This window comes from Microvirga roseola (genome assembly GCF_020866965.1).
Classification (GTDB): Bacteria; Pseudomonadota; Alphaproteobacteria; order Rhizobiales; family Beijerinckiaceae; genus Microvirga; species Microvirga roseola.
The window spans coordinates 55,703-105,947 of the sequence record NZ_JAJATX010000013.1; the positions used below are offsets into that span (position 1 = coordinate 55,703).

The 50,245-nt window shown below is 66.4% G+C and carries 51 protein-coding genes and 4 pseudogenes (1 of these 55 only partly in view); 21 read left to right on the top strand and 34 right to left on the bottom strand.

The features are described 5' to 3' along the window. The 17 genes and pseudogenes from LG661_RS10545 to LG661_RS10640 form a co-directional block, all read right to left on the bottom strand. Nucleotides 1–904 carry the 5' portion of a S1C family serine protease gene (locus LG661_RS10545; RefSeq protein ID WP_230531842.1) on the bottom strand. It extends 326 nt beyond the left edge of the window, so 904 of the gene's 1,230 nt are visible here — the first part of the coding sequence; the start codon lies at nucleotides 902–904; the stop codon falls past the left edge of the window. Between the two features lie 117 nt (nucleotides 905–1,021). Beyond that, nucleotides 1,022–1,456: a hypothetical protein gene (locus LG661_RS10550; RefSeq protein WP_230531843.1), complete on the bottom strand. Its 435-nt coding sequence runs from the start codon at nucleotides 1,454–1,456 to the stop codon at nucleotides 1,022–1,024. A gap of 183 nt (nucleotides 1,457–1,639) precedes the next feature. Next, nucleotides 1,640–2,101, bottom strand: coding sequence for a cytochrome c-type biogenesis protein (locus tag LG661_RS10555; protein ID WP_230531844.1), 462 nt, complete (start codon nucleotides 2,099–2,101; stop codon nucleotides 1,640–1,642). Nucleotides 2,102–2,104: 3 nt separating this feature from the next. After that, on the bottom strand, nucleotides 2,105–4,087 hold the full coding sequence (locus tag LG661_RS10560; RefSeq protein WP_230531845.1) for a heme lyase CcmF/NrfE family subunit: 1,983 nt from the start codon (nucleotides 4,085–4,087) through the stop codon (nucleotides 2,105–2,107). A 19-nt stretch (nucleotides 4,088–4,106) separates the two neighbouring features. Beyond that, a complete protein-coding gene (gene ccmE, locus LG661_RS10565) occupies nucleotides 4,107–4,565 on the bottom strand; it encodes a cytochrome c maturation protein CcmE (RefSeq protein WP_230531846.1) in 459 nt (152 codons plus the stop codon). Next, nucleotides 4,562–5,677, bottom strand: coding sequence for a c-type cytochrome biogenesis protein CcmI (gene ccmI, locus LG661_RS10570; RefSeq protein ID WP_230531847.1), 1,116 nt, complete (start codon nucleotides 5,675–5,677; stop codon nucleotides 4,562–4,564). The genes ccmE and ccmI overlap by 4 nt, the downstream gene beginning before the upstream one ends. 71 nt (nucleotides 5,678–5,748) lie before the next feature. Beyond that, nucleotides 5,749–7,146, bottom strand: coding sequence for a sensor histidine kinase (locus LG661_RS10575; protein ID WP_230531848.1), 1,398 nt, complete (start codon nucleotides 7,144–7,146; stop codon nucleotides 5,749–5,751). After that, complete coding sequence (locus tag LG661_RS10580; protein WP_230531849.1) at nucleotides 7,143–7,814, bottom strand: response regulator transcription factor; 672 nt, start codon at nucleotides 7,812–7,814, stop codon at nucleotides 7,143–7,145. Before LG661_RS10580 ends, LG661_RS10575 begins: the two co-directional genes overlap by 4 nt. A gap of 14 nt (nucleotides 7,815–7,828) precedes the next feature. Continuing rightward, the gene (locus LG661_RS10585; RefSeq protein WP_230531850.1) at nucleotides 7,829–8,146 is read right to left on the bottom strand and encodes a PepSY domain-containing protein; all 318 of its coding nucleotides are present in this window, start codon (nucleotides 8,144–8,146) and stop codon (nucleotides 7,829–7,831) included. A 47-nt stretch (nucleotides 8,147–8,193) separates the two neighbouring features. Further along, on the bottom strand, nucleotides 8,194–8,403 hold the full coding sequence (locus LG661_RS10590) for a hypothetical protein (protein WP_230531851.1): 210 nt from the start codon (nucleotides 8,401–8,403) through the stop codon (nucleotides 8,194–8,196). A 1-nt stretch (nucleotide 8,404) separates the two neighbouring features. Next, the gene (locus LG661_RS10595) at nucleotides 8,405–8,644 is read right to left on the bottom strand and encodes a putative peptidoglycan-binding domain-containing protein (RefSeq protein WP_230531897.1); all 240 of its coding nucleotides are present in this window, start codon (nucleotides 8,642–8,644) and stop codon (nucleotides 8,405–8,407) included. Nucleotides 8,645–8,722: 78 nt separating this feature from the next. Then, a pseudogene (locus LG661_RS25370) lies at nucleotides 8,723–8,945 on the bottom strand (glycosyl hydrolase 108 family protein); the annotation flags it as partial. A 9-nt stretch (nucleotides 8,946–8,954) separates the two neighbouring features. Next, nucleotides 8,955–10,493, bottom strand: coding sequence for a DUF2793 domain-containing protein (locus tag LG661_RS10605; protein WP_230531852.1), 1,539 nt, complete (start codon nucleotides 10,491–10,493; stop codon nucleotides 8,955–8,957). 24 nt (nucleotides 10,494–10,517) lie between these two features. Beyond that, nucleotides 10,518–14,362 (bottom strand): annotated as a pseudogene (locus LG661_RS25375) (baseplate multidomain protein megatron). After that, entirely contained in the window at nucleotides 14,362–14,790 is a 429-nt protein-coding gene (locus LG661_RS10630) for a C40 family peptidase (RefSeq protein WP_230531857.1), read from the bottom strand. The pseudogene LG661_RS25375 and the gene LG661_RS10630 overlap by 1 nt, the downstream one beginning before the upstream one ends. A gap of 43 nt (nucleotides 14,791–14,833) precedes the next feature. Then, nucleotides 14,834–15,724: a DUF2163 domain-containing protein gene (locus LG661_RS10635; protein WP_230531858.1), complete on the bottom strand. Its 891-nt coding sequence runs from the start codon at nucleotides 15,722–15,724 to the stop codon at nucleotides 14,834–14,836. 180 nt (nucleotides 15,725–15,904) lie between these two features. Next, nucleotides 15,905–16,543, bottom strand: a complete 639-nt coding sequence (locus LG661_RS10640) for a DUF2460 domain-containing protein (RefSeq protein ID WP_230531859.1) — start codon at nucleotides 16,541–16,543, stop codon at nucleotides 15,905–15,907. Nucleotides 16,544–16,629: 86 nt separating this feature from the next. Here LG661_RS10640 and LG661_RS10645 point away from each other — a divergent pair, with 86 nt between their 5' ends. Then, a complete protein-coding gene (locus tag LG661_RS10645) occupies nucleotides 16,630–16,875 on the top strand; it encodes a YdcH family protein (RefSeq protein ID WP_230531860.1) in 246 nt (81 codons plus the stop codon). A 165-nt stretch (nucleotides 16,876–17,040) separates the two neighbouring features. Here the strand turns inward: LG661_RS10645 and LG661_RS10650 are convergent. The 3 genes and pseudogenes from LG661_RS10650 to LG661_RS10660 form a co-directional block, all read right to left on the bottom strand. Beyond that, a pseudogene (locus LG661_RS10650) lies at nucleotides 17,041–17,726 on the bottom strand (phage tail tape measure protein). A gap of 357 nt (nucleotides 17,727–18,083) precedes the next feature. Next, the gene (locus tag LG661_RS10655; RefSeq protein WP_407666694.1) at nucleotides 18,084–18,224 is read right to left on the bottom strand and encodes a head-tail adaptor protein; all 141 of its coding nucleotides are present in this window, start codon (nucleotides 18,222–18,224) and stop codon (nucleotides 18,084–18,086) included. Nucleotides 18,225–18,253: 29 nt separating this feature from the next. Continuing rightward, nucleotides 18,254–18,814, bottom strand: coding sequence for a head-tail connector protein (locus LG661_RS10660; RefSeq protein ID WP_230531861.1), 561 nt, complete (start codon nucleotides 18,812–18,814; stop codon nucleotides 18,254–18,256). Between the two features lie 19 nt (nucleotides 18,815–18,833). Here LG661_RS10660 and LG661_RS10665 point away from each other — a divergent pair, with 19 nt between their 5' ends. Together LG661_RS10665 and LG661_RS10670 are read left to right on the top strand one after the other, a co-directional pair. Further along, nucleotides 18,834–19,580: a S1 family peptidase gene (locus LG661_RS10665; protein WP_230531862.1), complete on the top strand. Its 747-nt coding sequence runs from the start codon at nucleotides 18,834–18,836 to the stop codon at nucleotides 19,578–19,580. An 85-nt stretch (nucleotides 19,581–19,665) separates the two neighbouring features. Beyond that, nucleotides 19,666–20,463 (top strand): S1 family peptidase, encoded by a 798-nt coding sequence (locus tag LG661_RS10670; RefSeq protein WP_230531863.1) that lies wholly within the window; start codon nucleotides 19,666–19,668, stop codon nucleotides 20,461–20,463. 14 nt (nucleotides 20,464–20,477) lie between these two features. Here LG661_RS10670 and LG661_RS10675 read toward each other — a convergent pair whose 3' ends face one another. From LG661_RS10675 to LG661_RS10695, 5 genes and pseudogenes are all read right to left on the bottom strand, one after another. Beyond that, entirely contained in the window at nucleotides 20,478–20,789 is a 312-nt protein-coding gene (locus LG661_RS10675) for a transposase (RefSeq protein ID WP_456085511.1), read from the bottom strand. Nucleotides 20,790–20,803: 14 nt separating this feature from the next. Continuing rightward, nucleotides 20,804–21,166 carry a hypothetical protein gene (locus LG661_RS10680; protein WP_230531865.1) on the bottom strand — a complete coding sequence of 121 codons (363 nt, stop codon included), beginning with the start codon at nucleotides 21,164–21,166 and terminating at the stop codon, nucleotides 20,804–20,806. After that, nucleotides 21,138–22,301, bottom strand: a complete 1,164-nt coding sequence (locus LG661_RS10685; protein ID WP_230531866.1) for a phage portal protein — start codon at nucleotides 22,299–22,301, stop codon at nucleotides 21,138–21,140. The genes LG661_RS10680 and LG661_RS10685 overlap by 29 nt, the downstream gene beginning before the upstream one ends. A gap of 262 nt (nucleotides 22,302–22,563) precedes the next feature. Beyond that, nucleotides 22,564–23,804, bottom strand: a pseudogene (locus tag LG661_RS10690) (DNA-packaging protein). A 19-nt stretch (nucleotides 23,805–23,823) separates the two neighbouring features. Continuing rightward, nucleotides 23,824–24,387, bottom strand: coding sequence for a hypothetical protein (locus LG661_RS10695; RefSeq protein WP_230531867.1), 564 nt, complete (start codon nucleotides 24,385–24,387; stop codon nucleotides 23,824–23,826). Between the two features lie 282 nt (nucleotides 24,388–24,669). Between LG661_RS10695 and LG661_RS10700 the strand changes: the two genes are divergently transcribed. Beyond that, nucleotides 24,670–25,320: a hypothetical protein gene (locus LG661_RS10700; protein ID WP_230531868.1), complete on the top strand. Its 651-nt coding sequence runs from the start codon at nucleotides 24,670–24,672 to the stop codon at nucleotides 25,318–25,320. Nucleotides 25,321–25,531: 211 nt separating this feature from the next. Then, nucleotides 25,532–26,131, top strand: coding sequence for a hypothetical protein (locus LG661_RS10705; RefSeq protein ID WP_456085512.1), 600 nt, complete (start codon nucleotides 25,532–25,534; stop codon nucleotides 26,129–26,131). Here LG661_RS10705 and LG661_RS10710 read toward each other — a convergent pair. Continuing rightward, nucleotides 26,067–27,092, bottom strand: a complete 1,026-nt coding sequence (locus LG661_RS10710) for an endonuclease/exonuclease/phosphatase family protein (RefSeq protein WP_230531870.1) — start codon at nucleotides 27,090–27,092, stop codon at nucleotides 26,067–26,069. The genes LG661_RS10705 and LG661_RS10710 overlap by 65 nt on opposite strands. A 162-nt stretch (nucleotides 27,093–27,254) precedes the next feature. Here LG661_RS10710 and LG661_RS10715 point away from each other — a divergent pair, with 162 nt between their 5' ends. From LG661_RS10715 to LG661_RS10730, 4 genes are all read left to right on the top strand, one after another. Continuing rightward, nucleotides 27,255–27,419, top strand: a complete 165-nt coding sequence (locus LG661_RS10715; RefSeq protein WP_230531871.1) for a hypothetical protein — start codon at nucleotides 27,255–27,257, stop codon at nucleotides 27,417–27,419. 208 nt (nucleotides 27,420–27,627) lie between these two features. After that, entirely contained in the window at nucleotides 27,628–28,950 is a 1,323-nt protein-coding gene (locus LG661_RS10720; protein WP_230531872.1) for a sensor histidine kinase, read from the top strand. A gap of 218 nt (nucleotides 28,951–29,168) precedes the next feature. Then, nucleotides 29,169–30,257, top strand: coding sequence for a TRAP transporter substrate-binding protein (locus LG661_RS10725; RefSeq protein ID WP_230531873.1), 1,089 nt, complete (start codon nucleotides 29,169–29,171; stop codon nucleotides 30,255–30,257). Between the two features lie 107 nt (nucleotides 30,258–30,364). After that, on the top strand, nucleotides 30,365–30,994 hold the full coding sequence (locus LG661_RS10730; protein WP_230531874.1) for a DUF2939 domain-containing protein: 630 nt from the start codon (nucleotides 30,365–30,367) through the stop codon (nucleotides 30,992–30,994). Nucleotides 30,995–31,567: 573 nt separating this feature from the next. On the opposite strand, the gene LG661_RS10735 is transcribed toward LG661_RS10730, so the two are convergent. Next, nucleotides 31,568–32,062: a YcgN family cysteine cluster protein gene (locus LG661_RS10735; protein ID WP_230531875.1), complete on the bottom strand. Its 495-nt coding sequence runs from the start codon at nucleotides 32,060–32,062 to the stop codon at nucleotides 31,568–31,570. 221 nt (nucleotides 32,063–32,283) lie between these two features. Here LG661_RS10735 and LG661_RS10740 point away from each other — a divergent pair, with 221 nt between their 5' ends. From LG661_RS10740 to LG661_RS10755, 4 genes are read left to right on the top strand one after another with little or no spacing between them, the layout of a single operon-like run. Next, nucleotides 32,284–34,506: a transglycosylase domain-containing protein gene (locus LG661_RS10740; RefSeq protein ID WP_230531876.1), complete on the top strand. Its 2,223-nt coding sequence runs from the start codon at nucleotides 32,284–32,286 to the stop codon at nucleotides 34,504–34,506. Nucleotides 34,507–34,526: 20 nt separating this feature from the next. Further along, entirely contained in the window at nucleotides 34,527–35,180 is a 654-nt protein-coding gene (locus LG661_RS10745; RefSeq protein ID WP_230531877.1) for a DUF1214 domain-containing protein, read from the top strand. Continuing rightward, nucleotides 35,177–35,743 carry a DUF1254 domain-containing protein gene (locus LG661_RS10750; RefSeq protein WP_230531878.1) on the top strand — a complete coding sequence of 189 codons (567 nt, stop codon included), beginning with the start codon at nucleotides 35,177–35,179 and terminating at the stop codon, nucleotides 35,741–35,743. Before LG661_RS10745 ends, LG661_RS10750 begins: the two co-directional genes overlap by 4 nt. A gap of 16 nt (nucleotides 35,744–35,759) precedes the next feature. After that, nucleotides 35,760–36,248, top strand: coding sequence for a GNAT family N-acetyltransferase (locus LG661_RS10755; protein ID WP_230531879.1), 489 nt, complete (start codon nucleotides 35,760–35,762; stop codon nucleotides 36,246–36,248). 39 nt (nucleotides 36,249–36,287) lie between these two features. On the opposite strand, the gene LG661_RS10760 is transcribed toward LG661_RS10755, so the two are convergent. The 3 genes from LG661_RS10760 to LG661_RS10770 all read right to left on the bottom strand — a co-directional run bounded on the left by LG661_RS10760 (nucleotide 36,288) and on the right by LG661_RS10770 (nucleotide 37,856). After that, complete coding sequence (locus tag LG661_RS10760) at nucleotides 36,288–36,494, bottom strand: hypothetical protein (RefSeq protein WP_230531880.1); 207 nt, start codon at nucleotides 36,492–36,494, stop codon at nucleotides 36,288–36,290. Nucleotides 36,495–36,726: 232 nt separating this feature from the next. Continuing rightward, entirely contained in the window at nucleotides 36,727–37,065 is a 339-nt protein-coding gene (locus LG661_RS10765; protein WP_230531881.1) for a DUF1491 family protein, read from the bottom strand. Continuing rightward, nucleotides 37,065–37,856, bottom strand: a complete 792-nt coding sequence (locus LG661_RS10770) for a peptidoglycan-binding domain-containing protein (protein ID WP_230531882.1) — start codon at nucleotides 37,854–37,856, stop codon at nucleotides 37,065–37,067. The genes LG661_RS10765 and LG661_RS10770 overlap by 1 nt, the downstream gene beginning before the upstream one ends. Nucleotides 37,857–38,229: 373 nt before the next feature. Between LG661_RS10770 and LG661_RS10775 the strand changes: the two genes are divergently transcribed. Next, nucleotides 38,230–38,601 carry a hypothetical protein gene (locus tag LG661_RS10775; protein ID WP_230531883.1) on the top strand — a complete coding sequence of 124 codons (372 nt, stop codon included), beginning with the start codon at nucleotides 38,230–38,232 and terminating at the stop codon, nucleotides 38,599–38,601. Nucleotides 38,602–38,662: 61 nt separating this feature from the next. Continuing rightward, nucleotides 38,663–39,091: a SufE family protein gene (locus LG661_RS10780; protein WP_230531884.1), complete on the top strand. Its 429-nt coding sequence runs from the start codon at nucleotides 38,663–38,665 to the stop codon at nucleotides 39,089–39,091. A gap of 52 nt (nucleotides 39,092–39,143) precedes the next feature. On the opposite strand, the gene LG661_RS10785 is transcribed toward LG661_RS10780, so the two are convergent. Next, nucleotides 39,144–39,728, bottom strand: coding sequence for a DUF6456 domain-containing protein (locus LG661_RS10785; RefSeq protein WP_230531885.1), 585 nt, complete (start codon nucleotides 39,726–39,728; stop codon nucleotides 39,144–39,146). Between the two features lie 557 nt (nucleotides 39,729–40,285). Then, on the bottom strand, nucleotides 40,286–40,720 hold the full coding sequence (locus LG661_RS10790; protein ID WP_230531886.1) for a rhodanese-like domain-containing protein: 435 nt from the start codon (nucleotides 40,718–40,720) through the stop codon (nucleotides 40,286–40,288). Nucleotides 40,721–40,785: 65 nt separating this feature from the next. On the opposite strand from LG661_RS10790, the gene ftrA reads away from it, so the two are divergent. Then, nucleotides 40,786–41,802 (top strand): transcriptional regulator FtrA, encoded by a 1,017-nt coding sequence (gene ftrA / locus LG661_RS10795; RefSeq protein ID WP_407666695.1) that lies wholly within the window; start codon nucleotides 40,786–40,788, stop codon nucleotides 41,800–41,802. Between the two features lie 46 nt (nucleotides 41,803–41,848). Here the strand turns inward: ftrA and LG661_RS10800 are convergent, their stop codons facing one another. Further along, nucleotides 41,849–42,283 carry a MucR family transcriptional regulator gene (locus LG661_RS10800; protein WP_230531888.1) on the bottom strand — a complete coding sequence of 145 codons (435 nt, stop codon included), beginning with the start codon at nucleotides 42,281–42,283 and terminating at the stop codon, nucleotides 41,849–41,851. A gap of 430 nt (nucleotides 42,284–42,713) precedes the next feature. On the opposite strand from LG661_RS10800, the gene LG661_RS10805 reads away from it, so the two are divergent. The 3 genes from LG661_RS10805 (at nucleotide 42,714) to LG661_RS10815 (ending at nucleotide 47,886) form a co-directional block, all read left to right on the top strand. Continuing rightward, a complete protein-coding gene (locus tag LG661_RS10805; protein ID WP_230531889.1) occupies nucleotides 42,714–44,825 on the top strand; it encodes a S9 family peptidase in 2,112 nt (703 codons plus the stop codon). Between the two features lie 112 nt (nucleotides 44,826–44,937). Continuing rightward, entirely contained in the window at nucleotides 44,938–47,325 is a 2,388-nt protein-coding gene (locus LG661_RS10810; RefSeq protein WP_230531890.1) for a PAS domain-containing protein, read from the top strand. Between the two features lie 6 nt (nucleotides 47,326–47,331). After that, on the top strand, nucleotides 47,332–47,886 hold the full coding sequence (locus LG661_RS10815) for an isochorismatase family protein (RefSeq protein ID WP_230531891.1): 555 nt from the start codon (nucleotides 47,332–47,334) through the stop codon (nucleotides 47,884–47,886). 12 nt (nucleotides 47,887–47,898) lie between these two features. Here the strand turns inward: LG661_RS10815 and LG661_RS10820 are convergent, their stop codons facing one another. Then, nucleotides 47,899–48,798, bottom strand: a complete 900-nt coding sequence (locus LG661_RS10820) for a hypothetical protein (RefSeq protein WP_230531892.1) — start codon at nucleotides 48,796–48,798, stop codon at nucleotides 47,899–47,901. Between the two features lie 174 nt (nucleotides 48,799–48,972). Between LG661_RS10820 and LG661_RS10825 the strand changes: the two genes are divergently transcribed. Together LG661_RS10825 and LG661_RS10830 are read left to right on the top strand one after the other, a co-directional pair. Further along, nucleotides 48,973–49,572 (top strand): superoxide dismutase, encoded by a 600-nt coding sequence (locus LG661_RS10825; RefSeq protein WP_230531893.1) that lies wholly within the window; start codon nucleotides 48,973–48,975, stop codon nucleotides 49,570–49,572. 123 nt (nucleotides 49,573–49,695) lie between these two features. Beyond that, the gene (locus LG661_RS10830) at nucleotides 49,696–50,100 is read left to right on the top strand and encodes a VOC family protein (protein WP_230531894.1); all 405 of its coding nucleotides are present in this window, start codon (nucleotides 49,696–49,698) and stop codon (nucleotides 50,098–50,100) included. Nucleotides 50,101–50,245 lie beyond the last annotated feature (145 nt).

Genomic DNA, 50,245 nt, shown 5'->3' on the forward strand with positions numbered 1-50,245 from the left:
GCGCCGTCACGATCTGGTCGACCGTGCTCGCCGGGATGGCAAACGCAATACCCACATTGCCACCCGACGGCGAGAAGATCGCCGTGTTGACGCCCACGACCTCGCCCGCGAGGTTGAAGGTCGGACCGCCCGAGTTGCCCCGGTTCACGGAGGCGTCGATCTGGATGAAGTCGTCATAGGGACCGGCGCCGATATCGCGGTGCTGGGCCGAAACGATGCCGGCCGTGACCGTGCCGCCGAGGCCGAACGGATTGCCGATGGCGACCACCCAGTCGCCGACGCGGGCCTTTTGGGGTGCCAGGCGCACATACGGGAAGTCGCTGCCCTCGACTTTAAGGAGCGCGAGGTCCGTCTTCGGGTCCGTGCCGATGACCTTGGCTTCGAGTTCCTTGCCGTCATCCATGCTCACCACAACCTCGGAGCCGTTATCGACCACGTGGTTGTTGGTCACCACATAGCCATCGGCGGAAATGAAGAAGCCGGAGCCGAGGGACTGGCCGAACTGACGCGGACGCTGGCGACGCTCGCCCCGCTGGGGGCGATCGCCGTTCTCGCCGTTGCGGAACTGGTCGCGGAACTGGCGGAAGAAGCGCTCCATCGGGTGGCCGGGAGGAAGATCGGGCATCGAAAACTGCTGGCCGCCGTCATCGAGGCGGGAAGCCACGTTCTTGCGCTCGACCTTGACCTTCACGGAGACGACGGCGGGCTTCGCCCGGTCGATCACGTCGGCGAAGGAGGGCACGCCCTGGACAGGCTGCGCCATGGAGCGCAGTTCGGCATGGGCGGTATTGGGGGCAACGAGACCGCTCTCGAGGGCGCCGCCCGCGATCAGCGCGGCGACGGCCGCGGCGCCGAGCCACTTTGCGGTGCGCTTGCGGGCGGAATTGGGAGCATTTTGCTGCATGTTCTTGTCTCTCCTGGTGAACTCCTGAGAGTTCGTCGTGAGAGCAAGATGGGGGCTCGCGCCTTACGGCGCACTCACCCGAAGATGAAACATTGGTAAGGTTCGGCAGAGCAGCCGTTACTTGTACCTGCGGGCGGACCGCCTGAGCTTTTTGCTCTTCGGCCTTGCGGCCTTGGTGGCCTTGGATGACCGGATCGACGCCACCTTCACCTTCCGACGCTCCGCGCGCTTGAGGATCCGGCGCGGCTTCCTTTCCGGCGGAGCGACAACAGGAGTCTCTGCGACTTCGGCCGCATCCTGCAGCACGCGCCTGGGCGGCAGCGGGGCCTCCTGGCGGGCGACGACGATGCGGGTCATGCACTGACTCACATGGGCGCTCCGCCGCTCCACGATGCGCCTGTATTCTTCCACATCGACCTTGCCCGCAGGCGCGATGCGCTTTCTCGCCTCCGCGCGGCAGGTCTCGCGCTTGGCGACGAGGTTTTCGTCCGCCTGCGCAGCAGATGGCAGAGCGAGCAGGATCAAGCCCAATCCGAAGACCGCTGGCTTCACGACCGTATCTTTCGCGTGAGGATGTCGGGAGATGTCAGCGCCCGATATCACCCGCTCGAAAGATTCGCACAGCGACAAATTGGCATGTCTGCGAAGCGAAAACGGTGCTGGGATTATGCTCCTGCCGGCACCGGCCAGACAGGAAATTCGTCCTCGAATTTCTGCTGCTGGCGAGTGCGCGTTCTACGCGTTGCCGTCGCGCCTGAGCAGCGCTTCGAGCGCCTTTCGCTCCTCGTCGTCGAGGGCGGCGGCGGCAGGCTGCGGACGGCGTCTCAGGGCAGCGTAGGCGCCGAGCCCGCCGAGGACGAGAACGAGGGCGGGGGTGAGCCAGAGCAGCAGGGTATGCGTGCCGAAGGTCGGCTTGAGCAGGACGAACTCGCCATAGCGCTGCACGAGGTAGCTCTCTACTTCCTCGTTCGTATCTCCTGCCACGAGCCGCTCGCGGACCAGGAGCCGCAGGTCCTTGGCGAGCTGCGCATCGGAATCGTCGATGGACTGGTTTTGGCAGACGAGGCAGCGCAATCCCGCCGAAATCTCGCGGGCGCGCTTCTCCATGGCCGGATCCTTCAGCACCTCGTCCGGCTGGACGGCGAAGGCCGAAAGGCTGAGGACGAGCGATGCGAGAAGAGCGAGAACGAAGCGCATGGCCTACTCCGCCGGAACGGCCGCGACCGGCGCGGCTTTGGCCCGCGCGGGCGCGCCGATACGCAGGCGCCGGTCGGTGAGCGAGATCCCGCCACCCAGGGCCATCACCACGGAACCGATCCAGATCAGCAGCACGAGAGGCTTGTGATAGAGCCGGATCCCCACCGAGCCGTCCGGCTGCATCTCGCCGACGCTGGCATAGACCTGGCCGAGGCCGATGGTCATGATGCCCGCCTCCGTGGTCGGCATGCCGCGCGTCACGTAGAGGCGCTTCATCGTCTCGAGCGTGCCCATCTCCCGGCCGTCGCGGAGCACGGTCAGAACGGCGACATCCTCGCGGTAATTGGCCTCGACCCGCGGCGTCACGCGTTCGAGCCGCGCCTCGTAGGCTCCGGCCCTGAGGCTCTCGCCCACTTTCAGGGAGCCAAGCCCCTCCACGCCCCAGGCGGTGGCGGCGATGCCGATCACGGTGAGGCCGACGCCGGCATGGGCTATGAACGTGCCCCAGGTGGAGCGCGGCAGGCCGGCGGCCTTGCGCCACGCCATGGAGAGCCCCTTCTCCTTCGACCAGGAGCGTGTGACGATCTCGTTGAGAGAGCCGAGCACCAGATAGACGCCGAGGCCGATGCCCAGGGGAGCCGCCACCGGCCCGCCGTGCCGGAAGGCCAGAAGGGCCATCGTCGCCAGAAGCACGATCCCGAACACCGCATAAAGGCGCTGCGCCGTGCCGAGGAGGTTGCCGCGCTTCCAGGCGAGCGTCTGTCCAAGAGGCAGGAGCAGCAGCAGCGGCACGATCAGAGGCAGGAAGGTGGCGTTGAAGAACGGCGCGCCAACCGAGATCTTCTCGCCCGTCATCACCTCGAGCGCCAGGGGATAGAGGGTTCCGACGAAGACCGTCGCGCAGGCCGTGGCGAGAAAGAGGTTGTTGAGGACGAGTGCGCCCTCGCGTGAGACCGGCGCGAACAGCCCGCCCTGACGCAGCATGGGCGCGCGCCAGGCGAAGAGCGCGAGCGATCCGCCGATGAAGATGATGAGAATGCCGAGAATGAAGCTGCCGCGCGCGGGATCGACCGCGAAGGAGTGGACCGAGGTCAGCACGCCGGAGCGGACGAGGAAGGTCCCGAGCAGCGAGAGCGAGAAGGTCAGGATCGCGAGCAGGATCGTCCACACCTTCAGGGCGTCGCGCTTCTCCATGACCACGGTGGAATGCATCAGCGCGGTGCCGGCAAGCCACGGCATCAGGGAGGCGTTCTCCACCGGGTCCCAGAACCACCAGCCGCCCCATCCGAGCTCGTAATAGGCCCAGTACGAGCCCATGGCGATGCCCAGCGTCAGAAAGGCCCAGGCCCCCAGGGTCCAGGGGCGCACGATCCGCGCCCAGACCGCGTCGATGCGCCCGTCAATGAGGGCGGCGCAGGCGAAGGCGAAGGAGATCGAGAAGCCGACATAGCCGATGTAGAGCAGCGGCGGATGGATCGCGAGGCCGGGATCCTGCAGCAGCGGATTGAGGTCCTGCCCCTCGGCCGGCGCGGGGATGACGCGGGTGAACGGGTTCGACGTCGTCAGGATGAAGAGCAGGAAGGCGATGGTGATCGCGGCCTGCACTGCGAGTGTGTTCGCCTGCAGCCGTGCGGGGACGCTGCTTTTGGCAAGCGCCACCACGCCGCCGAAGAGGGCGAGGATCAGCACCCAAAGGAGCATGGAGCCCTCGTGGTTCCCCCAGACGCCCGAGATCTTGTAGATCATCGGCTTTGTCGAATGGGAGTTCTCGACCACGTTCAGGACAGAGAAATCGGAGGTCACATAGGCGACCGTCAGCGCGAAGAATGCGAAGGCGATGCAGCCGAGAACCGCCAGGGCGGTTGTCGGCGCGACAGCCATCAGGACGGGATCGTTGGAGCGCGCGCCCCAGAGCGGCACGACGAACTGGATCAGGGACAGCCCGAGCGCCAGCGCAAGAGCGAAATGTCCGGCCTCAACCAACACGAGATGACTCCCTCGCCTGTTACTGGGTCGCAGGCGCAGCCTGCGCCTCGCCCTGCCAATGGCCCTGCTTCTTCAGGGTGTCCGCCACCTCGCGAGGCATATAATTCTCGTCGTGCTTGGCGAGAACCGTATCGGCCCGGAAGAACCCCGGCTGCTCGAGAACGCCCTCGGCGACGATTCCCTGCCCTTCGCGGAACAGGTCCGGGAGCAGCCCCTTGTAGTTCACCTTCACCGTCGCCTCGGCGTCCATGACCTCGAAGGAGATCTGCTGATCGGAACCGCGCACGACGGTGCCTTCCTTCACGAGGCCCCCGAGCCGGAAGCGGGTGCCTGGCTGCACGTTCTTCGCCTGGATGTCCGCGGGCGAGTTGAAGAACACGATGGTGTCGTTCATCGCATAAAGAACGAGGCCGATCGCGATTGCGAGAACGCATCCCGCGACACCGATCAGGGTCAGGCGGCGTTGTTTTCTGGTCATGGCTGGGCGTCGGTCAGTTTCAGTTCGCGCGCCATCGTGTCGATGGTCTCAAGGGCCTTTTCGTCCTGGGCGAGGGCCTGCCGGGCGCGTTTCGCGGCCTCGATAGCCTTGTCCCGCTGTCCCAGAACCGCATAGGAGCGCATCAGGCGAACCCATTCCTCCGCCGTGCCGCCCTGGGCTTCGAGACGGCTCGCCAGACCGGATACCATGCGGGCGATGTCCTCGGCCCCTATCTGGGGTGCGCCCCCCTGCCCCGCAAGCGCCGGCTGCGGCTCGGGCACAGGCGCGCCGAGGCGGGTCAGCTCCTGCCGGACAACCGCCGTCCACGGGGCATCGGCGGGCGACATCGCCAGGAGTTCGGAATAGCCTGCCTTCGCCTTCTCGACCTGCCCGTCCTGCTCGGCGGCGCGGGCGAGATAATAGCGGGCCTTGGGCGAGGTTCGGTCGAGCTTCACCGCCTGCTCGAAGGCGGCCTGCGCCTCCGCCGAGACGAGACCGTTCTTCGCAAGGACGAGAACCTCGCCGTAATTGGCGAGTCGGTCCGGCTCCGGACCGAGATGACGGATAGCCGCCTCGTAGGCCTTCGCTGCATCGTCCAGGCGGCCCATGCGGATATAGACCGGAGCGACGACCTCCCAGCCGCGTCCGTCCTGCGGGTTCTGCGCGAGATGCGACTCGATCTGGGCCACGGCCCGCATCAGGTCGAGCTGCTCCGTCTGCTGGCGCACCTGCGCCGTCGGCGGATGGGTGAGCAGATGAGGCGAGCCGTAGGCGCCGTAGACCGCAAGGGCGAGAATGGGAATCGCGGACAGGGCGAATGCGGAGACAGCCCGGCGGCGGCGCAGGGCCGGCTCGCCGACGGCGGCCGTTTCCCCACTGTGCGTGCCGGTGGCCCGCAGGAGGCGGCGTCCCGCTTCGGCCTTGGCGGCCTCGGCTTCGGCCGGCATCAGAGCGCCCCGCTTCAGGTCGCGTTCGATCTCGGCGATCTGCTCACGGTAGAATTGCGTGTCCGGATCGACCTGGACCGCGATGGCGCGATGACGCGACAGCGGCCATAGCACCGCCATCACGGCCAAGGCCGTCATCACGAGAAGGATTATCCAGATCACCATAAAGTCCTAATTACAGCGAGAGCACGTGAAGCACGACGGTGGCACGGTGTCACGCGTAAAACTACATAGGGTCAGCCTCTATCCCCTGGCAGCTCCAGCACGGCCCGCAGGCCTCCCATCGGAGAGGCGTCGAGGGTGAGCTGGCCGCGATAGAGAGACGCCAGATCGCTGACGATGGAAAGGCCCAAGCCCGAACCCGGTTTGGTCTCGTCGAGGCGGCGACCGCGCTTGAGCATCTCGGCCCGCGCCGTTTCAGGAAGGCCGGGACCGTCGTCGTCGATCAGCAGGCGGAAGCGCGGCCGGTCGGCGTCCTCGCGGATGATCTCGACCGCCACCACTACCTTAGCGGATGCCCATTTGGCGGCATTGTCGATGAGGTTGCCCGCCATCTCCTCCAGGTCCTGCTTCTCCCCGCGGAAGCGCAGGTCGCGGGGGATCGCAAGTTCGATCTCCAGGTCCTTCTCGCGATAGATCTTCGCAAAGGTGCGGGCGAGACCGGCGATGACGGGCTCCACCTCGGTGAGCGTTCCCAGGGTTCCGGCGAGCGCCGCCGCACGAGCCCTGTCGAGGTAGTAATTGACCTGATCCCGCATCAGGGCGGCCTGCTCGCGGATCCTGGCGGCGACCTCCTCGGGCGCGTTCTCCGCCTCGTTCGTGATGATGCTCAGCGGCGTCTTGAGCGCATGGGCCAGGTTGCCGACCTGCGTGCGCGCCCGCTCCAGGATTTCCCGGTTGGTGTCGAGCAGCAGGTTCAACTCGCTGGCGAGCGGGGAGATGTCCCGGGGATACTCGCCCGCGATCCGCTCCGCCTCGCCGCGCCGGATCGTGCCCAGGGCGCTGCGGAGGTTCGCCAGGGGCCGCAGGCCGAAGCGGATCTGCAGGAGCGTCGTCAGGCCGAGCGCGAGGCCGAGCAGCGCGAAGGTGATGGTGAGCGAGAGCAGGAAGCGGCGCACATCCGTCGCGATTTCATCCGCAGGGCCCGCGACCCGGATGATGTAGCGGCCGTCCTCGCCCAGGTCGATGTCGCGCTCGATGATGCGCAGGTTGCGCTCGTCGGGCGCCTTGCCGTAGCCGCGGCGGATCTGGCCGAACCGATCCTCGCTGGAGACCGCAAGGCTCGGCAGCAGACCGCCGAAGAGGGACTTGGAGGAGCGGATCTCGCCGGGCTGCGCATTGGGCCGGGCCACCTGCCAATACCAGCCGGACAGGGGTAGCTCGAACCGGGGATCGCCGACCGGGCCGAGATCGCGGTCCGGGTCCCCCGGCGCGACGAGGTTGGAGGCGAGCGTGTTGGCATAGACCAGAAGGCGCTGGTCGAAGGACCTCTCCGTGTTGTCCCGGTAGAGGGTCGAGAGGATCAGCCCCGCGATCAGCAGGATCGCGAAGCTCCAGAAGACGGAGGAGACCGCAAGCCGGACGGCGATGGGCCGGCCGGCGAACCGGCGTATGAGCGGGTGAAGTCCGATCACGTCTTCGGCTGGCTGGCGTCGAGGAGATAGCCCAGGCCGCGCACGGTCTGGATGATATCCACGCCGAGCTTCTTGCGCAGCCTTCCGATGAAGACCTCGATCGTGTTGGAGTCACGGTCGAAGTCCTGGTCGTAGAGGTGTTCCGTCAGCTCGCCCCGCGAGACGATGCGGCCCGTATGGTGCATGAGGTACGAGAGCAACCGGTATTCGTGCGAGGTGAGCTTCACCGGATTGCCGTCCACGGCGACGCGGCCCGAGCGCGTGTCGAGCTTCACCGGACCGCAGCTGATCTCGCTCGTGGCGTGGCCGGTGGCGCGGCGCAGGAGGGCGCGGACGCGGGCGAGAAGCTCCTCCATGTGGAAGGGCTTCGTCACGTAGTCGTCAGCGCCGGCATCGAAGCCCTGGACCTTGTCGCTCCAGCGGTCGCGGGCGGTCAGGATGATGACCGGGGTCTTCTTGCCCTCCCTCCGCCAGGAGGTCAGGACCGTGACGCCGTCGACCTTGGGCAGGCCGAGATCGAGGATGATGGCGTCGTAGGGTTCGGTATCCCCCAGGAACTGCCCCTCCTCGCCGTCCATGGCGGAATCGACCGCGTATCCCGCCTGTTCGAGGGCGGCCACGATCTGCTTGTTGAGGGTCTTGTCGTCCTCGACAACGAGAAGGCGCATGTCTCGATCTTTCCTTAGCGGACCGATTTCACACGTCCGGAGGAACCGTCGATCGTTACTTGCACGATGCGGCCGTCCCTTTGCAAGGCCGTGATGATATAAACCAGCGCATCGCTGCTGCGGCAGAGATTGGCCCGCACGACATCGGAATTGGGCACCTGGCGCCGGGCCGTCATCAGCGCCGAAGCCGGCGTGACGACGCTCTTGGAGGCCACGGCCTCCTGCATTTCCCGCGGCGGAAGACAGTTCTGGAGGGCCTTCTTCGCCGCGCTCTGCGCGTGCGCCGCCCCCATCATTGCCAACAGCCCTATGACCAGCCAAACCAGACGCATGAGAGGCCTATGCCCTTGCCGCAGTGAACGAAGCCTGAATGCAGGTTTTAGTTCAAGATCTGCTTTGTCGCCAGGATCCGGAACACGGTGGAGGCGATAAAGCTCCCGGCGGCGACCAGTTGGACCGCGGCTTCCGCAACGTCGCCCGTATTCAGAACGGAGGCGTCGAAGCCGAGAAGGCCGAGGATGAGGACGGCGAGCCCCACCAGATTGGACCAGACCGTGCGGCTGGCGAGAATCGTCTTGGTGTCGTCCATGTCAGGCATTCCTTGTGGAGGTTGATGAAGAGGCGAGCCGGAGGGCCTCCTGCTCGACGGCGAGGACCCGCCTGCGCCAGCCGCGCCCGAAGACGGGCCAGGGGATCAGGCGGGCAAGAAAGCCGAGCCGCGCGCAGGTCAGGCGGCGGATCGTCTCGGTCGTGTCGGCCGCCCATGCGGCCGCAAGGGTCACGGGACCGACGATGCCGTCGGTCCCGACCCCGAGAACCGCCTGGAGCATCCGCACGGCCCGGGACGGCCCCGAATGGACGGCGATGTCGAACAGCGCGAGGTCGAGGCCCGGCGGCAGTTCGTCGGCCTTCACCGCATTCCAGTAGAAGCGGCGGTAGATGGAGGCGGCCTCCTCGCGTCAGGTAGCGGACATCCTCGACGGAAGCCGGCCGCCCCCGCGCCCGCGAGAGGGTCGCCCGCGTGATGCCGAAATTGGTTGCGCCGCCGGGATCGAGGGGATGCTGGACGAAGCCGCCCTCGTGACGCAGCACCTCGGCGACGGCCTGCTCGAAGCGTGATGAAGACACCATTGCCGAACCTCAGAGTTCCGCCTGCAGGGCGATGTAGGCCGAAGAACCCAGATAGAGCTTTCCGACCGCTCCGGCCGTCCCGCCGAAGGAGGCGCCCGCCTGGAGACGCAGGGCGACGGCCGCGGAACCGGACGGGGCGGCATTCGTCACGCTCAGGCTGCCCGCGATCGTCGCCCAGGTGGAACCGCCGTTGTCGGAGAAGCCGATCTGGTTGCCCACGGGCGGGGCGTTCGCCCAGGTGAATCCGCTGGTCAGCAAGGCGGGAGCCGATCGCATCGGCATGGGCAACGGACAGACGAGGTCGATCATGTTGCCTGCAATGCGCTGGCCGAGCGCGCCGAAGACCACAGGCGCTCCGCCGCTGACCGCCAGTCTCTGGTAATAGCGGCGGCAGCGCATCTCCTCGATCTCGGCGGGCTCCCCGGTCCAGTCTGTAGCCCCCGGCCCGAACTCGAGCTTCGGGTTCCGGAAGGTGCATCCCTCCCAGCTGACGAGCCGCACCAGGATGTGCCCCGTTTCGCCCGCATCGAGCGTGACGGTTGCGGAGCGGCGTCCCGTTCCCGCCGGGATGGTCGCGCTCCTCGTGCCGATGAGAACGAGCAGCGCGCGGGAGGGGTTCTCGACGGAGAGCGTCAGGGTGCGGCCCGCAAAGCTCGCAGCGCCGGTCGCAGAGCCGGCCTGCGCGGCATCGACGATCTGCTCGAGGGTGCCGGAGATCGTCAACGAGCCGTCCGCATTGCGGCCCAGCGTGCAGCCGCCTGTCCCCGCCTTCCAGCGGTCGAAGCCGTAAGCGCTCCCCGAAAGGAGGCCGCCCGCGAAACCGCGCTGGTTCACCAGAAAGGCGGAATTGATGAGCAGGTTCTCTCCCGACAGGCCGGACACGCCGCTCGGGAAGGACACGACGCCCGTCTCGCTATCCACCAGCATGGCGTCGCGCCAGAGGCTCCCGTCGGAAGAAACGCGGATGCCGAAATTGTCGCTGCCGATGAGCCCCGTCTCCGCGCGCCCGCTGTAGCCCCGCTGATAGAGCTGGGACAGCACATTCGTGCTCGCAGCCTTGTTGAGCACGAAGCGCAGCTCGCCGGTTCCGCCCTCCTCCGTCGCGAGAGCCGCGAACGGGGCGGAGTTGAGTTTCGCAGCGAACCTGTTGAGGTCATCCGCCGAGGTGCCGATGCCCAAGCGGTCGAGATTGTCGATGTCGTGGCTGTAGTGGCCGAGATCGCGCCACTGCGCGCCGTCGAAGACGACGATCCGATCCTCCGCCTCCATATAGGCCCGCCAGCCGGGACGGGGTGCGAGAAACCGCCAGAGCCCGAGATCGAAGAAGGTGATGTCGCCCTCGTGGTTAGCGAAGGCTCCGGTCGCGCCTGCGCCGAAGAGATAGCGTTCGCCCTCCTCCGGCGCAGCGGGCGGAGCGGTTCGCCCGCGCTCCCTGACGGCGAGATGGACGAGGGCGTCGAGGGCGGCGAGCGCTTCATTGTGGGTGACGTGCTTTTGCGCCTGCGCTGCAGCGAGCAGCGGCAGGGCGAGATGGGGCGTTGCTGTCATGGATGACCTGTTGGAAATGGGCGCTCAGTCGATGGGGACCGTGACGCTGCGCTCGAAGCCGCGCCCGGCGATGGTGCTCATCTGGGCGATGCGCAGGCTGAGTGCGCTCTGCGGCGCGCCGAAATCGGCGGCCTCCTGCGCAGTCGGGTAGAGAAGCGCGCTTTCCGCGCTCGCAAGCGTGCGCAGGACGACGCCGTCGCGCAGGATGTCCGTCTCGTAGCGCTCGGCATCCTCGGCGAGCGGAACCTCGGCGGCCTCCCAGCCGTCGCCATCGCGGCGCGTGCGGCGGATCCAGGCGATACGGATGCCGCCCTCCTCCCGGCGCGCGGTGACATGAACGGGGCTCATGGGCCTGTAGGCGTCGCGGCCCGCGGTTGCCGCAATCTCCACCACGGACGCATCGGCGTGGTCGCGGCCGGAGGGCCCGATCCTGTAGCGCCAGGTCTGCCCGAGATCCTGAAGGCTGGTCGTCAGCGGAACGACTGCCTCGTCGAGCCGGACGACAAGCGCGCCTGCGGGCACGGTCCGCGCCGCCTCCGGCTCGCTGCCGGCCAGCCCCCGGAGGAAGCGCGAGAGGCGGTAGCGCCGCTCGCCGATCATCTCGGCGCGGGCGGCCGACAGGATCTCCCAGCGCCCGTCCCCTCCCCGCACGGCGAAGAGATTGCCGCCCGCCAGCGCCGCCTCGTCCTCGATGGAGGAAACCGCGCCTGACGAAATCTCCACATCGAGAACCGTCGTCGGGTCCCAGCGCCGGAGCGGCCCCGGCGGCAGGATTGTCAGCGTCCGCCCGATCACGGCCGGCAGGTCGAGGATGCGCGACGGCGTGAAGCTCGCTCCACTCCCCGAGCGCCAGACAGTGACGGCGCCGGGCCAGGGATCGACCGCAACGGCAATGTATTGCAGCGGCGTCGGATCGCTCGGCGCGGCGGGCAGGTCGAGGACGACCGCCAGCGGCTTGCCGGGCACGGGCGGCGCACCGGCTTGGGCATGGACGCGCCCGGCCTTTCGAAAACGGCGGGCGCCACGGCGCGGGCCGTCACCTTGCGCGTCGGCCCGTCCGCGATGCGCAGGATCCGATGCAGCTTGGAACCCGCATCGGTGGGAAGCGTGATCACGTCGCCCGGCTCGAACTCGATCCGCCGCGGCGACAATTCGAGCTCGGCGCTCTCCCGCCCGGCCCAGAGGTCCTGCAGCCTGGTATCCGCCTGGCGCTGCGCCTCCGCGCGCCGGGTGACGACGGCGCTGTCCGCCCGCGCCTCGCGGCGGCTCGATCCCGACAGGCGGCGGGAGGCGACGGCCGCGCGGCGGTAATCTGTCTCGCCCTCCGTGAAGCCGATCTCCACCTGATGCGGCAGCTCGGTCTCCTGTGCGCGGGAGAGTTTTAAGGACGGCTCGCGCTCGTCGAGCACGAGATCATCCTTCGTCAACGCCATCACGGCCCGTCCGCCGCGCCCGCGCCACGCGATCCTGCCGCCGCTCGCCACCGCGTCGACGCCGAAGAGGCGCATCAGCGGCTCCAGTGCGCCGCGCGCCGACATGGGCCGGTCGATCACGTAGCCGTCCACGAAACCGTCGACGGGAAGCGCGCCCGGATCGTCGAGGCCGAAATCCTTGAGGATCGCCACGATCAGGCGATCGAGGGCAACGCCCTCGATGCGGCCGGTGATCCAGTGGCCGGTCTCCCAGTTCGCCCCGTCCGACCACACATTGTCGAAATCGGGAAAGGCGGGATAGGGCCGCGCGTCCCAGGCCCGGACATAGACGTTGTCCGGATCGACCATGCGCCCGCCATACTCCGAACCCGCCATACTCCGAAGATGTCGGGTTGTAGGCGGAGGAGAAGCCCCGCAAGGCGGGATCGAAGCGGGAGAGGATCGCCTCCAGGCACCGCGCCTGGATCAGGTCGTCGCGCACGCCGCGCGAGAACGGCGGATAGGCGGATCCGGACGACTTCGGGTCGGGAAAGACGTTCGGCCCGTTCGGCCCCTTGTCCACGGCGGGCACGCCGATCTCTGTGAGCCAGATCGGCTTGGATTTCGGCTGCCATTCCGTCGTGCGGATCTCGGCGCCGTTCCAGCGCTCCACATGCGGGTTCGACCACCAGGAGACCAGATCGTTCGCGCGGAAGACCCATGGCTTGTCATGGGCTCCGTCGGTGATCGGCCTTCGGGTCTGCGATGCGCGCTCGGAAGCGTTCGCATAGTACCAGTCGAAGGCCTCGCCGCTTCCGAGCCTTTTGCGCAGATAGTCCACATCGTAGATGCTGCGTGCATCCGTGAGATCCGCATGATCGGGACCGTCGCGCCAATCCGAGATCGGCGGGTAATAGTCGATGCCCACCGCGTCGATGTCGTCGCTGGCAAAGAGCGGATCGAGGGGAAAGCGCACCTCGTCGCCGCTGTCGAGCACATGCGCGCCGTATTCGGTCCAGTCCGCCGCATAGACGATGGCAGTCCCGGAGCCGAGGATCGCCCGCATGTCGCCTGCTAACTGAATCAATTCACCGACGGCAGGATAGACGCCGGAAGCCGAGCGCACGCGGGTGAGGCCGACGAGCTCGCTGCCCAGGATGAAGCTGTCGACGCCACCCGCCTCTTCCGCGAGGTTCGCATAATGCAGCACCAGACGGCGGAAGCCCCATGTGCGGTCGAACCATTGCGCCACCTGATCGCCCGCAACCGACGTCATGTCGGGAGAGCCCGAATGGCCCGGCGCGGGATGGCAGGTGATGCGCCCGCGCCAGGGATAGGGCGGCTGGCCCGTGCCGCCATAGGGGTTCGGCAGGTCGTTGCCGGCGGCCACGTCCATCATCACGAAGGGATAGATGACGACCTCGAGCCCCCTCGCCTTCAACTCCTTGATCAGGCGGATGACCGATTCGTCTGACGCGTGCCGCCATAGGCAGGCGAACCCTTGACGAGGGAGACGGGCTTCGCCTCCTCGCGCGTGACGCCCGCCACCGACCATGCGGCTCCGTCCGTCGTCTTCGCGGTCACGTCCACGCGCGGCTCGATGCGGCAGGAGCCGGCCCGGAGATCGTCCCCGAACCAGCTCACCACGAGGGAAACGCGCTTTAGGTTGGGACACAGGGCCTCCAGCGCATCGTGGGAGGCCGCCACGTCCGTGCGGCGCTGCCATTGATGACGGTTTTCGGGAACCGTCCTGCCGAGATCGAGCATCTGCGTGACGGGCAGCGTGTCGTAACCGAACTCGCTCGCGCCGGGGATCACGCGGCTGAGGCCGCCGACCGGGCGCAGCACCTCGAAGGCGAATTGCGGCACGCGGTTGCCGAAATCGGCGAGCGGCAGGCGCTCGAACACCACACAGGCCAGGCCGCGATAGGCGGGAGCATCGGCTGCGCCCTCCTTCGCGACGATCAGCGGATCGGGATCCTGCGTCTCGGATCCCTTGTGTACGCGCATGGTGACCGTCGAGAGATCGACCTCTCGCCCATCGGCCCAGACCCGGCGCACATGGGCGATGCGGCCTTCGCAGAGGCCGACTGCGAGGTTCGCGAAATAGGAATAGGTGGTCGTGACGGTCTTCGGCCCGCCCGTTCCCTTCCCGCCCTGGCTGCCGGAGCGCTCCGCGCTCGCCACCTCCTTGAGCCGCGTCGCCCAGATGAGCTGTCCGCCGATGCGCGCGCGTCCATAGACCCGCGGGATCGGCGCGCCCTCCGTCGAGGTCAGCCCGTCGATCTCCTTGAGCCGCGGACCCTCCACATGCTTGGTTTCCGACCCGCCGAGCAGGGCTTTGTCGATGGCAGCCCCCGCGAGTCCGCCGAGCGCCCGGCCCGCCATGGCCCCGAAGGGACCGGCGATCATGCCGCCGACGACGGAGCCGACGGTTTGAAGAACGAGAGTGGCCATCAGGGTCCATCCGGGAAGCGAAAGACGTGAGCGAGGTGCCGCCGCCACCAGGGGCGGAACGCCACCTCCGCGACCGACGCGCCGTCATGAGCGTGGATCATGGTGCGAGGCGAGGTCGCGATGGCGCAGTGCTTGGGCGGGCGATCCTCGCGCCAGCGGAAGAGCAGCACGTGGCCGGGCGACAGGTCCGCCATGCCGATCTCGACGAGATGCCGTCTTGCCGCGGCCAGAAGCGTATCGGCCCCGGCCTCCGCCCAATCGGGCGAATAGGGCGGCGGCAGTTCAGGCTCTTCGCCCATGACGCCGCGCCACACGCCGCGAAGGAGCCCGAGGCAGTCGCAGCCGACGCCCTTGAGCGAGGCCTGGTGGCGGTAGGGCGTGCCGATCCAGGAGCGTGCCTCGGCGAGGATGAGGTCGGGATCGGGCATGGGTCGTTCTCCTTCCCTCCCCTTGCGGGGAGGGAAAAGGGCCTCATTTGAAAAAGCTCCCGCCGTCGAGCCCCGGCTCGCCCTGCTGCGGGATGCGGATGATGAAGTCGTTGCCGGGCATGTGCGGGAAGCCGCGGAAGTTCACGACGTTATCGAACTTGGCGCGGCAGGTCGCATGGGTCTTGTCGCAGCCCGCCGTCACGCGGAAGGTGTCGCCGGGCTTGATGGGGTGAGGCGCGCGCTGCCACAGGTCGAACTCGTCCGTGCCGTCGATGGCGCGATGCACCTTGATCTCCACCGACAGCCCCTTGTTGTCGCCGCCCGTCCAGGTGAGCCGCCCAGCCGTGCACCAGCCGTCCCTGAAGCCGATGCCGGAGGCCGCAATGCCGAGAGCGCCGTCCGTGCGGACCACCGTGCCCGTGTCGGAATAGGTGGAGGATGCGAGGTTCACGCCGCATGTCCCGTCGCCCAGATCCGCCGAGCAGGTGGCGCGGAACAGCCGCCCCCGCTCCTCGTCGAAGCGGTGCATGAGGCCTCTCACCTCCGCGACGCAGCCGCCGTCCGCGCGGCGGATCGCGCCGATGGAGCCGATGTCGAGCAGCACGCGCTCGGCCACGTCGCTCCAGTTGACGAGCCAGGTCTCCACGCTCGCATCGTCGTAGAGGCCGGAGGCGATGTCGTCCTCGGTGAGGCCGGCGGAGACCAGCGCGCCCGCCACCTCCCCGCCGCCGACGGCGAAGCCGAGCTCGGCGGAAGCCTCGGCCGCCTCCAGCCCGGTCCGGGCCGCGAAGGCGGTTCCGCCGAAGGCGAGGTCCCGGTCGTAATCGGTGAAGCCGAAAGCCTTGCCGTCGCGGCGGAGGAGCTTCCAGCAATGGCAAAGCGTCGTCGCCCCCTCCGCCAGATGGGCGGCGAGGTCGGTGGGGATGGTGCGCATGGAAGCAACCTTGAAGAAGATATCGGGATCACCGGCACGAGACCGCTGATGGCGTGAAGGGTTCAGGAGGGTGTCATTCCCGGCCGGAGCGTCAGCGGAGGGAAAGGGAATCCACTCACACGCGCACCATCGTGGATCCCCTTCCCGGCTGCTCCGCAGCCGCCGGGGATGACACGGTTGTCAAGGAACGATCTCGATCAGCGGGATCTGCGGGATCGCGCCGGCGTCGAAGGCGGAGAGGTCGATGTCGAGCTCGTCGGTGTCGAAGCGAACAGGCACGTTGAAGGCGGAACCCGCCGTGATGATCGCGCCCGCGGGCGGCGCGACGGTGAAGGTGACGAGGCCCGTCGCGGGATCGCAGTTGAAGCCTGAGCCCACCGCCTGCTCGACGCCGTTGAGCGCCGCCCGCACGCTCCCGCCGACAGGCTTGGCGATGGGACGGCTGTAGGGCGCGTGGGCAGAATCGTAGGTCTTGACGAGCTGGAAGCTTCGCGTTGCGCCGTCGCCCGTGCCGATGCGCTGGTCGAGGGGCGTCGGCTCGCTCGAGGGCGGGCCGGAGCGCCAGTCGGTCCGGGCGCGGAAGCGGAAACCGTGGAGCCGGCCCCGCCGCTCCTCGAAGAAGGCGATGACCGTATGCAGCGCATCGACAGTGCGGATCCCCAGGCCCGCATCATAGCGCCGGCGGGAATGGGCCCAGCGGCTGTTGCGATGCTCGCGGCCCGAGGAGAGCGTGACGATATCGGTCCGCCGCACCGGCCTGCCCCGGCTGCCAAGGCTGACGTCGAGGGGAAAGCGGACCTCGTGGAAATCGGACGCCATGGTCCATCCTTCGCAAACAGTGAAACGGAAGAGAAGCGGGCTGCGTTGTCGATGCGAAATCGCGATCAAGACGGAGACAGCAGCCGATGAGCAACGCGCCCAACGACCTCGCCGACGACTTCCCGGACAAGGCCGACCGGATCCACCGGCTGAAGACGAGCAACAACCACTTCGCGCGGCTCTATGACGAGTACAACGAGCTCAACCGCACCATCCACCGGATCGAGACCCGGGTGGAGCCCAAGCCCGAGGAGGTCGAGGAGCAGCTCAAGCGCAGCCGCCTGAGGATCAAGGACGAGCTCATGGCGATGATCGACGGCATGGAGTCCTGATCTCTGCTGGAGCCCCCACAGCCCTCATCCTGAGGAGCGAAGCGTCTCGAAGAGCCTGCCCCGGACTTGATCCGGGGACGAGGGCGTCTCCAGAGAGGACTGGGGCCTCCTTCGAGACGCCGCTTGCAGCGGCTCCTCAGGATGAGGTTGCGCCATTCAGGCAGGCTACATCCCGCGCTGGCCCCGCGCGACGGCGCGCGCCAGGGCGGCGGAGACCTGCGCCTCGGAACGGCGGAAGCTCTCCGCATCCGGGGTCGAGATGTTGACGGTGATCGAGGCGGGCCGCCCTGCCCCGCCCGCGCGCACGCCGAGCTTCCCGTCGGGTCCTCGCGCCAGCGGCATCACCGCCTCCGCGCCGCGCTCGCCCATCACGCCCAACCCGCGCCCGAGCGGGAAATAGGTCGGCGCTCCGACGACGCCGCCCTGCGCGAACGGCATCACCATCCCGCGGGAGAACACGCCGCCCTTCGCGAAGGCTGATGGGGAGCCGGAGCCGAAGAGGGAGCCGAGTCCCTTGAACAGGCTGCCGAAGAGACCGTCGAGCAGATTGCCGCCATCCAGCGGCAAGGCCCCTCCGACAGCGCCCGTCGTCAGCCCCTTGACGCTCTGGCTGAGGGCCATCTGAAGAGGCGCGAGCGCCAGGCGCAGTCCTGTTCCACAAGAGACTGGCGCACCGACTTCAGGACGTCATCAAACTTCTTGCCCTCTGAAATATTCTTCGCGAAAGCATTGGACAGGGAGACGCCGAATTTTTCGGAGAGGCCGATGAGCGTATTGAGCTGGCGTGCGCGATCACTGGCAATATTGTCCTGGCCCAAATCCCCTGGCTTTCGCTCTTCATTCGGAGGCATTTTTCGCTCCATAGCTATAGTTTTCGCATCGATAATTCTGAACGCCTGCGTTGCCTCACCCCAAAAGCCCGATCTGATCTTCGACAGGGGCTCATTGACTCACAAACAGTGGAAGCAGGCTGACAAGGAATGTGAGCTCGGAGCAGCGAAAGCCGTTGCTCCCAGAAAATCCGTCGACATCACCGGAGACACATATCGGAAGATCTACATTCTGTGTGTCGAGACGAAAGGCATCAGGTTTCTCGGCACCGAGGATCAGCTCAACAGGCCGCAGGGCTGAAGCAGCTCATTGACCTCTTCCTAAACCGTCCGCGCCGACAGGCCCGAGCAGAGCCTGACCCACCGGATCACCCTGCGCTACCGCGAGGGCGCGCCCCAGAGCTGGGGCCCCGGCGCATAGGAGCGGATGACGCCGCCGAAGCCGTCGGGACGCTCCAGCGGCAATTCGAGCACGAACCGGCGCGAGCGCGCGCCGATGGGCAGGGATCTGGTTTTCATGGGAACGAACTTCGCGTGCAAGAGAACGCTCAGACCCGCGTCCTTTGAAAAGGCGCGACGAGGACGAGGGCTTGCGGCGGCATAATCTGGTCGCCGATCACGTCGCCCCGGTTCTCGAACCAGTGCGCGACGAGGATCTTGGTCGCGAGCTTCAAGGTCGCGGGCACCGCTGCCGCGCCGAAGCCGGCGCGCAGGTCGATCTGGATGCCGTTTCGCGCCCTCCCCGGCTCGGGAGCGGAGGCGACGGTCACGCGCGGCGGATCGCTCACCAGGTCCGCGTCGATGGCGTCTGTGGGGATCGCGATGGCCACCTCCGAGGCATCGGACACCCGGATTCCGTCGATCGCAATGAGCGGCGAGAGCGGAAGGACGACCATGCGGCACTGCGGCCAGCGGTCGAGCATGACGCGCCAGCGCTGCTCGATCAGGATGCGGCGGGAGGTCGCCTCCACCATCAGCCGCGCCGCCTTGACGAGCCCCGCAATCAGCTCGTCCTGGGCCGCATCGTCCTCGTCGATCCGCAGATAGGCCTTCATCTCGGGCAGGGGAACGGGCTCGACGGCGGGGCCCTCGATGAGTATCGGGTGCATAAGAATGGGAATCCTTTTGATGACGAAACGGCTTGTTGCCCTTGTCCTGGCGGCGTCGCTTTCCGCGACGCAGGCCCAGGCCATCATCGGCGGCGCGGAGGACCAGGGTCCCCTCGCCCGCCGAAACGTGATGGTGTTGAACTCAAATGGCGGCGTCTGCACCGCCGTGGTGCTGGCGCGCGACGTGGTGCTGACCGCAGCCCATTGCGTGACGGGCGCAGCGGAGTACCGGGTGCATTTCCGGTACGAGGCCGGCGAGCCGGTGCTGATCGACGTCACCGACAAGGCGGTTCATCCGGGCTACGACGCGAAGGCCATCGAGAAGCGCACGCGCTCCATCGACCTCGCCCTCGTGCGCATCCCCACGCCCCTGCCCGGGCGCTTCGAGGAGGCGGTGCTCTCCACTGCCCGGCCGGCGAAGGACGGGCGGGTGACGGTCGGCGGCTACGGCCTTGCCCGCGAGAAGGAGCCCAAGACGATGGGCACCTTCCGCAGCACTGCGCTCACCGTCATCGAGCCCTACGGCCCGAGCAGGATCCTGCTCTGGTCGAAAGGCTCAGGCGCGACGGGCGCGTGCCAGGGCGATTCCGGCGGCCCGATGGTCTCGGGCGATGCGGTTGCAGCGATCACGAGCTGGTCGTCTTCGCCCACCAAGGACGGCAAATGCGGAGGCCTCACCCAGGGCATCCTCGTCGGCGCGCAGCGGGAATGGATCGACCGGGTTCTGAAGGGCTGGAATCGCGGGGCCAAGTGGAGCGGCGACTAGCCCTTAAAAGTTGGTCGTCAGGGAACCAACTTTGCTTCACAATCCTTCCCATACCGTAACACTTTTCAGTTCGGCGATTCCCCCGATGCGCGCCCTTTCCGTTCTCGTTCTTGCCGTTCTCGCCTTCATGGCAGGCCCAGCCCAGGCCGTTGTCCTGGGCACGCCGTCCCGCGACCCGAACGGGTTGCGGCGCTCCGTGGTCTGGGTCGAGAACTCCGCCGGAGAACTCTGCTCCGGCGCGGTGGTCGGGCCGGATCTCGTGCTGACGGCCGCCCATTGCGTGACCGACAGGGCCACATACCGGGTGGTCGCGGCAAACCGGACCTTCAAGCCGCAGCGGTTCAGGGTCACCGTCATCGCCATGCACCCGTCCTTCGTGAGGGGCACGACGCCGCGCACCCAGCCCGGCGTGGATCTCGCGCTCCTCAAGGTCGACCGCCCCTTCGGCCCCGACTATCTCGCCCTCGACCCGCGCCAGGCCGGCTCGGTCGGGCTGGGCTCCTCCGTGGTCATCGCCGGGTTCGGCGTGCTGTCGGAGCGCCAGCGGCGCACGGCCCGCACCCTGCGCGAGGCCAGCTTGATCTCGCTGGGTCCCGTGCAGGTGGCCAACCGCGTCCTCATCATCGCCGACCGCGCCCGCCTGGCCGAGACGGCGGGAGCCGGAGCCTGCCGGGGCGATTCCGGCGGTCCGATCCTCACCGCCAATGGCGGCGTCTACCGGCTCTTCGGCATCGTAAGCTGGTCGAGCGGAGCCCTTCGTCCGCGCGACCTCAGCGCCTGCGGCGGCCTGACCGCCGTGACGCCGGTGGCGGAGCATATCGACTGGATCAACGCCAGCATCCGCATGCTCAGCGCCCCGAACGGCGCGTGGGCGAGGCGCTAGAGTATCCGTTTTGATCAAGCGGATTTTGGGGTCCAGTGTCGCTGGTCTCGCAGGAGCGCATTGGCGAGAATGATGAGCTTGCGCATGATCGCCGTCAGGGCAACTTTGGGCGGCTTTCCGGCTGCGAGCAGAGCCTGGTACTTGGCTTTCAGATCCGGATTGAAGCGGGCCGCCACCAGCGCCGGCATATAGAGCGCCTGACGCAGATGGGCGCGACCACCGCGGATCGTGCGGCGGCCGCGCGAGGCCCCGCTGTCGCGCGCCATCGGAGCCAGGCCGGCGAGGCTGGCCACCTGGCTCTGTTCAAGGCTGCCGAGTTCGGGCATCTCGACGAGCAGGCTCACGGCGGTGGCTTGGGCGATGGCGGGATGCTCATGAGGATCGCCAGGCGCGGCGCGAGATCCGCATCGCCCAGGCACAGGCCCTGAAGCTGCGCGTCGATGGCAGCCAGCTGGCGGGCGATCTGGCGCAGCCGCTGGGCGAGCTGACGCCGCAACAAGGCAGAGCGGACCACTTTCTGCCGGTTGAGAGCGGCGGTGCGGTCCTTGATCAGCGCCTGTCCCGCCACCACCAGCTCCTTCATGGCATCCAGAGTAGGGCTGAGCACGGGCCGGGTGGGCGGCTCGAGCAGGGCTCCAAAGCGTGCCCCCGCAAGGGTGAGGGAAAGGTTGCGCTTACACCGCGCCACCCGACTTGCGCCCATACCCCACCGCCTCCCGCTTCTCGTCGTCCGTCAGGAACGTCGCCGCGGCCACGCGCCGCCAGAGGCATTCGCGCTCGTCGGCGAGCGCCTCGACGGCGTCGAGATCGGGTTCGAGGGCGAGTGCCTCGCGGTAGGCGGGCGCGAGCCAGTGGGCGAGCGCCTCCGCCGTGCGCTTGACCAGCGGAATGACCGTCTGGCGGTAGAAGGCGCGGTTGGCTTCTGCGTAATTGGCGTGGGTGTTGTCGCCGGGCATGCCCAGCAGCAGCGGCGGCACGCCGAAGGCGAGCGCGATCTCGCGGGCGGCCGCCGCCTTCGCCTCGACGAAGTCCATGTCCTTGGGCGAGAGCGAGAGCGGCTTCCAGTCGAGGCCGCCCTCCCGCAGCAGCGGACGGCCCGCATTGCCCGCGCCCTGATAGTTCGTTTCCAGCCCTCCCTTCAGGCGGTCGAACTGCGCGTCGGTGAGCGTCGTCCCGCCCACCACCAGCGCGCCGGAGGGCCGCGCCGCGTTGTCGAGGAGCTCCTTGTTCCACGCGCCCGCCGCGTTGTGGATGTCCAGAGCCGCAGCCGCCGCCTCCATGGGCGAGAGGCCGTAATGGTCGTCCGCCGGATGGAAGAGCGTGAGATGCAGGATCGGCGGCACCGCCTCCCCGCCTTGCGCGAAGCGCATGGTCTGCGCGCCCACCGCATATTCGTCGGCCGAGGGCCAGCCATCCGCGCCCGGCACCACGCGCATCCGGTCGGGGCGCAGCGCATGAAGCTCCTGCGGCGCGCCCTCGACGGCGACCGCTTCCACATAGGCGTTGCCGGACACCATGAGATGTCCGTAGACGCTCTCGAAAAAGCGCTGCCCGCCCTCCCGTGCGTTGGGCCTGGCGAGAAGCGCGAGCAGCGGATGCGTCGTCAGCTCCCTCTCCTCGCTCGTGAGCACCAGCGGCAGCGACGCCGCCGCCTCGGCCACGAGCCGCACGGCGCGGTGCACGATGGCGTTCTTCTGAAATCCCTCGCGGGCGAGCGGCGCGTAGTCGCGCGGCGTCCACACGGCGCGTCCGGCCACATAGAACGCAACGGCGGCCTGGGCGCGCGAGGCCTTGGCCTCGGGCGGCGCCTGGAGCCAGCGGGTCAATCGGTTCAGCATGAAAAACTCCTGGCCACATCTGGGCAATCCATAGCCCTCATCCTTCGAGACGCCGCTTGCAGCGGCTCCTCAGGATGAGGGCAGCGTTTCAAAAAGACCGGGATCGCCGGCACAGGGGCTTTGATGTCGCGAAGAATGTCATTCCCGGCCGGAGATGACGCAGCCGTCGGAGGGGAAGGGAATCCACTGTCATGCGCTGCGTCGTGGATCCCCTTCCCGGCTGCTCCGCAGCCGCCGGGGGTGACAACGGTGTGCGCCCTCCTCACAACACCCGCACCCGCGGCTCGCGGCGCTCGCGCAGCATCAATTCGGTGAGCGCCCAGACCAGCGCGTCGAGCCGGTCGGGGGAGCGGCCGGACGTGAGGCCCGAAGGTCCGAAATCGCAGAGTTCGTCCTCCAATTCCGGTAGCGCGCCCACATGGCGCACGCGCGCTTGAGCGTAGAGAACGGAGACGGGCTCCGCGCGCAGATATTTTCCCCGCGTGGCGCGCACGCTCGTCACCCGCACGGACGCATCGACCTCGCGGATCACGTTCGCAGCCATTTCGCCGCCCTGGTTCGTCTCGACCACGAGGGCGTCGGCCTGGAGCCTGCGATAAAGTGCGACGGCCTTCGCCGCCCATTCGGGCGGCTTCAGGCCCGACGCGGTGGCGTCCTCCAGCACGTAGGATATGCCGGTCTCGTCCACGCCCGCCGCGACGATGCCGCAGGCATCCGCGCGCTTGGACGAGGAGGCGGGCGGATCGACCGCCACGACGATGCGAAGAAGCGGCGGCGCGGCGTCGGCGCTGTTCGCCCCGATCGCGTCGCGGGTCCAGAGCGCATCGGGGCGATCCTCGATGATGTCGCCATCGAGCTCCTGCCGCCCGAGCCGCGTGCCAGCATAGCGGCCGACGACCGTCTCGAGAAAGGCGGGCGCGAGGTTCTCCGCATTGTCCGCTGTCTTCGCCCGCGACACCGCCACCGCGGGATCGGCGAGGAAGCGCTTGAGCAGCGGAATCGGACGCGGCGTGGTCGTCACCATCTGGCGCGGATGCGCGCCCAGGCGAAGCCCGAACTGCAGCATGTCCCAGGTCTCGTCCACGTGCCTCCACTTTGCGAGCTCGTCCGCCCAGGCCGCCTCGAATTGAGGGCCGCGCAAGCTGTCCGGGTCCTCCGCCGAGAACACATGCGCCACCGCGCCGTTCGGCCATTCGAGCTTGCGCAAGGACGGCGACCAGGTGGGCCGCTCGTGGCGCGCGTGGATGGCGAGGATGCCCGCGGGCCCCTCCGCCATCACGTTGCGGGCATCCGCAAAGGTCTCGCCGACGAGCGCGATGCGGCGCAAGGGGGCCTGCCCGAAATCGGATCGCCCAGCGCGATGCCTCGGACCCATTCGGAGCCGGCGCGGGTCTTGCCCGCCCCGCGCCCGCCGAGCATGAGCCAGATGGCCCAGAAAGCGCGCGTGCGGGCCAGCCCCGGCAGGCGCTGATCGGGCCGGCAGCGCACCGGCCAGTGGCGCATGAGCGCCTTGAGGTCATGTTCAGACCAGGAGGCCGTCGCGTCCGAGAGCCTCCTCCTCCGCGATAACCCGGTCAAGGTAGCGAGCAAGCTCCTCATGGAGCTCGTGGATGCTGCGTCGGGGTGTGCCGTCATGGGGTTCGGGGGCATCGGGTGCGCCTTCCTGCTCCAGAAGGGCCTGCGCCGTCATCAGCGTCTTGGCGTAGGACGCGAGGATCTGAGCCGTCTTGGCGTGGCTCGTCACGCGTCCGGCGCGCTGCTCCTTCACCAGGGCCTTGATTTGAGATTTCGTCACGCGCGCCAGGGATCGCGCCGTGTCGTGCAGGGCGGCGGCGGCGGACGCGGAGGAGGTCTCGGCCGGATCGTCGGCCCGGCCTTCCACCGTCGCCTCGATCCCATCCTTGTCCTTCAGCGCGAGGGCCGCCGCCCGGTGCGGCCAACCCCAGCTGTCCCGGAGCCGCACGAAGGTCCTGCGGCTCACATCGATCCGGGCTGCGATCTCATGCAGGTTCATCGCAGGGCAGTTGAAATAATACTCGTAAGCCCGCCGCTTCTGTTCGGCGGACACTTCGATTGCAGCAGCCATGGGACAATCCAATAAAAAAACCGCCCAAGCGGGGCTTGGGCGGTGCAACATCGGACCCAAAAGGGAGGTCCGCTGACGGGTCCGATGCTCAGGGCAATGACGAAGCCGGTAGTTGGGGGGCATCCACACTTCGTCAGTGTTCACGTTTTGTACTCTAAGAGCGTCGCGCTGTCAAGCCTGATTTCGCTGCGGTTTGACCGGCCTCGGATTTTGTTATTAAGTTACATTATATGAGAGGCATCGTGCCATGCCCTCGGCCTGGCCAGTACGGAGTTCCGCGCCATGACCATCCTGTCCCCCACCGGCGAAACCCGGGTGAACAGCTATCTTGCTCGCAATCAGTGGGGTTCCGAGGTGATCGCCTTGCCGGATGGAGGTTGGCTGGTCGTCTGGCAGTCCGGGAATCAGGATGGTTCGAGTTACGGAATTTACCAGCAGCGTTTCGATTCCCGAGGATACGCGCTCGGACCTGAAACCCAGCTCAACACTTATACGACGAACGGGCAGCAGGTCCCCTCGATAGCGCTTCTGGCTGACGGTGGGTGGGTTGTCGCGTGGCAGTCCTGGGCGCAGGGCGGCTCCGGCGACGGCGTTTACATGCAGCGTTACGATGACGAAGGGCGCCCACAGCTCCTGGACGAGGCCGGCTTGCCGATGGAAGTCCAGATCAGCGCAACGTCCTTCAGAAGCCAGCATTCGGCTCAGATCACGGCAATGCCCGATGGCGGCTGGCTCGTGACCTGGACGTCCAGCAGCGCAGATCGTTACGACATCCACCAGCAGCGCTACAACTCCTTCGGGGAGGCGATCGGCCCCACGACGCCCACGGGCATCAACCTCTCCGCCCGCCGGGTTCCGGAGGGCGCGCCCAGGGACACCCCGGTGGGCGCTCTGTCCGCGGTGGTGCTCGACGATACGCAGCCCCTGACCTGACGATGCGGACAGGCGCTTCGACATCGACCGCAGCGGCGGCAAGGCGCGGATCGTCGTCGAGAACGGCGCCAAGATCGACTACGAGCAGGCGCGCTCGCACTGGGTGCAGGTGGAGACCGAGGACCGCTACGGGGGCAAGGCCACGGCGTGGTTCCGGATCTGGGTGGACGACGTGACGAGCGAGAACGTCAAGGGCGACAAGGCCGGCGACGTGCTGAAAGGCGGCAAGGACAAGGACCGCTTCGACGGCGGCTCCGGCAACGACCGGCTCTGGGGCGGCAAGGGGAAAGACGCGTTCGTATTCGACACGAAGCCGAACAAGAGCAAGAACCTGGACAAGCTCGCGGACTTCAAGGTCAAGGACGACACGATCTGGCTCGACAACAAATACTTCAAGAAGATCGGCTCGGGCTCGGAGCGCAATCCCAAGAAGCTGAAGAAGGACTTCTTCACCGTCGGCTCCGAGGCCGAGGACAAGAACGACCGCATCGTCTACGACAGGAAGAAGGGCGTCCTGTACTACGATGCGGACGGCTCGGGCTCGAAGGATGCGGTGGCGTTCGCCAAGCTCAAGAAGAACCTCAANGTACTACGATGCGGACGGCTCGGGCTCGAAGGATGCGGTGGCGTTCGCCAAGCTCAAGAAGAACCTCAATTTGACCTACAAGGACTTCTACGTCATCTGAGACTTCTACGTCATCTGACGGGCGAGGGCCTCCCCCCTCGCCTTCTCCACCCCTTAGTCCTCAGGGCGCAATATCCACGACCAGCATGTCGTGGTCGGAAACCGGCCCGCCCTCGCCGTCCGTGACCTCATGGACCTGCGGGTTCTCAGGCGTCACGCCACGGGTGACGATCCAGTCGAGCTTGCCGAAGGGCGGCGCGTGCTTGTTCGAGGGGCCGGGATTCTGGGTCGGTCTGGCGAGATTGGCGGCGGACCATGCGAAGCCCGCCGCGCGCAGGTCCGCGAAGAGCGGCTCGAACCGCTCAGGCTCCTGCAACAGCAGATGCCGCTCGTCCTCGCCCCGCGGCAGCGCCTTGGTGTTGAAGTCGCCGCCGATGATGCAGGGCTCGTCGGGGGCGAGAGAGTCGAGGGCGCGCAGCAGGTTCCGCATCTGCGCTTGCCGGTCCTGGGGATCGGTCTTGCTTTCGAGATGCACGCTCACGACCCAGAGCGGGCGCGGCGCATCGACGATGCGCGCGGCGAGCGCCATGCGTCCGCCGATGCGCCGCTGCGCCCCGTTGCGGCCCGGAAACCAAAGGCCGTTCTCCTCCAGCGGGATCAGGTGCGCATCCTCCAGGGACAGCCCACTCACGATGGCGTTGCCGTGAAAGCCGAGGGCGTTGCGCTCGCCCGCGTGGCGGCGCATCTCGCCCTTGTCGCCGAGGTCGAGCTCGACGAACTCGACGCCGTAGAGATAGCCCTCCCCCGCCGCCTCTGCGAGTTCGCGGACCGTGTGGACGTTGCCCGAGCGGACCATGCCGGCATCCGCCTCGCTGAGAAGGACCAGATGAGCGCCGGTCCGGTCCAGCATGCGCCGGACCGCCGCGCGGTCCTTCAGCCGCTCCGCGTTGAGGGCGGCGATTCGCAGCCGGCCCGGCCATGGCACGGGCGATGCGGGCGCTCGCTGCTCCACCTCATGCAGCGCCTCGATGCGCGCGATGAAGCCGTCATGCGTCCCGCGCTCCGGAGAGGCCGCCCGCGCTTCCTCGAGAACGGCATCGTCCGGCGCGGTCAGGGCGGGCACGACCCGGTCGATCAGGGGGCGCATCGCTTGTTCGCCGGCAGGGTTCTGGCTCATTGCCGGGATATGGAGCAGCCGGTCTGCGCTGCGAGAGCCGCAAGCTTTGCAATTTTTTCTGCACCCCTAGGAACCTTCCCATTCCCGCCCGGTTTAAGGGCACGGGACCAATCACAAAACGGGGAGCAGACCATGACCCTTTGGGCCACCATCGTCGCGCTCGCAGCCGGCGCGCTCGTCCATTTCGAGGCCTCGCCCTCCTTCCTCATCGAAATCGCGGAACTGGTCGGGGTCATCGCCCTGTTCACGCTGGTCTGCGCCGCCGAGGCCTTCAGCGAGCCCAGAGCCAAGCGCTAGGCATCCGCCTTCTCCAGTCAGCGCCTTGAATCCGGCGGGCGTCGAGAGCGCCGGATCGGATTGCGCTTCCGTTAAAACGTGATTACATTGCGTATTGATGGACGCCGCGACCCACAAACCTGCAAATTCCAATGAATTGCAGCGGAGCACGACCGACCTTGCCGCCCCCTTCCCTTACAGGAGCGCGCCAGGAACTTCGGACGATGCATTGCAGGCAGCTTTCAACCGTGCGGTTGACAGCAAGGTCAACACACAACTCTCCGTTATCGTCGAGGGAATCGGGGACGCCTTCTACGCGCTCGACGGGAATTGGCGCTTCACTTACATCAACCGCGCCGCGGAGGCCTATTTCGGCATCTCCCGCGAGATGATGCTCCACCACCAGATCTGGGACCTCTTCCCCGGAGCCGAAGGGACGGCGCTCAGACGCCGCTATGAGGAGGTCGTCGCCTCGGGCGAGCCGGCCTCCTTCGAATCGGAAGCCGTCGGCGTGCCGGGACGCTATCTCGAATTCCACGTCTTCCCCTATGAAGGCGGCCTGGGGGTGAGCTTCCGGGACTGGACGGAGCGCCGCCGCGCCGAGGAGGAGCTGCGCGAGAGCGAAGCGCGGCTGAGCTCGCTCGCCAACAATGCGCTCGCCTGCATGTTCTACCAAACGAGCCACTCCTCCGACTTCCGGGAGCGCAAGGTTCTCTACGTCTCCAAAACCTGCGAGAGGCTCACCGGCATCCCGGCGGAGGTGGTGCAGGCCGATCCGGGTCTTCTCTACAACCTCGTCCTTCCCGAATACCGGGAGGAGATGCTCGCGCGGGAGATCGAGGCCCAACACGCGCTCAGGGCCTTCCAGTCCGAGTTCGAGATGTGGCATGCGCAGACCGGGGAGGCCCGCTGGCACCGGATCATCGTGACCCCGCGCCGGCTCGAGAACGGCGCCCATGTCTGGGATGGCATCCAGATCGACGTTACCGACCACAAGCGCGCCGAGGTGCACCTGCGCCTGCTCGTGAACGAGCTGAACCATCGGGTGAAGAACACGCTCGCCACGGTACAGTCCCTCACCGCCCAGAGCTTCAACAGGCCCGGCTCGCGGCGGAGCGAAGAAGCCGCGAATGCCTATAGGACCTTCGAGGCGCGCCTCTTCGCCCTGGCCCGCGGGCACGACGTTCTGACCCGGGAGAACTGGGAGGGTGCGAGCCTCGCCGATATCGTCGCCCAGACCTTCGCGCCCTACCGCTGCGAGGACCCGGAGGAATGCCCCCGGATCCAGATCGACGGACCGGACCTGCGCGTCCCGCCCCCGGTCGCCCTGAGCCTGTCGATGGCGCTGCATGAGCTGTCCACCAACGCGCTGAAGTACGGCGCCTTGGGATCGTCGGGTGGGCAGGTCCGCGTCTCCTGGCCCGTCGCCAGGAAGGATCAGGCCACCCGCCTGTCCATGCGCTGGGAGGAGCACGGTGGACCGACCGTCCCTCCGCCCTCCCGCAAGGGCTTCGGCTCGCGCCTGATCCAGCAGGGACTGGCCGGGAGCTGAACGGAACCGTGGAGCTTTCCTACCATCCGGCGGGCGTGGTCTGCACCATCGACGTGCCTCTTTCCTGAGCAAATCCCTGAAGGAAACCAGGATTTTCCACCATTCGCATAAACCATTGGTCGACAAAAGCCCGAAAGCGTCTTGCGGGCTGCACCCGATTTGGTGTCAATAGGCGCCAAGTGACGGAGTCACGATCCTAAGGGAGGAGTATAAGTACAATGAAGCGTCGTCAGTTTTTGCAGGCTGCAACCGTTGGTGCCGCCTCGACGGCCGTTGCGGCTCCGGCCATCGCCCAGTCGATGCCGGAAATGAAGTGGCGTCTGCAGTCCGGCTTCCCGAAGTCGCTCGATACCATCTACGGCGGCGCCGAGGTGATCTCGAAGTTCGTGTCGGAAGCCACGGACGGCAAGTTCCAGATCCAGCCCTTCGCCGCCGGTGAAATCGTCGGCACGCCCCAGGTGGCGGACGCCGTGGGCAATGGCACCATCGAGATGGGCCATACCTGCTCCTACTACTATTTCGGCAAGGATCCGACCTTCGCCATCGGCACGGCGATCCCGTTCGGCCTCAATGCCCGCCAGACCAATGCCTGGATGTATCACGGCACCGGCAACGACCTGCTGAACGAGTTCTACGCCAAGCACAACCTGTACGGCATGCCCGCGGGCAACACCGGCGTGCAGATGGGCGGCTGGTTCCGTAAGGAGATCAAGTCGGTCCAGGACATCCAGGGCCTCAAGATGCGCATCGCCGGTCTCGCCGGCATGGTCATGCAGAAGCTCGGTGCCGTGCCGCAGCAGATCCCCGGCGGCGACATCTATCCGGCTCTCGAGCGCGGCACCATCGACGCCGCCGAGTGGGTCGGCCCCTACGATGACGAGAAGCTCGGCTTCGCGAAGGTTGCCCCATACTACTACTATCCGGGCTTCTGGGAGGGCGGCCCCGCCATCCATCTCTTCATCAACAACGCAAAGTGGAAGGAACTCCCGAAGGCGTATCAGGCGATCCTGACGGCTGCTGCTGGCTACGCCAATGCCGACATGCTGGCGAAGTACGACGCCCGCAACCCGGCCGCTCTGCGCCGCCTGCTCGGCGCCGGCACGCAGCTGCGCCCCTTCTCCCAGGAGATCCTGGACGCGGCCTACAAGGCGGCGGGCGAGGTCTACGACGAGGTTTCGGCCAAGAACGCCGACTTCAAGAAGATCTACGACAATTACCGCGCCTTCCGGAACGAGGAATACCTCTGGTTCCAGGTGGCCGAGTACGCCTACGACACCTTCATGATCCGCGCCCGCGCTCGCGGCTAAGCGGATCTCAAGGCCAGACTTCGAAAGGGCGACCGGAAGGTCGCCCTTTTTCGTTGTGCGTTAGCGCACAGCACTAAACTTTAAGGTGCGAGTTCTATGGACGCCCCATGGCCTGGACCTTCCGCATCTCCCTCCTCCTCTTTCTCGCCCTGATCGGCTTCATCGCGTCGCCTTTCGTGGCGCTTTTCGATCTTGCCAGGGCTGTGGAGGCGCGCGACCTGGCCCGGATCGAGGAGCGGGTGAATTTTCGCGCCCTGCGCATGTCGCTTTCCCGTCAGATTGCGGGGGCCTATCTCGGCGCGCGGGACCTCGGCGGCCTCGACCGTCAGGCCGCTGCCGGTGCAGGGTCGGTCGTGCTCAATCCCGTCGTGGAGGAACTCGTCACGCCCGAGGCGCTCATGGACCTCCTCTCGAAGGGCTGGCCTCAGCAGGGCTCCCAGGTCGGCAGCGGGTCGCTCCAACCCGTTTCCGCCCGTCTCGACTTCCGTTCGGCCGAAGAGTTGCTGCGGATCTTCGTGATGTCGGAATCGCAAGGGTTCCGCGCCGTGATCGTGCCCCTTCCAGCGGACCAGCCGAGGGACAAGCAATTCAGGGTCACCCTGCGGCTGAGCGGCGCTACCTGGCGTCTCACGGGCCTCGACCTTCCCCAGGACCTCCGAAAGTCCCTGATCGCCCGCGCATCGCGCGCCGAAAGGAAAGCGTTGAGAGAACCGAAGCTGCGCGAGGGGGATCTGTGATTTGCGTCCGGTCCGATCGGGTTGCTGACGGATGGGCCTAAGGCTTCGCCGGCAAGATCAGCGATATTGAAACAGAACAAGCAATAGCAAACGATACGCTCTTCTTGTCAGTGCAACAGAACCCAGCCCACTGTTATGAGCGGAAACATTGTTCCGAGAACAAAGCAGATCACATGAGAGGTCATTTCTATTTCCTCCTCTCATGCGACAACTTTCAGGGCCCTATTCCGTTCCTGCCAAGACATGTTTCAGGTCTCAACGCAACGCCCAAGCTTGCATCGACTATACAAGCCTAAGCTTACGGTCCCGGAGACGATCAGGCATCTGGATGTCCTCCAGAACGAAAAAGGGGTTCACACGCTCTAAGCGGGAACCCCTCGATGACAGCGATGTCATGCACTTTTGAAGCATCCGGCACGCGCCGGCAGAATTCATTGTCGATGTCTCGTCGGATCCCGCGACGCTCCCGATCGGTCGCGCGTCAGCAGGATCGCAGCTCAAGCTTAGGCGGCGTCATTGTCTTAGCCTCCTGCTCTCTGCAGGCGCCGAATCTGCGACTGGTGGCCGCAGACGTCAAGGATGAACATCTTCCCTGGGCCAGTCCGCAATGCGCTCCAGGAGCTCGGCAATGCTGAAGTCCTCCTCGGGCCCGGCTACGCGGTCGCGGACAGAGATCCCCGCCGCATGGACCGTATCGGGATCGCCGGAGACCAGCGGATGCCACCAGTAAAGGTCCTGTCCCTCGGCCAGGAGGCGATAGGCGCAGGTCTGCGGCAGCCAGGACAGGCTGCGGACCCCTTCCGGCGTCAGGCGCACACAATCGGCCACCTTGGACTGGCGGTTCGGGTAATCCCGGCAGCGGCAGCAATGGCCGTCGAGCAGGGTGCAACCGACGTCCGTGTAGTGGATCTCGCCCGTGTCCTCGTCCTCCAGCTTGACGAGGCAGCAGCGGCCGCAGCCGTCACAGAGGCTCTCCCACTCGTCGAGGGTCATGGCTTCGAGGGACTTCAAGCGCCAGAAGGGCGGCTCCTCCGGCGCGGGAGACGGGATTAACGCGTTGTGTTGCATCCGGGATCGGTAGCCTTCTTTTGAGGCGGTTTGAGGGAGAGGTGTGAAGTCGCACGGACCTTAAGAGGGTTTTCCTCTAAAGGGGTATGTCTATATGAACCGGAAAACATGTTTGTGAGTTGTTGATAGCAAGAATGGTCGCGTGAGAAGCGTTGCCGTTGCGTAAAACAACCGTCATAACATGACACGGCGGGCCCTTCCCCCGCCTCCGAAGGATCACCGTGCGCCAGCATCCCCCCACCCCCCTCTCGACACGGCTCAAGCGCGCTGCGCTGGGCTTCGATGCCTGGCTCAACTCGACCCTTTTCGAGAGCCGGCGGCTGCTTGCGCGCGGCTGGGAAGGCTATTCCGAGAAGCTCAAGTGCCTGCGCTTTCGCGGCGCTCCGCGCGTCGTTCTCGACCTGACCAGCGAAGCGGTGACGCTCGGCGCGGCCGGCAGCGTGGTCATGCTGGCGCTCGCGCTCCCCGCCTTCCGGGAGACGGAGAGCGACTGGCTCAAGACGCAGGACCTTGCGGTCACCTTCCTCGACCGCCACGGCAAGGAAGTCGGCCGGCGCGGCCTGCATCTCGACGATTCCTACAAGCTCGAAGACTTCCCCGACTACATGATCAAGGCGGCGCTGGCGACCGAGGACCGGCGCTTCTACGAGCATTGGGGCATCGATCCCATCGGCACCTTCCGCGCCCTGCTCGTCAATGCCCAGGGCGGCGGCGTGGTCCAGGGCGGCTCCTCGATCACGCAGCAGCTCGCCAAGAACCTCTTTCTCACCAATGAGCGCTCCCTCGAACGCAAGATCAAGGAAGCGTTCCTGGCCATCTGGCTCGAGTTCCACCTGACCAAGGACGAGATCCTGAAGCTGTACCTCGACCGCGCCTATATGGGCGGCGGCGCGCACGGCGTGGTGGCGGCGGCGGATTACTATTTCAGCAAGCCGGCCAAGGAACTCACCCTGGCGGAATCCGCCATGCTGGCGGGCCTGTTCAAGGCCCCGACGAAATATGCGCCGCACATCAACCTGCCCGCCGCGCGCGCGCGCGCCAACGACGTGCTGCGCAACATGGTCGAGGCTGGCTTCCTCACCGAGGGCCAGATCCAGACGGCGCGCCGCAATCCCGCCACTCCCGTCAATCGCAGCCGCGAGACGACGCCGGACTATTATCTCGACTGGGCTTTCGAGCAGGTGAAGGCGCTGGCCGGAGAGAAGAAGCTCGGCGACGACCGCGTGCTCATCGTGAAGACGCCGCTCGATTCCAACCTCCAGCGGCACTCGGAGCAGACGCTCGAGAACATGCTCCGCCAGCACGGACGCCAGTACAAGGTCGGCCAGGGCGCCATCGCCGTGATGGACGTGGACGGCGCGGTTCGCGCCATCGTCGGCGGACGGGATTACGGCCAGAGCCAGTTCAACCGCGCGACCGACGCGCTGCGGCAGCCAGGCTCGTCCTTCAAGCCCTTCGTCTATGCCGCCGCCATGACCACAAACGACAAGCTGCGGCCCAATTCCACCGTCGTCGACAGGCCGATCTGCCTCGGGAACTGGTGCCCGCAGAACTACGGCCGCTCGTTCTCGGGCTCCATGTCCCTGACTTCGGCGCTCGCGCGCTCGATCAATTCGATCCCGGTGCGCATGTCCCTGGAGATCGGCAAGGGTAATGCCAAGGCAGGCCGCGCAATCATCATCGATACCGCCCGGCGCATGGGCCTCACCCACCCGCTCACGGATTCGAGCTCTCTGCCCATCGGGGCGGCGGAGACCACGGTGATCGACATGGCGGCTTCCTATGCGGTCTTCGCCAATGGCGGTCGCCGGGCCGAGCCCTATGCCGCCTGGGAGATCCGCAACTCCGCCGGCGAGGTCATCTACCGTCGCGACAAGGCCGTCGAGCCCAAGCAGGTGCTCGAGAAGCACGTCGTGGAGGACATGAACTTCATGCTGAACAAGGTGGTCGAGGAAGGCACCGGCCGGCGCGCGGCTCTCGAAGGCATCAGGGCCGCCGGCAAGACCGGCACGACCAACGGCTACAAGGATGCCTGGTTCGTCGGCTATACCGGCAACCTCGTCGCCGGCGTCTGGTATGGCAACGATGACTTCAAGCCCATGAACAACATGACCGGCGGATCGGTGCCTGCCATGACCTGGCACGACGTGATGACCGTCGCCCATCAGAACCTGGAAATCCGCCCGATGCCCGGTCTCGAGCCGGACGGTGCGGCGAAGGTCGCCTCGTCGAACGGGAAGTCCGTCGACCAGACGTCGAGCATCGCGCAGTCCTACCTCGCCGGCACCCTGTCGCGCCGGTCCTATGAGGTGCTGGGCGATCTCGGAAACTTGTTCCAGTCGGCCGCGCGGTCTGCTCCGACGATCAGTGCCGCGGACACTTCGCGCGCGTCCGCCCCGGCGACGGAGTCGGTCGCTGCCGTCCGCCAGGTTGCGATGCCCTAAGAATGACCGGCGGCGCACTATTGACCAAAGCCTCCGAGGCCGTTTCCATGCGCGCCTCGTCGCTTTCAGAACGGCTCGTGTCCATCAGATCGCTTTCGAACGTCCTCCTGGTTCTTTACGCTGTCCTGCTCGCGCTGGGGCTCGGCCTCGGCTCGGCCTACTGGGTCATGAACGAGGAACCGCCCTTCGGCGTCGTGCGGCTCGGGCCTTGGAAGGCATGGCCGAAGCTCGGCTCGCCGGAGGCCGATCCCTACATGCGCGCGATCATGGCCCGCCGCGGCGAGGTCCCGCTTGCCGCCGGAGAAGGCCTGACCCTGATTGCGGCCGTCGACAGCGAGGAGCGCAGGCTCGACTCTGCCTGTGCCTACCGCATCGGGTTCACCGTTCCCGCCGCGCGGCTGTGGACGCTGACCGCCTATGACGAAGCGGGCCGGCTGGTGAATTCCGAACTGGGGCGCAGCGGCTTCACGTCGGCGGAAGTCATCCGCGACAGCCAGGACCGCTTCCAGATCGCCATGGCCCGCAGCCTGCAGCCCGGCAACTGGCTCCAGCTGCCGGCGTCCGGCCCCTTCACCATCGCCCTGCGCCTCTACGATCCACCCGGCGCCGCAGGCTCGATCCTGAGTGACGACACCGTCTTCCCCTCAATCGAGCGCCTGGAGTGCGGAGCATGAGCTTTTTCGGTCGCTTCCTCCTCGCAACGCTCTGCGGCCTCGTCCTGGCGGTCGGGGTCCACATTGCGGCGATCCTCGCAAGCCCGGTGCTTGCTGAGCAGGATGCCTTCGCGAAGGTGCAGTCGAGCGTCGTGTCGGACAGTGCGCAGCTCATCGGCGCGCCCGGCGGGCGGAACACTTGGCTCCCTCTTCCCGACCCGGCCATCGCAGTTGCCGCCTGCACCTTCGACCTCCGCGAAGGGCCGATGCGCGTGGCCGCGAAGGCGGGATCGTCCTTCCTGTCCTTCTCCTTCCACACGGAGACGGGCGGCGTGTTCTTCGCCATCACGGATCGCGCGTCCATTCGCGGCGAGCTCGAAATCGTCGCCATGATGGCGCGCCAGCTCGATGAGGCGCGTGCCGCCGAAGACGAGAACGATCCCTCGCGGGACGTGCGCATCGTCTCCCCCTCGCAGCAGGGCTTCGTGCTCGTGCGTGTCGCGGCTCCCACTCCGAGCCTGCGCCCGCAGGCAGAGGCGGCGGCGAAGGCGGTGTCCTGCACGACCGACCAGGGCCAGGCCTGAGATGCCCTGGCGCTCCATGACGGAGCAGGACCTCGAAGCCGCGAAGATCCTTGCGGATAAGATCCACGTGAACTTCCCGGAAGACATGGATGTTTTCGTGGAGCGCCTGCGCCTCTATCCGCAGGGCTGTCTCGTGCTTGCCGAAGAGGGACGCCTTGTCGGCTACGCGCTCACGCATCCCTGGCGGTTCGGCGAACCGCCGCCCCTCAACTCACGGCTCGGCGCGATCCCCCGGAATGCCACCACCTATTACCTTCACGACGTCGCCCTGCTGCCGGAAACGCGCGGACGGGGCCACGCGGCGCGCGGCGTCGAGCGGCTGGTGGATAAGGCGCGAAGCGAAGGCTTCGGCAATCTCTCGCTGGTCGCGGTGAACCGCTCGCAGGCATTCTGGGAGAGGATGGGCTTTCGCGCCGTTTCTCACGCAGGCCTCGAAACGAAGCTCGCGAGCTACGGCGTGGATGCGGTGCTGATGGTGCAGGATCTGGGCAGGACAGGCGACTGACGCCGCGGCCGGCGTCATGTCATCGTGCAGGCTGATGCGTCAGGAACGGCGGCGGCTGGGGCCGTTGGACGCGAAGGGCCGGGACGGGCCGGGTGTCGGCGCGGGGCGCTCGTAACGCACGCCCGTGAAGAGAAGGATCTCGCCGCGCCGCTCGTCGGCCGAAAGGCTCGGGCGCTGCGGGCGCTCGTCAGGATCGGGAAATGCGATCACCACTCCCGGCGACCTCGTCCAGACGTCATGCATCATGCCCTCCTCTTTCACACCATCACCTGCCGCGACGACTGCCTCACACAAAAGGACTTATGGTTAACAGACCGTTTCCGAGGGGCCTCGTCTCGCATCAGTGCGAATGAAAAAGGTCCCGTCTGACATGAAAACAACATCCGCCGCTGCGCTTCTGTTCCGCAGCGTTACGCTCAAATTCCTTGCGGCGTGCGGAAGGTCACAATGTGCCGCCGATGACTCGCATCGGCGTGGGTCATTCCGGCGCGAGGTCGAGGAAATGCCGGCCCGCGCGGTCGTCGACCTCCACGAGCCAGAGATCGGTATCGAAGCGCAGCTCGCGGGTCATGCGCTCCTCCACATCGAGAGGAGTCACCGATTGCAGGATGGGCGTGAAGAGACGCTCGCCGCTCTCGTCGAGAAACAATTGCGGCGCGGGCCCGTAGAGGCTCGCCGTTCCCTCGAGATGATCGACCTTCACGAAGATCGCTCCGGCTTCGGCCGCACCGCGCTTGCGCAGGACGGCGTCGACTCCCTCTACCGCACAGCGGCGCAGATAGGCGGAGACCCAGAAGTCGGAGCGGAGCCGGGCCACTACTGAACCGGAATGCCCGAGAGGGTGGAGAGTTCGCGCGCGGTGCGGCCGTTGAGCTGGCCCGTCACGGGCAGGTTGCGGTCCTGCTCGAATCGCTGGATCGCCTGGCGCGTTTCCGATCCCATGATGCCGTCGACGGTCACGCCATAGCCGAGCCGCGCGAGCGCGCGCTGACCGGCCAGCACCAGATCGCCGGGATCGGTCCGGCCGACATTGGCGGGCGGCATGGGCACCGGACCGCCCATGCGGATGATCTCGCCGATGGGATCGCGCACCGTCCGCGCCCTCGCGGGCGCGGCGGGGGCCGGCGGCGCATTTCGCGCAGGAGCGGCCTCGCCGCCGTTGCGGATCAGGTTCGTGATGCCGCTGCGTACGGGAGGACGCGGGGCCGCAACGGTCTGCGCGGGTGCCGGCGTCGCCGCCTGCGGCTCGGGGGAGAAGAAGGGATGAGCATCGGGTGTGGATGCGTTCGGCCGCGCCGGCGGCAGAGGCTGGTCGACATAGACCTCCGGCTCGGGCGCAGGCGCGATCTCATAGGGCGGCAATTCCCGCTGGCTGAACAACGGCGCCGGATGATGCGCCTGTTGCAGCACGAGTGCATTCCACGCGATCGCGCCGCCGCACCCCGTCAGAAAGAGTGCAGCGGCCATGCGGCCGGGGTAGCGGAAGACGAAGGACATGATCCGCTCGCCGACGCCGACTTTCCTTTGTCGTCTGATCGCCGGTTTCCGCCTCACGGGAGCGGACACTACGAAATCGTCGTCGGGTCGGGCGGCAAGAGCTTCACGCAAGGGGATCATCCCGTGTTAGAGCCATCAGGTTATGGTTGGAGCGCAACGCCCGCACGACAAGTCCCGCGGCTTCATCGCACGATGCCGCCTGACCGGATCCGTCTGCACGTTGCCTGCGGAGATGTCCCGCCGCTCCTGTTGTCTCCTTCTTCCAGCCTGACAGGCGCCGTTTAAACGAACCCTAAAAGCGCGCCCCTCTTCTCAGCAAACCCATGCCGCTCGCGTCCGCTCGCCCTGCGCGGGAGCCGGACAGCAGACTCATGGGCGGATTTTATGCTTCCGATTTCAATGTCTTAAAGCCTGCCGGCCGATGTTTACCCTTCATTCATCCTGTTGGCAGGTTCTCGCGCCGGGTCCCGGTCGGCACGTTATGATGCAGCAAGTCAGACCCTCCCTGGGCAACCAAAAGCCACCCATGTTCTCGATCCTGCGCTTCATCCTCATCGTCGGCGTGATCTTCTACTACTCGCCCGCTCGCCAGACCGGCGATGCGGACATGACCATCGACTCGCTTCTGACGCGCGAGGGCGACGGAGAGGCACCCGCCGCGCCCGCCCCGGTCGACGGCCCGGGTCGCCTGGAGGCCATGTGGCAGGCCCTCCCCGAAAGCGCCAAGCAGGCTGTGCTCGAGAGGATCCTCACCACCTCGGGCCTGACCCAGCCGGCGCACGCGCCGCGGGACACACTGGAGACCGATGACCTGCAGCCCGCCTGGCGCGGTGAAGGCCAGAAGCCGCGCGGCTGATCGGGTATTCGCCAAACGCTTCGCGAATGCCTATATGACCGGCAGAGAATGCAGGAATGCCATGCTGCCGAGTATCGACGAAATCGTCTCCAACTTCGAACTGCTCGATGAGTGGGAAGAGCGCTACCGCTACATCATCGAGCTGGGCCGGATGATGGAGCCCCTTCCTGAAGAGGCGCACACGGACGCCAACAAGGTGCAGGGCTGCGCGAGCCAGGTCTGGCTCCAGACAAGCCTCGACCGCAGCCGGGGCGAGCCCGTGCTCCATCTCGTCGGCGAAAGCGACGCCCATATCGTGCGCGGGCTCGTGGCGCTCCTGATCTCGCTCTACAACGGCAGGACCCCGCCGGAAGCCCTCTCCGTCGATGCTCTCGGCCTGTTCAAGGAACTGGGGCTATCGGAGCACCTGACGCCCCAGCGCTCGAACGGCGTAAGGTCCATGGTCGAGCGCATCCGCCGCGACGCACAGGTCGCGGCTACCGCGTCATAGCATAGGAATCCTCATGGCCGGGACGCGCCCGGCCATGCCTTGACGAAACCGGTCAGACCCGACCGCCCTCGATCACCACCGCCTTCCAGGACCGGATGCCGCGCGATGCTGCGGGGCCTCGCGCCGATGCCTCGATCCCGTAGTGCTCGGCCAGCCGCGCAAGAGCGAGGCGCACCACGACCTTGGCCGAGCGCGGCGGCCAGCGGCGCTCGCGCTCGATCAATTCCAGCCCCTTCATGAAGCCGCAGAGATCCATCAGGAGATCGCTGAAATCGGCTCCCACCGCATCGAAGGCGCTGCGCAGCCGCTGGCGCGCGGCGATCATGCGGTCGGTCGAGTCGGAAGGCGAAACGGGACCGGCGCTCCGCGGCATGGCATCCCAGCGGGAGGTGACGCCCGGCAGGAGGCCTGCAAGCACTATGTCCATGCGCAGCCGCTCGCCTGCCTGGTAGGAGGCCTCGTCGATCATCGGCTCTCCGTTACGTCCCTTGCGGCGGCGCAGCCAGTCGAGGGGGCTCTCCTCCGCATCCACCCGCACGCGCGCGGGACCGGCCTCTGTCTCGACAGTGGCGGTCTCCGTCTCGCGATGCTGGTGAAAGAAAGACGTCCCGGGCGCCGGCGCGTTTATGCGGCGCAAAATAGGCTCGCCCCGCCTCCGTCAGGCGCAGGATCCGCTGGCCCGAGGCGGCGCGATGCCAGCGTGCGAGGTCCCGGCGGGCAAGGCTGTCAGCGACGGCGAGGGCGAAGCGCCCCGCGCCCACGGAAATGCCTGCGCGCCTCCTGTGGAGAATCACGCTCCCCTCGTCCGTCGGGTCGGTCAGGGCCTGTGATTCCGGCCGGTCCAGCCCCGCGAGGAGCCGGTCCGCATCCCTGGCGAGGGAATCGGCCTTGGTCGTTTTCTCCGTCTTCGCCTTCTTCCGCGGGCTGCGGCGGCCAAGTGGAGGGTGCGAAGAATCTTGCCTGGCAATGTCCTGGTGATCCCAATCATTCTCGTCTTTGTCCATGTTTTGTTCCATAAAAAATAACCAGAGAGACGCAGCCTCTCTACCTCTGATAGTGGGGCCGGATTCCTAGGAGTCAACGAGAAACGGAATTGTTGACAATTGCGAGGATAAGTGCGGCGTAGGCTCCTCCGACCTTGCTTCCGCCGCGATCGGCCCCTCGCCTCTACGGCGAGGAGCCCTTTCACAATCGTCACGCGGCGGAAGTTTCAGTGACGGCTCCGGGCTCCCGGCCATGAGCGAAGACGAAGCCCTCGTCGGCCCAGCCCGTGAGGCCGCCGAGCATGATCTTCACCGGCCGCCCCAGCGAGGCGAGCCGCAGGGCGGCCCGATCCGCTCCGTTGCAATGGGGACCTGCGCAGTAGACCACGAACAGGGTCTCCATGGGCCAGGGGGCCATGCGCTCCGCCGTCATCTCCCGATGCGGCAGGTTGATGGCCCCCGGCACATGGGCGCGCGCATAGGAGTTCGGCCCGCGCACGTCGAGGAGCACGAAATCGACCGGCCCGTTCTCAAGCGCCTCATGCACGTCTGCGCAGTCGGTCTCGAAGGAAAGACGGGCCGCGAAGTGCTCTGCGGCACGGGCGGGCACGGCGGGGGCAATGGCGGAAACGGTGCTGGCCGGCATGGGAACCTCCTTGGGAAAGCCGTTGTCAGGCTCGCCCTTCCCGGCCATGCTGAAAAGTGGCGCTCCTGCCAACGTGCGTAAACATCATGCCAAACCGCCTCGTCGTCGCCCTCACCTATGACCGCCTCTGTACCTTCGAGTTCGGCATCGCCACGGAGGTCTTCGGTCTGCCCCGCCCCGAGATGGGTCCCGACTGGTACCGCTTCGCGGCCTGCGCCGTGGATCCGGGCCCCTTGAGGGCCACGGGCGGCTTCACGATCACGGCGGATGGCGGGCTCGAACTCCTGGAGGAAGCGGGCACGATCGTCGTCCCGGGCTGGCGCGGCGGGCCTTTGGAACCTGCGCCCGCGCCCCTGCTTGAAGGCCTCAGGCGCGCCCATGAGCGTGGCGCCCGGCTCCTGTCCATCTGCTCCGGCGTCTTCGTCCTGGCGGCGGCCGGGCTCCTGTCGGGCAAGCGGGCGACGACTCACTGGCATTATGCGGAACAGCTTGCGGCCGCCTATCCGGACATCAGGGTCGAGCCGGACGTGCTCTATGTGGACGAGGGCAGCGTGCTCACCTCCGCCGGCAGCGCGGCGGGCATCGATCTCTGCCTGCATGTAGTGCGCCACGATTTCGGGCCCGAGGCCGCCAACCGCCTGGCCCGCCGCCTCGTCGTGCCTCCGCACCGGGAGGGCGGACAGGCGCAGTTCGTGGAGCGGCCCGTCCCGCCTCGCCGGGAAGGGGTCCGGCTCGGTCCCCTGCTCGACCGGATGCGGGCACGGCTCTCGGACGAGCAGCCGGTGGCGGCGCTCGCCGCCGAAGCCGGTATGAGCGTGCGCACCTTCCTGCGCCGGTTCAAGGCGACGACCGGGATGCCGCCGGGCGAGTGGCTTCTGTCCGAGCGGATCGTGCGCGCCCGCGACCTTCTGGAGACCACGTCCCACTCCATCGAGGACATCGCCATGGCCTCCGGCTTCGGCACCTCGGCAACCTTGCGTCACCACTTCCGCACCCGGCTCGGGACCTCTCCCGCCGCCTACCGAACCCGCTTCGTGAGGGCACTGCCAGCGCCCAGCCTGCGCTCCAGTAAAGCGCAATAAAAAAGCCGCCCCGAAGGGCGGCTCGTGTCGTCGGACCCGTGAGGGCTCAGCTGCTGCTGCGCGAGGAACGGCGCTTGCGGCGCTGCTGGCCGAGGCCCATTTCCTTGGCGAGCTCGGAGCGTGCCTTGGCGTAGTTCGGGGCAACCATCGGGTAATCGACGGGCAGGCCCCACTTCTCGCGGTACTGCTCGGGCGTCATATTGTACTGCGTGCGCAGGTGGCGCTTCAGCGACTTGAACTTCTTTCCGTCTTCGAGGCAGACGATGTAGTCCGGGGTGACGGACTTCTTCAGCGGCACAGCCGGCTTCGGAGCCTCGACGGGAGCCTCGACAGCGCCGCCGCCAACACGCAGGAGAGCCGAATGGACGTCGTTGATGAGCGTCGGAAGATCGGCGGAGGGAACCGAATTGTTGCTGACATAGGCAGATACGATATCCGCAGCCAGTTCAATGTAGTTTGATGCAGCGATATTGTCGCTCATTTTGATTTTCTTCCTTTCCGGCCCCTTCAACAGCCCAGAAAAAGCTTCTCAACCTATTCCTCGAGCAGTCTCATCGGAAGCAATTCTTGCTTCTTCCTGGAACCACACTGTACTCGCACCGAAATCGTGCCTGTTCGTCCACGTATGTCAAATTCGCTCGAATGGCAAGATGTTCGGCAGGAAAACTTTGGAAAACTGACAGACAACTTTCACTGTGCAATAAAACGGCACCTCAACAGGGCGAGCCGTCCGGCAGGTCAAATTCTCGAATCGGTGAATTCACACATTCTTAACCAGAAGAAGTAGCTATAAAGCCCCTCCGCACGCGATTTGCCCGATTCTGCGGTTTTCGTTACGGACCTGCTCAGGGACAGCAGAGTTATGTACTCATAACCTCGTCCCACCCCGCCAATTCGTTCCGGATGGTTTCATGACGCTCCAGCGCCTTCCTTCCCACAGCTTGCCTCCGGCTCCGGCAACGCCGCGCAAAACACATGCTTTTGAAGTGCACGGCGTGCAAATCCATGACGATTACGCTTGGTTGAAGGCTGAAAACTGGAAGGACGTGCTGAAGAACCCGGATGCGCTCGATCCCGCGATCCGGAGGGCCCTCGAGGAGGAGAACGCCTATACGGCCGCCGCGTTCGCCGGAACGGAGGAATTCCAGAAGCAGCTAGTGGAGGAGATGCGCGGGCGCATCAAGGAGGACGATTCCTCCGTTCCCCAGTCCGACGGTCCTTTCGCCTACTTCATCCGCTACCGCGAAGGCGGGCAGCATCCCCTCGTCTGCCGCATGCCGCGCGAGGGCGGCGCGGAAACGGTCATGCTCGACGGGGACAAGGAGGCGGCCAGCCACGCCTTCTTCGATCTCGGCGGGGCCGATCACTCGCCCGATCACCGCCTGATGGCCTGGGGAGCGGACATCAAGGGCTCCGAATACTTCACCATCCGCGTCCGGGATCTCGAACGCGGCGCGGACCTGCCCGACGCGGTTCCCAATACCTCGGGCGGCGCGGTCTGGCTCAACGACTCATCCGGCTTCTACTATGTGGAGCTCGACGAGAACCACCGCCCCGTGCGCGTCAAGCGCCACCTCGTCGGGTCCTCCGCGGCCGAGGACAGGGTGATCTACGAGGAGAAGGACCCCGGCTTCTTCGTCAAGCTCGGCGTCACCCAGTCGGACGCCTTCGTGCTGATCGAGGCCAGCGACCACGAGACCTCGGAAGTCTGGCTCATCGACCGCTCCGACCGGACGGCGACGCCCCGCCTCGTGGAGCCCCGCACGCCCCAGCTCCAGTACGACGTGGAGCATCACGACGATCAGCTCATCATCCTCACCAATGCGGACGGGGCCGAGGACTTCAAGATCGTCGCTGCCCCGGTGAGCGCGCCCGGTCGCGCCCAATGGCGCGATCTGGTGCCCTACAGGCCCGGCACGATGATCCTCTTCGTGATGGCGCTCGCCCGCTACCTCGTGCGCCTGGAGCGGGAGGACGCGAAGCCCCGCATCGTCCTGCGCGAGATCGCGACGGGCAAGGAAGAGACCATCGCCTTCGGCGAGGAGACCTATTCGCTGGGCGTCGATCCGGGCTACGAATTCGACACGGACGTGATCCGCTACCGCTACTCCTCCCTGACCACGCCGAACGAGACCATGGATTACGACCTGGTCACGGGCGAGCGGACGCTGCGCAAGCGGCAGGAGGTCCCGAGCGGCCACAACCCGGCCGACTACGTGACGCGCCGCCTCTTCGCCACGGCTCCGGACGGGGAAAAGGTGCCGATCTCCATCGTCCACCGGCGCGAGACCGCCCTCGACGGCTCGGCCCCCTGCCTCCTCTACGGCTACGGCTCCTACGGGATCTCCATGTCGGCGAGCTTCCGGACGGGCATTCTCTCCCTCGTGGACCGGGGCTTCGTCTATGCCATCGCCCATATCCGCGGCGGCACGGAGAAAGGCTGGCGCTGGTATCTCGACGGCAAGCGCGAGAAGAAGACGCACACGTTCCGGGATTTCATCGCCTGCGGCGAGGCCCTGATCGAGGCGGGCTACACGTCGCGCGGACAGATTGTCGCCCATGGCGGAAGCGCGGGCGGCATGCTCATGGGCGCGGTGGCGAACCTTGCGCCGGACCTCTTCGCCGGCATCATCTCCGAGGTGCCCTTCGTCGACGTGCTCAACACCATGCTCGACGGCGAGCTTCCCCTCACCCCGCCCGAATGGCCGGAATGGGGCAATCCGGCCGCCGACGAGGCCGCCTTCCGCACGATCCTGTCCTACTCGCCCTACGATAACGTGAAGCCCCAGGCCTATCCGGCGATCCTCACCATGGCCGGGCTGACGGATCCGCGCGTGACCTACTGGGAGCCCGCGAAATGGGTGGCGAGGCTCCGGGCCACCATGACCGGCGGCGGCCCGATCCTCCTCAAGCTCAACATGGAGGCGGGTCATGCAGGCGCCGCAGGCCGCTTCGACCGCTTGGAAGAGGTGGCGCTCGCCTATACGTTCGCCCTGAAGTGCATCGGGGGGTTTCAGACCTGATGCGAGACCCTATGTCTTGATATAACAAGCCCTTGGAATGGGATATGCTGCCGGGCAGGCAATGAAACGATCGGAACGTACGCGTCCATGACCCAACGGGGCGACTGAACCAATGGCCAACAAGGTTGCTTCTCTGGAAAGAGACGACAAACGGCGCCTCGCGGAGCTGGAGCAGCGCGTTCGCGAGACGGAGCAGGCGCTCCATGAGACGCAGACTGCCCTTCGTGTCGCCAACGGCAAGCTGCAGATGGCGCTCGAGGTCGGCAAGCTGTGCGCCTGGGACCGCAACCTCGAAACCGACGAGATGACCGGCTCGGCCACGTTCAAGTTCAGCCTCGGCCTGCCACAGGACATGGTGCTCACGCACGATGCGCTCGAGCAGATGTTCCATCCCGGGGACCTCGAGCGCATCCGGCAGGCCATCGCCTTCGGGGTCAGGACAAGGACCCATTTCAACATCGACCACCGCTTCATCAAGCCCGACGGGCGCATCATCCGCGTGCAGGTGCAGGGCGGAGCCGTGTACGATGGCGACAAGCCCGCCCACCTCTTCGGCGTCTTTCAGGACATCACCGAAAGGGAGAAGATCAAGGAGGAGATCCACCTGGCCCAGCGCCGCCAGGAATTCCTGCTGAACCTGAACGATCAGCTGCGGGACCTGAACGACCCGGACGCGATCATGGAAACGACCGCCCAGAGCCTGGGTCAGTTCCTGAAGGTGGATTGCGCGGGCTACGGCGAGGTCGACGAGGAGCGCGGCATCATCCTGGTCGAGAGGGAGTGGTCCAAGGGCGTCATCAGCAACCAGGGCCGGGCCTATCGCCTCTACGACTTCCTGCCCACAATGATGGCGGAGCTCAACCAGGGCCGGCCCATTCATGTGGAGGACATCAGGACCGATCCTCGCGCGAGCAACCCCGAGGTTCAGACGGCCTACAGCACCCTCAACGCGAGGTCGGCCCTCGCGGTCCCGCTGCTCAAGAATCAGAAGCTCACGGCGATCCTGTACTTGCATTCGGCGGGGCCCCGCGCCTGGTCGCGCGACGAGCTGTCCCTGGCCGAGGATGTGGCCGAGCGGACCTGGACGGCGGTGGAGAAGGCGCGCGCCGAAATCGACCTGCGCGAGACCGACGCCCGCTTCAAGGTCATCGCGGAATCCCTCCCCGCTCTCGTCTGGATCCTCAACCCCAAGGTCGAGCTGCTCTATACGAACCAGCGCTGGGTGACCTATTCCGGCCTCTCTCCGGAAGACGCGCTAGGTCACAGCTGGATGCATGCCATCCATCCCGACGACATGGCGCGGATGACGAAGGAGCTGGAAACGGTCATCAGCCAGCACACGCCCTATGAGACCGAGGCGCGCTACAGGTCCCATGAGGGCGTCTATCGCTGGCACCTGATCCAGGGTGCGCCGATCCATTCCCCGTCAGGAGAGTTCAAGGGCTGGGTCGGCACGAGCGTGGATATTCACAACCTCAAGGAAACCGAGGCGGCCCTGCGCGAGAGCGAGGAGCGTCTGGCCCTGGCCCAGCGCACGGCCCGGATCGGCGTCTTCGACTGGGATGTGTCGACCGGCCGGATCATCTGGACGTCGGAACAGGAGCGCATGTTCAACCTCGAGCCGGGAAGCTTCGAGGGAACCTACGAGGGCTGGAGCACCCGCGTTCACCCCGCCGATGTCGCCGCCTTCGAGAAGGACTTTGCGGAGGCCGCTGCTCGCGGCGAACGGGAATTGCCCTTCAGCTACCGCATCCTGATGCCTGAGGGAGGCTTCCGCCATATCGAGGGCAGCATGACGGTCCTATACGGCCCGGACCGCAAGCCGGCGCGTATCATCGGCGTCAATATCGACGTGTCGAAGCATAAGCAGGCCGAGGCGCGTCAGCAGCTCCTGATCCGGGAGCTGCACCACCGGGTCAAGAACACGCTCGCCACCGTCCAGGCCATCGTCGGCTCGACGGCCCGCACGGCGTCGAGCATCGACGAATTCTATCAGGGTTTCGTCGGGCGCATCGTTTCGCTCGCCCGCACCCATAACCTGCTCACGGAGGATCTCTGGCAGAAGGCCGCGCTGGAGGATCTGGTCCAGACCGAGCTCGGCCCCTATGAGGACGAGGCGCGCAACCAGGTTCTCGTCGAGGGGCCTCACGTGGAACTGCCCTCCGAGGCGGCGGTGCCCATCGGCATGGCGATCCACGAGCTCACCACCAACGCCGCCAAGCACGGGGCGCTCTCCACCTTCGGCGGGAAGGTCGAGGTCAGTTGGCGCATTGAGCCGGGCGGCGAGCGGGGCGTGCTGCATTTCTCGTGGACGGAGCGCGGGGGCCCGCGCGTTTCCCTTCCGACGCGCCAGGGCTTCGGCTCGCGCCTGCTGCAGCGGGTGCTGACCGCGCAGTTGCAGGCCGATGTGAAGATGGACTTCCAGGAGGAAGGCCTGCGCTTCACCATGGTGATGCCGATCCCCGGCGAACCTCCGATCTTCAACCCGGACAACAAATAGGCCGCCATGCTGCTGAACGCGAAGCGCTCGCATCTCCTCGTCGTCGATCTCCAGGCCCGGCTGATGCCCGCCATTCTGAACGGCGAGGCGGTGATCCGGCGCACGGGCGTTCTCCTTCAGGCCGCCGGGCGCCTGGGTGTTCCCGTGACCGTCACGGAGCAGTACCCGAAGGGCCTTGGACCGACCGTTCAGGCGGTGATCGATGCCCTTCCCGAAGAGATGATGAGCTTCCCGAAGACGAGCTTTTCCGCGGCGGGCGATCAGGCGATCGCCGAGCGGGTCTCGACCCTGAGAGGCAGCGGACGGGACCAGATCGTCATCTGTGGAGCGGAGGCCCATGTCTGCGTGCTGCAGACGGCCATGGAGCTGCGAACGGCAGGGTATGACGTGTTCGTCACGGCCGACGCCGTGTCGAGCCGCGCGGCCGAAAGCGTCAGCGCAGCCTGCGCGCGCCTGCTCCACGCGGGCTGCCATTGGGTGACGACGGAAATGGTTGTCTTCGAATGGCTGGAGCGGGCCACGACGGAGGACTTCCGCGCCCTCTCCCCGCTCCTGAAATAGACCCTCGGCCCGTCAGGCGGCCGAGGAGCCGCTCTCGCCGCCGGAGGCGATGAATTCCTTCAGCTCGTCGAGGGACCTGAAGCGGAAGTTGCCGCGCGGCGTCTCCGCCTCGATCGAGCCGTCGGAGAACATGACGTAGCGGTTGTCGCCGGAATTGTAGGTGCCTATGACGGTTGCGGAGCTGGCCTCCTCCAGATCGGCTTCCGCCTCCTCGGCCTCGTCCGCAGGCGCCTCGGGGGTGTCGGATGCCTCGGGCCAGGCCGCCGGCGTCACCTCCTCCGCGCGATCCTCTTCCCCGGCTTCGACCTGAGATTCGGATTCTCTGGCGGCAGGCTCGGTCTCGTAGAGGGAATCGTCCGCGTTTTCGACCCGGACCTCGACCTCCGTCTCGCGGGTCCGCTCCGCCAGCAGGAAGCCCGGCACCCTCGCCTCCAGAGATGCCTGCTCCTCGGATCGTTCGGTCTCGAAAGGCCTTCTGGTCGGGAACGCCCGGGGCTCGGTGGGAGCGGGACGCTCGGCAGGCTCCCGGTCGGCGATGCCGCCTTCGCTCCTATCCTCGTCCGCAAAAAGCGGCAGTGTCGCCTGATCCTCGTCGCGCCGCTCGGCTTCCTCCTCGTTCTCGAGGCCGCCCGCAAGCGCCGCCAGCGAGAGCCCGGCCGTTGCGGCAGTTGCAGCGGAGACGCCTTGTCCGGAAGGAAGGGTCTGAAGGCGGGCAAGGGCTTCGTGGATCTGGCCGAGTTTCCTGATGGCAGCCGCGATGCCCAGCAGAAGCGCACCGCTCGCCGCGCTGAAAGTGCCGGCGATCACCATCGTCCAGCCACGTTCGATCAGGACAATGTCCCAGCCGAAGAAAGCAGTGAGCAACCCGCCGACGATCATCGCAAGAGCGAGGGCGAAAAGGGCGATGATCATGCCGTCTCCATGTTACGCAAAACCACAGGATTTGAAGGCGAAGCTATGCTTCTATAGGCGAAAGGCAATCTCAAGAAAAGCTTGGGAGGAAAAATGCCCGAAGCTTGGCCGTTGCCCTCCGGCACAGGCCGCTTTAACTAACGCACAGGTCGCTCAACCTCAAAGGAGACGCCGATGTCGTTCACCCTGCCAGAACTGCCTTATGCCTACGATGCCCTGCAGCCCTATATGTCGCGGGAGACGCTGGAATTCCACCACGATAAGCATCATGCCGCCTATGTGAACACCGGCAACAACCTGCTCAAGGGCACGGAGTTCGAGGGCAAGAGTGTCGAGGAGGTCGTGAAGGGCTCCTACGGCAAGAACCAGGCGCTCTTCAACAATGCCGGACAGCACTACAACCACATCCATTTCTGGATGTGGATGAAGCCCAATGGCGGCGGCGCGCTTCCCGGCAAGCTCGAGAAGAAGATCGTCGAGGATCTGGGCTCCGTCGACAAGATGAGGGAGGACTTCATCCAGGCGGGCGTCAGCCAGTTCGGTTCGGGCTGGGCCTGGCTTGCGGTCAAGGACGGCAAGATCACCGTCATGAAGACGCCCAACGGCGAGAACCCCCTCGTCCACGGCGCCCAGCCGATCCTCGGCTGCGACGTGTGGGAGCATTCCTACTACATCGACTACCGCAACCGTCGCCCCGACTACCTCAAGGCCTTCCTCGACAGCCTCGTGAACTGGGAGCATGTGGAGGAACTGTTCGAGCAGGCGACGAAGTAAGCCGACCGGCAAGAGCATTCAGGACGGGCCTCTTCGGAGGCCCGTTTCGTTTGCGCAAGCACGCCGGCTCTTCGTCCGCAGCTGTCGGCTGCCGATGATTGCGGCACCTGTGTGGAGAATGCCTTGAATCAGAGGATCGCGCATATCGCCCTTGTCGTTCGTGACTACGACGAAGCGATCGACTTCTACGTCAACAAGCTCCGGTTCCAGCTGGTCGAGGACACGTATCAGCCGGAGCAGGACAAGCGCTGGGTCGTTGTTCGCCCCCCGGGAGAGGGAAGCACCTCGCTGCTCCTGGCCCGCGCCTCCTCCGCTCATCAGGAGACGTTCATCGGCAATCAGGCCGGAGGCCGCGTCTTCCTGTTTCTTCAGACCGATGATTTCCAGCGGGATCATGCAGCCATGGTTAAGGCAGGCATCAGCTTCGTTCGCGAACCGGAGCAGGCGCCCTATGGCATCGTGGCCGTGTTCGAGGATCTCTACGGCAACCTCTGGGATCTCATCCAGTTCACGGACGGACGTGGATGAGCGGCTGCGGTCTTACGTCTGCGAATGCGGAGCGCATGCTCGCCGCATGTTGCGGCCTGATCGGTGTACCGAAAGCGCCGACCTCATTGCCCTAAGCTAGTCTAGCACTACAGTTGCAGGTTTAGAGTTCTAATTACCTCCTGAT

What these genes read in the sequence shown, in the direction of transcription:
- LG661_RS10730 (WP_230531874.1), top strand. Translation starts at nt 30,365, where the DNA reads ATGGCCTGGACCTTCCGCATCTCCCTCCTCCTCTTTCTCGCCCTGATC.
- LG661_RS10555 (WP_230531844.1), bottom strand. Translation starts at nt 2,101, where the DNA reads ATGCGCTTCGTTCTCGCTCTTCTCGCATCGCTCGTCCTCAGCCTTTCG.
- LG661_RS10675 (WP_456085511.1), bottom strand. Translation starts at nt 20,789, where the DNA reads ATGCCCGAACTCGGCAGCCTTGAACAGAGCCAGGTGGCCAGCCTCGCC.
- LG661_RS10605 (WP_230531852.1), bottom strand. Translation starts at nt 10,493, where the DNA reads ATGACAGCAACGCCCCATCTCGCCCTGCCGCTGCTCGCTGCAGCGCAG.
- LG661_RS10750 (WP_230531878.1), top strand. Translation starts at nt 35,177, where the DNA reads ATGAGCTTTTTCGGTCGCTTCCTCCTCGCAACGCTCTGCGGCCTCGTC.
- LG661_RS10780 (WP_230531884.1), top strand. Translation starts at nt 38,663, where the DNA reads ATGCTGCCGAGTATCGACGAAATCGTCTCCAACTTCGAACTGCTCGAT.
- LG661_RS10725 (WP_230531873.1), top strand. Translation starts at nt 29,169, where the DNA reads ATGAAGCGTCGTCAGTTTTTGCAGGCTGCAACCGTTGGTGCCGCCTCG.
- LG661_RS10760 (WP_230531880.1), bottom strand. Translation starts at nt 36,494, where the DNA reads ATGATGCATGACGTCTGGACGAGGTCGCCGGGAGTGGTGATCGCATTT.
- LG661_RS10670 (WP_230531863.1), top strand. Translation starts at nt 19,666, where the DNA reads ATGCGCGCCCTTTCCGTTCTCGTTCTTGCCGTTCTCGCCTTCATGGCA.
- LG661_RS10590 (WP_230531851.1), bottom strand. Translation starts at nt 8,403, where the DNA reads ATGGACGACACCAAGACGATTCTCGCCAGCCGCACGGTCTGGTCCAAT.
- ccmE (WP_230531846.1), bottom strand. Translation starts at nt 4,565, where the DNA reads ATGACCAGAAAACAACGCCGCCTGACCCTGATCGGTGTCGCGGGATGC.
- LG661_RS10755 (WP_230531879.1), top strand. Translation starts at nt 35,760, where the DNA reads ATGACGGAGCAGGACCTCGAAGCCGCGAAGATCCTTGCGGATAAGATC.
- LG661_RS10700 (WP_230531868.1), top strand. Translation starts at nt 24,670, where the DNA reads ATGACCATCCTGTCCCCCACCGGCGAAACCCGGGTGAACAGCTATCTT.
- LG661_RS10710 (WP_230531870.1), bottom strand. Translation starts at nt 27,092, where the DNA reads ATGCGCCCCCTGATCGACCGGGTCGTGCCCGCCCTGACCGCGCCGGAC.
- LG661_RS10810 (WP_230531890.1), top strand. Translation starts at nt 44,938, where the DNA reads ATGGCCAACAAGGTTGCTTCTCTGGAAAGAGACGACAAACGGCGCCTC.
- LG661_RS10640 (WP_230531859.1), bottom strand. Translation starts at nt 16,543, where the DNA reads ATGGCGTCCGATTTCCACGAGGTCCGCTTTCCCCTCGACGTCAGCCTT.
- LG661_RS10635 (WP_230531858.1), bottom strand. Translation starts at nt 15,724, where the DNA reads ATGCGCACCATCCCCACCGACCTCGCCGCCCATCTGGCGGAGGGGGCG.
- LG661_RS10715 (WP_230531871.1), top strand. Translation starts at nt 27,255, where the DNA reads ATGACCCTTTGGGCCACCATCGTCGCGCTCGCAGCCGGCGCGCTCGTC.
- LG661_RS10805 (WP_230531889.1), top strand. Translation starts at nt 42,714, where the DNA reads ATGACGCTCCAGCGCCTTCCTTCCCACAGCTTGCCTCCGGCTCCGGCA.
- LG661_RS10735 (WP_230531875.1), bottom strand. Translation starts at nt 32,062, where the DNA reads ATGCAACACAACGCGTTAATCCCGTCTCCCGCGCCGGAGGAGCCGCCC.
- LG661_RS10645 (WP_230531860.1), top strand. Translation starts at nt 16,630, where the DNA reads ATGAGCAACGCGCCCAACGACCTCGCCGACGACTTCCCGGACAAGGCC.
- LG661_RS10585 (WP_230531850.1), bottom strand. Translation starts at nt 8,146, where the DNA reads ATGCGTCTGGTTTGGCTGGTCATAGGGCTGTTGGCAATGATGGGGGCG.
- LG661_RS10775 (WP_230531883.1), top strand. Translation starts at nt 38,230, where the DNA reads ATGCAGCAAGTCAGACCCTCCCTGGGCAACCAAAAGCCACCCATGTTC.
- LG661_RS10790 (WP_230531886.1), bottom strand. Translation starts at nt 40,720, where the DNA reads ATGCCGGCCAGCACCGTTTCCGCCATTGCCCCCGCCGTGCCCGCCCGT.
- LG661_RS10595 (WP_230531897.1), bottom strand. Translation starts at nt 8,644, where the DNA reads ATGCTCCAGGCGGTTCTCGGGGTCGGGACCGACGGCATCGTCGGTCCC.
- LG661_RS10660 (WP_230531861.1), bottom strand. Translation starts at nt 18,814, where the DNA reads ATGCACCCGATACTCATCGAGGGCCCCGCCGTCGAGCCCGTTCCCCTG.
- LG661_RS10680 (WP_230531865.1), bottom strand. Translation starts at nt 21,166, where the DNA reads ATGGGCGCAAGTCGGGTGGCGCGGTGTAAGCGCAACCTTTCCCTCACC.
- LG661_RS10820 (WP_230531892.1), bottom strand. Translation starts at nt 48,798, where the DNA reads ATGATCATCGCCCTTTTCGCCCTCGCTCTTGCGATGATCGTCGGCGGG.
- LG661_RS10665 (WP_230531862.1), top strand. Translation starts at nt 18,834, where the DNA reads ATGACGAAACGGCTTGTTGCCCTTGTCCTGGCGGCGTCGCTTTCCGCG.
- LG661_RS10825 (WP_230531893.1), top strand. Translation starts at nt 48,973, where the DNA reads ATGTCGTTCACCCTGCCAGAACTGCCTTATGCCTACGATGCCCTGCAG.
- LG661_RS10800 (WP_230531888.1), bottom strand. Translation starts at nt 42,283, where the DNA reads ATGAGCGACAATATCGCTGCATCAAACTACATTGAACTGGCTGCGGAT.
- LG661_RS10580 (WP_230531849.1), bottom strand. Translation starts at nt 7,814, where the DNA reads ATGCGCCTTCTCGTTGTCGAGGACGACAAGACCCTCAACAAGCAGATC.
- LG661_RS10685 (WP_230531866.1), bottom strand. Translation starts at nt 22,301, where the DNA reads ATGCTGAACCGATTGACCCGCTGGCTCCAGGCGCCGCCCGAGGCCAAG.
- LG661_RS10655 (WP_407666694.1), bottom strand. Translation starts at nt 18,224, where the DNA reads ATGAAAACCAGATCCCTGCCCATCGGCGCGCGCTCGCGCCGGTTCGTG.
- ccmI (WP_230531847.1), bottom strand. Translation starts at nt 5,677, where the DNA reads ATGGTGATCTGGATAATCCTTCTCGTGATGACGGCCTTGGCCGTGATG.
- LG661_RS10815 (WP_230531891.1), top strand. Translation starts at nt 47,332, where the DNA reads ATGCTGCTGAACGCGAAGCGCTCGCATCTCCTCGTCGTCGATCTCCAG.
- LG661_RS10630 (WP_230531857.1), bottom strand. Translation starts at nt 14,790, where the DNA reads ATGCCCGATCCCGACCTCATCCTCGCCGAGGCACGCTCCTGGATCGGC.
- LG661_RS10695 (WP_230531867.1), bottom strand. Translation starts at nt 24,387, where the DNA reads ATGGCTGCTGCAATCGAAGTGTCCGCCGAACAGAAGCGGCGGGCTTAC.